The 55,359-nt window shown below is 68.3% G+C and carries 56 protein-coding genes and 2 tRNA genes (2 of these 58 only partly in view); 32 read left to right on the top strand and 26 right to left on the bottom strand.

The features are described 5' to 3' along the window. Nucleotides 1–990, bottom strand: partial view of a sn-glycerol-3-phosphate ABC transporter ATP-binding protein UgpC gene (locus Q9S36_RS08580; protein WP_311284746.1) — the 5' portion only. It extends 117 nt beyond the left edge of the window; only the first 990 of its 1,107 coding nucleotides appear in the window; the start codon lies at nucleotides 988–990; the stop codon falls past the left edge of the window. A 221-nt stretch (nucleotides 991–1,211) separates the two neighbouring features. On the opposite strand from Q9S36_RS08580, the gene Q9S36_RS08575 reads away from it, so the two are divergent. The 3 genes from Q9S36_RS08575 to Q9S36_RS08565 all read left to right on the top strand — a co-directional run bounded on the left by Q9S36_RS08575 (nucleotide 1,212) and on the right by Q9S36_RS08565 (nucleotide 3,298). Further along, complete coding sequence (locus Q9S36_RS08575) at nucleotides 1,212–2,183, top strand: thioredoxin domain-containing protein (protein WP_311284745.1); 972 nt, start codon at nucleotides 1,212–1,214, stop codon at nucleotides 2,181–2,183. A gap of 36 nt (nucleotides 2,184–2,219) precedes the next feature. Beyond that, nucleotides 2,220–2,295 (top strand) — tRNA-Thr (locus tag Q9S36_RS08570). Nucleotides 2,296–2,308: 13 nt separating this feature from the next. Continuing rightward, nucleotides 2,309–3,298, top strand: coding sequence for a DMT family transporter (locus tag Q9S36_RS08565; RefSeq protein WP_311284744.1), 990 nt, complete (start codon nucleotides 2,309–2,311; stop codon nucleotides 3,296–3,298). A 55-nt stretch (nucleotides 3,299–3,353) separates the two neighbouring features. On the opposite strand, the gene Q9S36_RS08560 is transcribed toward Q9S36_RS08565, so the two are convergent. Beyond that, a complete protein-coding gene (locus Q9S36_RS08560; protein WP_251450706.1) occupies nucleotides 3,354–3,911 on the bottom strand; it encodes a nitroreductase family protein in 558 nt (185 codons plus the stop codon). Continuing rightward, nucleotides 3,908–4,333: a peptide-methionine (R)-S-oxide reductase MsrB gene (gene msrB / locus Q9S36_RS08555; protein ID WP_251450704.1), complete on the bottom strand. Its 426-nt coding sequence runs from the start codon at nucleotides 4,331–4,333 to the stop codon at nucleotides 3,908–3,910. Before msrB ends, Q9S36_RS08560 begins: the two co-directional genes overlap by 4 nt. 86 nt (nucleotides 4,334–4,419) lie before the next feature. Here msrB and Q9S36_RS08550 point away from each other — a divergent pair, with 86 nt between their 5' ends. The 5 genes from Q9S36_RS08550 to groL all read left to right on the top strand — a co-directional run bounded on the left by Q9S36_RS08550 (nucleotide 4,420) and on the right by groL (nucleotide 8,465). Continuing rightward, complete coding sequence (locus Q9S36_RS08550) at nucleotides 4,420–5,412, top strand: DUF2332 domain-containing protein (RefSeq protein WP_311284743.1); 993 nt, start codon at nucleotides 4,420–4,422, stop codon at nucleotides 5,410–5,412. A 9-nt stretch (nucleotides 5,413–5,421) separates the two neighbouring features. Continuing rightward, entirely contained in the window at nucleotides 5,422–5,673 is a 252-nt protein-coding gene (locus tag Q9S36_RS08545) for a DUF3263 domain-containing protein (RefSeq protein WP_251450700.1), read from the top strand. 44 nt (nucleotides 5,674–5,717) lie between these two features. After that, nucleotides 5,718–6,299, top strand: coding sequence for a LytR C-terminal domain-containing protein (locus Q9S36_RS08540; protein ID WP_311284742.1), 582 nt, complete (start codon nucleotides 5,718–5,720; stop codon nucleotides 6,297–6,299). A gap of 174 nt (nucleotides 6,300–6,473) precedes the next feature. Next, nucleotides 6,474–6,674 carry a cold-shock protein gene (locus Q9S36_RS08535; RefSeq protein WP_251450697.1) on the top strand — a complete coding sequence of 67 codons (201 nt, stop codon included), beginning with the start codon at nucleotides 6,474–6,476 and terminating at the stop codon, nucleotides 6,672–6,674. A 171-nt stretch (nucleotides 6,675–6,845) separates the two neighbouring features. After that, a complete protein-coding gene (gene groL, locus Q9S36_RS08530) occupies nucleotides 6,846–8,465 on the top strand; it encodes a chaperonin GroEL (RefSeq protein WP_251450695.1) in 1,620 nt (539 codons plus the stop codon). 60 nt (nucleotides 8,466–8,525) lie between these two features. Here groL and Q9S36_RS08525 read toward each other — a convergent pair whose 3' ends face one another. From Q9S36_RS08525 to Q9S36_RS08510, 4 genes are all read right to left on the bottom strand, one after another. Then, nucleotides 8,526–8,813, bottom strand: coding sequence for a WXG100 family type VII secretion target (locus Q9S36_RS08525; protein ID WP_251450693.1), 288 nt, complete (start codon nucleotides 8,811–8,813; stop codon nucleotides 8,526–8,528). A 139-nt stretch (nucleotides 8,814–8,952) separates the two neighbouring features. Then, entirely contained in the window at nucleotides 8,953–10,545 is a 1,593-nt protein-coding gene (locus Q9S36_RS08520; RefSeq protein WP_396653732.1) for a sensor histidine kinase, read from the bottom strand. 199 nt (nucleotides 10,546–10,744) lie between these two features. Next, the gene (locus tag Q9S36_RS08515; RefSeq protein ID WP_251450691.1) at nucleotides 10,745–11,437 is read right to left on the bottom strand and encodes a response regulator transcription factor; all 693 of its coding nucleotides are present in this window, start codon (nucleotides 11,435–11,437) and stop codon (nucleotides 10,745–10,747) included. 105 nt (nucleotides 11,438–11,542) lie between these two features. Further along, on the bottom strand, nucleotides 11,543–12,091 hold the full coding sequence (locus Q9S36_RS08510; protein WP_251450689.1) for a TetR/AcrR family transcriptional regulator: 549 nt from the start codon (nucleotides 12,089–12,091) through the stop codon (nucleotides 11,543–11,545). Between the two features lie 73 nt (nucleotides 12,092–12,164). Here Q9S36_RS08510 and Q9S36_RS08505 point away from each other — a divergent pair, with 73 nt between their 5' ends. Continuing rightward, nucleotides 12,165–13,061 carry an alpha/beta hydrolase gene (locus Q9S36_RS08505; RefSeq protein WP_311284740.1) on the top strand — a complete coding sequence of 299 codons (897 nt, stop codon included), beginning with the start codon at nucleotides 12,165–12,167 and terminating at the stop codon, nucleotides 13,059–13,061. Nucleotides 13,062–13,064: 3 nt separating this feature from the next. Here Q9S36_RS08505 and Q9S36_RS08500 read toward each other — a convergent pair whose 3' ends face one another. From Q9S36_RS08500 to Q9S36_RS08490, 3 genes are all read right to left on the bottom strand, one after another. Then, entirely contained in the window at nucleotides 13,065–14,723 is a 1,659-nt protein-coding gene (locus Q9S36_RS08500) for a DNA repair helicase XPB (protein WP_311284739.1), read from the bottom strand. Nucleotides 14,724–14,804: 81 nt separating this feature from the next. Further along, complete coding sequence (locus tag Q9S36_RS08495) at nucleotides 14,805–16,532, bottom strand: helicase-associated domain-containing protein (RefSeq protein WP_311284738.1); 1,728 nt, start codon at nucleotides 16,530–16,532, stop codon at nucleotides 14,805–14,807. After that, nucleotides 16,533–16,799 carry a multidrug ABC transporter ATPase gene (locus Q9S36_RS08490; protein ID WP_251450681.1) on the bottom strand — a complete coding sequence of 89 codons (267 nt, stop codon included), beginning with the start codon at nucleotides 16,797–16,799 and terminating at the stop codon, nucleotides 16,533–16,535. 159 nt (nucleotides 16,800–16,958) lie between these two features. On the opposite strand from Q9S36_RS08490, the gene Q9S36_RS08485 reads away from it, so the two are divergent. Next, nucleotides 16,959–17,342 (top strand): cold-shock protein, encoded by a 384-nt coding sequence (locus Q9S36_RS08485; RefSeq protein ID WP_251450679.1) that lies wholly within the window; start codon nucleotides 16,959–16,961, stop codon nucleotides 17,340–17,342. Next, nucleotides 17,326–18,000 (top strand): DUF3027 domain-containing protein, encoded by a 675-nt coding sequence (locus Q9S36_RS08480; RefSeq protein ID WP_311284737.1) that lies wholly within the window; start codon nucleotides 17,326–17,328, stop codon nucleotides 17,998–18,000. The genes Q9S36_RS08485 and Q9S36_RS08480 overlap by 17 nt, the downstream gene beginning before the upstream one ends. A gap of 18 nt (nucleotides 18,001–18,018) precedes the next feature. Here the strand turns inward: Q9S36_RS08480 and serC are convergent, their stop codons facing one another. Further along, entirely contained in the window at nucleotides 18,019–19,131 is a 1,113-nt protein-coding gene (gene serC / locus Q9S36_RS08475) for a phosphoserine transaminase (protein WP_311284736.1), read from the bottom strand. Between the two features lie 129 nt (nucleotides 19,132–19,260). Between serC and Q9S36_RS08470 the strand changes: the two genes are divergently transcribed. From Q9S36_RS08470 to Q9S36_RS08460, 3 genes are all read left to right on the top strand, one after another. Continuing rightward, a complete protein-coding gene (locus Q9S36_RS08470) occupies nucleotides 19,261–19,962 on the top strand; it encodes a metal-dependent transcriptional regulator (RefSeq protein ID WP_311284735.1) in 702 nt (233 codons plus the stop codon). A 304-nt stretch (nucleotides 19,963–20,266) separates the two neighbouring features. Further along, complete coding sequence (locus Q9S36_RS08465) at nucleotides 20,267–21,148, top strand: M23 family metallopeptidase (protein WP_311284734.1); 882 nt, start codon at nucleotides 20,267–20,269, stop codon at nucleotides 21,146–21,148. 129 nt (nucleotides 21,149–21,277) lie between these two features. Further along, the gene (locus tag Q9S36_RS08460; protein ID WP_311284733.1) at nucleotides 21,278–21,685 is read left to right on the top strand and encodes a hypothetical protein; all 408 of its coding nucleotides are present in this window, start codon (nucleotides 21,278–21,280) and stop codon (nucleotides 21,683–21,685) included. A gap of 46 nt (nucleotides 21,686–21,731) precedes the next feature. Here Q9S36_RS08460 and Q9S36_RS08455 read toward each other — a convergent pair whose 3' ends face one another. After that, nucleotides 21,732–21,995: a hypothetical protein gene (locus tag Q9S36_RS08455; RefSeq protein WP_311284732.1), complete on the bottom strand. Its 264-nt coding sequence runs from the start codon at nucleotides 21,993–21,995 to the stop codon at nucleotides 21,732–21,734. A 240-nt stretch (nucleotides 21,996–22,235) separates the two neighbouring features. Here Q9S36_RS08455 and Q9S36_RS08450 point away from each other — a divergent pair, with 240 nt between their 5' ends. The 4 genes from Q9S36_RS08450 (at nucleotide 22,236) to Q9S36_RS08435 (ending at nucleotide 28,804) form a co-directional block, all read left to right on the top strand. Then, nucleotides 22,236–22,733, top strand: a complete 498-nt coding sequence (locus tag Q9S36_RS08450; RefSeq protein ID WP_251450668.1) for an HNH endonuclease — start codon at nucleotides 22,236–22,238, stop codon at nucleotides 22,731–22,733. 190 nt (nucleotides 22,734–22,923) lie between these two features. After that, nucleotides 22,924–23,634 (top strand): hypothetical protein, encoded by a 711-nt coding sequence (locus tag Q9S36_RS08445; protein WP_251450666.1) that lies wholly within the window; start codon nucleotides 22,924–22,926, stop codon nucleotides 23,632–23,634. Further along, nucleotides 23,634–25,307, top strand: coding sequence for a DNA polymerase Y family protein (locus Q9S36_RS08440; RefSeq protein WP_311284731.1), 1,674 nt, complete (start codon nucleotides 23,634–23,636; stop codon nucleotides 25,305–25,307). Before Q9S36_RS08445 ends, Q9S36_RS08440 begins: the two co-directional genes overlap by 1 nt. After that, a complete protein-coding gene (locus tag Q9S36_RS08435; RefSeq protein WP_311284730.1) occupies nucleotides 25,307–28,804 on the top strand; it encodes an error-prone DNA polymerase in 3,498 nt (1,165 codons plus the stop codon). Before Q9S36_RS08440 ends, Q9S36_RS08435 begins: the two co-directional genes overlap by 1 nt. A gap of 37 nt (nucleotides 28,805–28,841) precedes the next feature. On the opposite strand, the gene Q9S36_RS08430 is transcribed toward Q9S36_RS08435, so the two are convergent. After that, nucleotides 28,842–29,972 (bottom strand): acyl-CoA desaturase, encoded by a 1,131-nt coding sequence (locus Q9S36_RS08430; protein WP_311284729.1) that lies wholly within the window; start codon nucleotides 29,970–29,972, stop codon nucleotides 28,842–28,844. Between the two features lie 200 nt (nucleotides 29,973–30,172). On the opposite strand from Q9S36_RS08430, the gene Q9S36_RS08425 reads away from it, so the two are divergent. Further along, complete coding sequence (locus tag Q9S36_RS08425; RefSeq protein WP_311284728.1) at nucleotides 30,173–31,021, top strand: zinc-ribbon domain-containing protein; 849 nt, start codon at nucleotides 30,173–30,175, stop codon at nucleotides 31,019–31,021. 16 nt (nucleotides 31,022–31,037) lie between these two features. Here the strand turns inward: Q9S36_RS08425 and Q9S36_RS08420 are convergent, their stop codons facing one another. Genes Q9S36_RS08420 through Q9S36_RS08410 form a run of 3 tightly spaced genes read right to left on the bottom strand, consistent with a single transcriptional unit; the run spans nucleotide 31,038 to nucleotide 33,786 of the window. Continuing rightward, on the bottom strand, nucleotides 31,038–31,658 hold the full coding sequence (locus tag Q9S36_RS08420; RefSeq protein WP_311284727.1) for a helix-turn-helix domain-containing protein: 621 nt from the start codon (nucleotides 31,656–31,658) through the stop codon (nucleotides 31,038–31,040). Between the two features lie 17 nt (nucleotides 31,659–31,675). Beyond that, nucleotides 31,676–32,974, bottom strand: a complete 1,299-nt coding sequence (locus Q9S36_RS08415) for an ABC transporter permease (protein WP_311284726.1) — start codon at nucleotides 32,972–32,974, stop codon at nucleotides 31,676–31,678. Continuing rightward, nucleotides 32,971–33,786: an ABC transporter ATP-binding protein gene (locus Q9S36_RS08410; RefSeq protein ID WP_311284725.1), complete on the bottom strand. Its 816-nt coding sequence runs from the start codon at nucleotides 33,784–33,786 to the stop codon at nucleotides 32,971–32,973. The genes Q9S36_RS08415 and Q9S36_RS08410 overlap by 4 nt, the downstream gene beginning before the upstream one ends. 103 nt (nucleotides 33,787–33,889) lie before the next feature. Between Q9S36_RS08410 and Q9S36_RS08405 the strand changes: the two genes are divergently transcribed. After that, nucleotides 33,890–34,276: a dihydrolipoamide dehydrogenase gene (locus Q9S36_RS08405; protein ID WP_311284724.1), complete on the top strand. Its 387-nt coding sequence runs from the start codon at nucleotides 33,890–33,892 to the stop codon at nucleotides 34,274–34,276. 26 nt (nucleotides 34,277–34,302) lie between these two features. Here Q9S36_RS08405 and Q9S36_RS08400 read toward each other — a convergent pair whose 3' ends face one another. After that, on the bottom strand, nucleotides 34,303–35,802 hold the full coding sequence (locus Q9S36_RS08400) for a DUF222 domain-containing protein (RefSeq protein WP_311284723.1): 1,500 nt from the start codon (nucleotides 35,800–35,802) through the stop codon (nucleotides 34,303–34,305). Between the two features lie 179 nt (nucleotides 35,803–35,981). Here Q9S36_RS08400 and glsA point away from each other — a divergent pair, with 179 nt between their 5' ends. Next, the gene (glsA, locus tag Q9S36_RS08395) at nucleotides 35,982–37,028 is read left to right on the top strand and encodes a glutaminase A (protein ID WP_311284722.1); all 1,047 of its coding nucleotides are present in this window, start codon (nucleotides 35,982–35,984) and stop codon (nucleotides 37,026–37,028) included. 31 nt (nucleotides 37,029–37,059) lie between these two features. Here the strand turns inward: glsA and Q9S36_RS08390 are convergent, their stop codons facing one another. Then, complete coding sequence (locus tag Q9S36_RS08390) at nucleotides 37,060–37,455, bottom strand: hypothetical protein (protein ID WP_311284721.1); 396 nt, start codon at nucleotides 37,453–37,455, stop codon at nucleotides 37,060–37,062. Between the two features lie 49 nt (nucleotides 37,456–37,504). Here Q9S36_RS08390 and Q9S36_RS08385 point away from each other — a divergent pair, with 49 nt between their 5' ends. Continuing rightward, nucleotides 37,505–38,227, top strand: coding sequence for a tyrosine-protein phosphatase (locus Q9S36_RS08385; RefSeq protein WP_311284720.1), 723 nt, complete (start codon nucleotides 37,505–37,507; stop codon nucleotides 38,225–38,227). 58 nt (nucleotides 38,228–38,285) lie between these two features. Here the strand turns inward: Q9S36_RS08385 and Q9S36_RS08380 are convergent, their stop codons facing one another. Continuing rightward, nucleotides 38,286–38,825, bottom strand: a complete 540-nt coding sequence (locus Q9S36_RS08380; RefSeq protein ID WP_311284719.1) for a GNAT family protein — start codon at nucleotides 38,823–38,825, stop codon at nucleotides 38,286–38,288. Nucleotides 38,826–38,836: 11 nt separating this feature from the next. Continuing rightward, nucleotides 38,837–39,091, bottom strand: coding sequence for a YkvA family protein (locus tag Q9S36_RS08375; RefSeq protein ID WP_311284718.1), 255 nt, complete (start codon nucleotides 39,089–39,091; stop codon nucleotides 38,837–38,839). Between the two features lie 123 nt (nucleotides 39,092–39,214). Between Q9S36_RS08375 and Q9S36_RS08370 the strand changes: the two genes are divergently transcribed. From Q9S36_RS08370 to Q9S36_RS08335, 8 genes are all read left to right on the top strand, one after another. Further along, entirely contained in the window at nucleotides 39,215–39,877 is a 663-nt protein-coding gene (locus Q9S36_RS08370) for a dihydrofolate reductase family protein (RefSeq protein WP_311284717.1), read from the top strand. Nucleotides 39,878–39,942: 65 nt separating this feature from the next. Further along, nucleotides 39,943–40,107, top strand: a complete 165-nt coding sequence (locus Q9S36_RS08365) for a hypothetical protein (RefSeq protein ID WP_311284716.1) — start codon at nucleotides 39,943–39,945, stop codon at nucleotides 40,105–40,107. Between the two features lie 77 nt (nucleotides 40,108–40,184). Further along, on the top strand, nucleotides 40,185–40,499 hold the full coding sequence (locus Q9S36_RS08360; RefSeq protein WP_311284715.1) for a TraR/DksA C4-type zinc finger protein: 315 nt from the start codon (nucleotides 40,185–40,187) through the stop codon (nucleotides 40,497–40,499). Nucleotides 40,500–40,813: 314 nt separating this feature from the next. Continuing rightward, a complete protein-coding gene (locus Q9S36_RS08355; RefSeq protein WP_311284714.1) occupies nucleotides 40,814–41,578 on the top strand; it encodes a hypothetical protein in 765 nt (254 codons plus the stop codon). Nucleotides 41,579–41,681: 103 nt separating this feature from the next. Continuing rightward, nucleotides 41,682–41,753 (top strand) — tRNA-Arg (locus Q9S36_RS08350). 102 nt (nucleotides 41,754–41,855) lie between these two features. After that, nucleotides 41,856–42,188, top strand: coding sequence for a hypothetical protein (locus tag Q9S36_RS08345; protein WP_311284713.1), 333 nt, complete (start codon nucleotides 41,856–41,858; stop codon nucleotides 42,186–42,188). A gap of 322 nt (nucleotides 42,189–42,510) precedes the next feature. Further along, the gene (locus Q9S36_RS08340; RefSeq protein WP_056369683.1) at nucleotides 42,511–42,831 is read left to right on the top strand and encodes a nucleotide pyrophosphohydrolase; all 321 of its coding nucleotides are present in this window, start codon (nucleotides 42,511–42,513) and stop codon (nucleotides 42,829–42,831) included. Continuing rightward, nucleotides 42,818–44,587, top strand: coding sequence for a DNA/RNA helicase domain-containing protein (locus tag Q9S36_RS08335; RefSeq protein WP_311284712.1), 1,770 nt, complete (start codon nucleotides 42,818–42,820; stop codon nucleotides 44,585–44,587). The genes Q9S36_RS08340 and Q9S36_RS08335 overlap by 14 nt, the downstream gene beginning before the upstream one ends. A 286-nt stretch (nucleotides 44,588–44,873) precedes the next feature. On the opposite strand, the gene Q9S36_RS08330 is transcribed toward Q9S36_RS08335, so the two are convergent. Continuing rightward, nucleotides 44,874–46,172, bottom strand: a complete 1,299-nt coding sequence (locus Q9S36_RS08330; RefSeq protein WP_311284711.1) for a hypothetical protein — start codon at nucleotides 46,170–46,172, stop codon at nucleotides 44,874–44,876. Nucleotides 46,173–46,209: 37 nt separating this feature from the next. Further along, nucleotides 46,210–46,875 carry a hypothetical protein gene (locus Q9S36_RS08325; RefSeq protein WP_311284710.1) on the bottom strand — a complete coding sequence of 222 codons (666 nt, stop codon included), beginning with the start codon at nucleotides 46,873–46,875 and terminating at the stop codon, nucleotides 46,210–46,212. Between the two features lie 188 nt (nucleotides 46,876–47,063). Here Q9S36_RS08325 and Q9S36_RS08320 point away from each other — a divergent pair, with 188 nt between their 5' ends. Continuing rightward, complete coding sequence (locus Q9S36_RS08320; protein ID WP_311284709.1) at nucleotides 47,064–48,191, top strand: NaeI family type II restriction endonuclease; 1,128 nt, start codon at nucleotides 47,064–47,066, stop codon at nucleotides 48,189–48,191. 101 nt (nucleotides 48,192–48,292) lie between these two features. Continuing rightward, on the top strand, nucleotides 48,293–49,474 hold the full coding sequence (locus Q9S36_RS08315) for a DNA cytosine methyltransferase (RefSeq protein WP_311284708.1): 1,182 nt from the start codon (nucleotides 48,293–48,295) through the stop codon (nucleotides 49,472–49,474). Here the strand turns inward: Q9S36_RS08315 and Q9S36_RS08310 are convergent. The 4 genes from Q9S36_RS08310 to Q9S36_RS08295 form a co-directional block, all read right to left on the bottom strand. Beyond that, entirely contained in the window at nucleotides 49,471–50,433 is a 963-nt protein-coding gene (locus Q9S36_RS08310; RefSeq protein ID WP_311284707.1) for a NaeI family type II restriction endonuclease, read from the bottom strand. The genes Q9S36_RS08315 and Q9S36_RS08310 overlap by 4 nt on opposite strands. Before the next feature lie 10 nt (nucleotides 50,434–50,443). Beyond that, complete coding sequence (locus Q9S36_RS08305; RefSeq protein ID WP_311284706.1) at nucleotides 50,444–50,872, bottom strand: very short patch repair endonuclease; 429 nt, start codon at nucleotides 50,870–50,872, stop codon at nucleotides 50,444–50,446. 213 nt (nucleotides 50,873–51,085) lie between these two features. Continuing rightward, nucleotides 51,086–52,894: a DUF1998 domain-containing protein gene (locus tag Q9S36_RS08300; protein ID WP_311284705.1), complete on the bottom strand. Its 1,809-nt coding sequence runs from the start codon at nucleotides 52,892–52,894 to the stop codon at nucleotides 51,086–51,088. Beyond that, nucleotides 52,875–55,359, bottom strand: the 3' portion of a protein-coding gene (locus tag Q9S36_RS08295; protein WP_311284704.1) for a helicase-related protein. The gene runs 620 nt beyond the window's last position; the window shows 2,485 of its 3,105 coding nt (coding positions 621–3,105); its start codon lies off the right edge, out of view — the gene reads right to left on this strand; it ends in the stop codon at nucleotides 52,875–52,877. The genes Q9S36_RS08300 and Q9S36_RS08295 overlap by 20 nt, the downstream gene beginning before the upstream one ends.

Below are 55,359 nucleotides of genomic sequence, written 5' to 3'. Positions count from 1 at the left end.
GCGTCCGTCGACGCGGGCGACGATGTCGGTGCGCTTGCCGTTGATGTCGGTGTGCCCGTAGAGGTAGCCGTCCGCGCCGAGTTCCTCGACGAGGTCGACCACGACCGAGAGGCCCTTGCCGTCGGCCGGGCCGACGACGATGTCCTCGGGACGGACACCGACGGTGACCTCGCTGCCGTGGGCACGGCCCACGGTGTCGCGGTCCAGCGGGACGACCTCGGTGCCGAACTGCACGCCGCCCTCGGCGAGTGCCGCCGGGAACAGGTTCATGGCGGGCGAGCCGATGAAGCCGGCGACGAACACGTTGTTCGGGCGCTCGTACAGGTCGCGCGGGGTGCCGACCTGCTGGAGCAGGCCGTCCTTGAGCACGGCGATGCGGTCGCCCATGGTGAGCGCCTCGGTCTGGTCGTGCGTGACGTAGACCGTGGTGACGCCCAGGCGACGCTGCAGCGACGCGATCTGGGTACGCGTCTGCACGCGCAGCTTCGCGTCGAGGTTCGACAGCGGCTCGTCCATGAGGAACACCTGCGGCTGGCGGACGATCGCGCGGCCCATGGCGACGCGCTGACGCTGACCACCCGAGAGGGCCTTGGGCTTGCGGGTGAGGTACTCCTCGAGGTCGAGCAGCTTGGCGGCCTCGAGGACGCGGTTGGCGCGCTCCTCCTTGCCGACACCGGCGATCTTGAGCGCGAAGCCCATGTTCTCGGCGACGGTCATGTGCGGGTACAGCGCGTAGTTCTGGAACACCATCGCGATGTCGCGGTCCTTCGGCGGCACGTCGGTGACGTCGCGGTCACCGATGAGGATGCGGCCGGAGTTGACCTCTTCGAGGCCGGCGAGCATGCGCAGCGAGGTGGACTTTCCACAGCCGGACGGGCCGACCAGGACGAGGAACTCGCCGTCGGCGACCTCGAGGTTGAGCTTGTCCACAGCGGGGCGCGTGCCCCCGGGGTACAGGCGGGTTGCGTTGTCAAAGGTGACGGACGCCATGTTCTCTTCTCCTTCACCGGCAGGTACGTGCCGGACGATCCGTAGTGATGGATGAGCGGGGGCTTTCCCGCGCGCCCGCCATCGGGCGCAATGCACAGTATGACACGCCTCGCGCGGGCTCCGCGTCTGGGCATTTCCCAGACTGCCTGGTTAACATCGATTCCGGCCGCCTCTTCGTGCGGCCTCCGCCGAGATCCGGCCCGTCCGTCCCGAGAGGTTCCATGTCGAGCGACGATTCCGCGAATGCGCCCGCACCCAGCGAGCGCCGCGACGCCGTGCGCGAGAAAGCCCAGCAGGTGCACGTGCGCCAGTCCCGGGCGCAGCGCATCCGCATCGCCGTCCTCTCCCTGAGCGCCGTCGCCCTGGTCGTAGTCGCCGCGGTGACCGTGACCATGATCGTCTCGTCTGCGGCATCCAAGCCCCTCCTCCGCCCGGCCAATCTCGACGACGACGGATTCGCCGTGACGAGCATCGCCGGCGTCGCCCTGTCGTCCGGTGCCGTGCAGGATGCCGAGCCCACCCCGACCCCGACGCCGACGGCCGAGGATGATGGAGACGAAGAGGAGGCGGAGGCGACGCCGTCGCCCACGCCGACCGAGCAGCCGGTGGTCGACATCCGCGTGTACGTCGACTACCTGTCGACCGGTTCCCGCGAGTTCCAGCTCGCCAACGTTCAGCAGCTGGCCGAGTGGGTCGACGAGGGTGCCGCGACGCTGGCCTACCACCCGGTATCGATGCTCACCGCCAAGTCCAACGGCACCAAGTACTCGCTGCGCGCGGCCGGGGCTGCGGCGTGCGTGGCCACCCACTCGCCCGACTCGTTCTTCGCGTACAACAACGCGCTGCTGAGCCAGCAGCCCGAGGTCGACTCCGACGGCTACACCGACACCGAGCTCGCCTCGCTCGCGATCGCCGCGGGGGCCGACTCCCCGCGGGAGGTCCGCTCGTGCATCGAGGCGCAGGAGTTCCAGGGCTGGGCGCGCACGGCCACCGAGCGGGCGCTGGACGGCCTGCCCGACACCGAGGTGACGCTGACGGGCACCCCGACGGTCCTGGTCAACGGCAACCAGTACGTCGGCGCGCTCGATGACCCGCAGGAGTTCGCGCAGTTCGTGCTCACGATCGCCAGCGACGCCTACTACAAGGCCACCCCCACGCCGAGCCCGAGCGCGACCCCGACCCCCACGCCGTAACGGTCGCCCGCCTGCTCCTGGCTAGACTGGGAGCCTGCCGACTTGGCGCAATTGGTAGCGCACCTAACTTGTAATTAGGGGGTTACGGGTTCGAGTCCCGTAGTCGGCTCCATGAGCGGACACCGATGACGAGCATCACGCCTCACGCGCCTGCATCGCCGCGTCCGCTGCCCGCGTGGCTCGCGCTCGCGGGCGCGGTCGTCGTGGGAGTGCTGACCGCGCTGCAGGCTCGCGTCAACGGCGATCTCGGTGTGCGGCTGGATGACGGCTTTGTCGCGGCCGTGGTGTCGTTCGGATCCGGCCTGGCGATCCTGATCGTCCTGTCCGTCGCCACGCGCGCCGGACAGCGTGGGTTCCGCGCCTTGGTCGCCGGTGTGCGCGGCCGGGCGATCCCGTGGTGGATGCTGGCCGGCGGCGCCGCGGGAGCCCTCACCGTCGCGACGCAGGGCCTCGCGGTGGGGCTCATCGGGGTTTCGCTGTTCACCGTCGGAATGGTCGCGGGGCAGGCGCTCAACGGCCTTGTGCTCGATCGCATCGGCTACGGCCCCGGAGGGGCGGTCGCCGTCACCGTCCCGCGCCTCATCGGCGGCGCGCTCGCCCTCGCGGCCGTGGCCCTCGCGCTGACGGGCGAAGGGGTGCGAGGGATCCCCTGGTGGATGCTGCTCCTGCCGTTCCTCACCGGCGCCGGCATCGCGTGGCAGCAGGCGACCAACGGGCGGCTGCGGGCCAAGGTCGGCACGCCGCTCACGGCCACCCTGGTGAACTTCGTCGGGGGGACGGCGATCCTCGCCGTCGCCGCGGTCGTGCACGTGGCCGCCGTCGGCGCGCCCGATCCGTTCCCGGCCGACCCGCTCGTCTACACCGGCGGCGCGATCGGCGTGGTCTACATCTTCCTGTCGGCCGCGCTCGTCCAGCACACCGGCGTGCTGCTGCTCGGGCTCGGCGCGGTGACCGGCCAGCTCACCACGTCGCTCGTGCTCGACCTGCTGTGGCCGTCGGCCGCCGGGCCGGGGCTCGCGCAGAGCGCGGTCATGGTCGCCGTGGCCCTGCTGTCGGTGGTCGTCGCCACCGTCCCATGGAAACGCGTGCCCCGGCGGCGACGAGGGCGAGCCTGACGGCCGCGGTGGCTGACGATCGCCCGGGCTCAGATCTGAGTTCTCAGGCCCGGGCTCAGGCCTGCTCGTCCTCGGCTCCCGGCATCCGAGAGAGCACCTTGCGGGCATCCAGCACGTGACGCTTGCCGGGGCGTTCCCGCTCGGGCTTGCCGCCGACGTAGAGCCAGCCCAGGAGCTCCTCGTTCTTCTTCAGACCGTGCGCTTTCGCGACGGCCTTCGCCCGGGTGTAGTGGCCGGTGCGCCACAGGACGCCCCAGCCGGCCTCGTCCAGCAGCAGGCTCAGCACGTGCGCGACGCCGGAGGCGACGGCCTCCTGCTCCCACCGTGCGACCTTGCTCGACTTCTGGTAGCTGGCGACGACGGCGATGAGCAGGGGCGCACGCAGCGGTTTCGACGACGACCCCTTCTCGCCCTCGGCCTTGTTGATGGCGCGGCCGAGGCGCTCGCGGTCGGCGCCGCGCAGCTCGATCAGGCGCCAGGGGCGCAGCGACGCGTGATCGGCGACGCGGCCGGCCGCCGAGACGAGCGTCAGCAGCTCGTCGTGCGACGGCGCCGCGTCGGTGACCTTCGACCAGGAGCGGCGCGCGCGCACCGCATCCAGCGCGCCGGTCACGCCGGAGCGTCCGAGGTGCTCCCGGTCTCCGGGGTGAACTGCAGCGACAGCGAGTTCATGCAGTACCGGTCCCCGGTGGGCGTGCCGAATCCGTCGGGGAAGACGTGTCCCAGGTGCGAGCCGCAATTGGCGCAGCGCACTTCGGTGCGCACCATTCCGTGGCTGGTGTCCTCGATCAGCTCGACCGCTTCGGGTCGCACCGACTCGTAGAAGCTCGGCCACCCGCAGTGCGAGTCGAACTTGGTGCCGCTCTGGAACAGCTCCGCGCCGCACGCGGCACACGCGTACAGCCCCGCGCGCGACTCGTCGAGCAGCTCACCCGTCCAGGCCCGCTCGGTTCCCGCCTGTCGCAGCACGGCGTACTGCTCGGCGGTGAGCTCTTCGCGCCACTGGGCATCGGTCTTGTTGACGGCGTAGGTCATGACTCCTCCTCGATCCTCACCCATTCAACCCCAGCGTGGGCGCCGCTGTTCCCGCGGCGCTGAGCGTCTGCCGCGAGAATGGGCGGATGGACGACGAGCGCACGGCGGTGGCGGAGCGCTACGCGCGGTTCGCGCGGGACGAAGCACCCGGCCGCAGCGACCTGTACGCGACGTGGGCGGCGGGCGTGGCCGCCGACGACGAGGTGCAGGCGACGCTGGCGATGCTCCCCGTCGCGCGCCGGCAGCCGCCGCTCGTCTTCGCCGTCTCACGGATGCTGGGCGCGCCCGAGCTCGGCTACGGGGTGTGGCGCGCGTGGGTGAGCGAGCACGCCGACGAGCTGATCGCCGAGGCCGGCCGGCGATCGCTGCAGACGAACGAGCCGCAGCGGTGCGCCGCCCTGCTGCCCGCGCTCTCGCTCATCGACGGCCCGATCGCCCTGCTGGAGATCGGAGCCAGTGCGGGTCTGTGCCTGTACCCCGACCGCTACTCCTACCGCTATCGCGGCGGACCGGCGCTCGATCCGCCGGGCGGTGCGTCGCCGGTGGTGCTGTCGTGCGAGCTGCGGGGCACGCACCCGCCCCGCCTGCGGCTGCCCGACATCGTGTGGCGGGCGGGTGTCGATCTGACACCGCTGAACCCGAGGGATGCCGGCGACCGCCGCTTCCTGTCATCGCTGGTGTGGCCCGGAGAAGCCGGTCGCGCCGAACGCATCACCGCGGCGCTCGACATCGCGGCGACCGAGCCCGCCCCGATCCTCGCCGGTGACGCCACCGAGCCCGACACCCTCGCGGCGGCGATCGCCGCCGCTCCGCCCGACGCGGTGCTCGTCATCACGACGCCGGGCGTGCTGCCCCACATCCCGCGCGACGGGCGCGAACGGCTGCTGACGGCGATCGCGGCGGCCCCCGCGCGGTGGGTGAGCATCGACCCGCCGGCGCTCCATGACCGCTGGAACCCGCCCGTGGATGCCGCGTGGGGCGGGTTCGTGCTCGGCCTCGACGGGCGTCCGCTCGCGGCGGTGGACCCACTCGGCGCTTTCGTGGAGTGGCGCGACGGAGCCGCGGCCCACCCGGGTTAGCGTGCTGGAGTGCCCCTGACCGACCGAGATCGCGCCCTGCTGGACTTCGAGAACGCCTGGTTCACCCACGCCGGCGCCAAGGAGGAGGCGATCCGCAGCGACCTGGGGTTGTCGCCCGCTCGCTACTACCAGCTGCTCGGTCGGCTCATCGACACCGCTGAGGCGCAGGCCCATGACCCGCTTCTCATCGGCAGGCTCCGGCGTCAGCGCGACGCCCGCATGACGGAGCGGGCGCCGGTCCCGGCGCGCGCGATCGGCTGACCCGGCCGAACGGCCGCCACAGCGCGTTTCGATAGCATCGTCGGGTGCCGCACTCGTCCTTCCCCCGGGATCGCTTCGACGACATCCCCTCGGACAGCGGACGCATCGGCGCCCATCGCGCGGAGCAGCCGCACATGCACCGCTGGGTGATCCTGCTGTGGGCGATCGCGGCGACCGTGGTGCTCACGCTGGTCGGCATCTTCGGCACCCTTCTGGTGTCGGGGCGGATCGACCTCTTCCCCGCACCCGATCCGGGTTCCACCGCCGTGGCGACGCCCGGCGTGGAACCCGTCGTGGACACCTCGTACGCCGTTCTGATCCTCAACGCCACGGCGCAGGACGGGCTGGCGACCCAGACCAAAGACCTCGTGGTCGCCGCGGGGTGGGCCGACGCGGACGTGCTGGCCAGCGAGGCCGGCAGCGACGACTTCGCCGAGACGACGGTGTATTACGTGGATGCCGCCGACGAAGCCGCGGCGGCGGGCCTGGCCGACCTCGTGCTCGGCGGGGCGAACATCGAGCAGAGCGATGCCTACCAGCCGGCCGATCCCGAGACCCCGCAGCTGACGGTCGTGCTGGGGCTCGACCGTGCCGATGCGGGCGGTTCGGCCACGCCTGCCCCGTGAGCGTGCGGACCCCGTCAGCGCCGTGAGGGTGCTCGTCCGAGGGCGGCATCCGGCTCGTGTGTTTCGCGCCCGTAAATACTTCGATGCCACCGTGTCAACAGTTGCCGATGGCCCCATTTCAGCGTGATTCCGCTGTTTACGATGGGCGCAATCGCACAGCAACAGGAGATTCGCATGACCCAGGGCACCGTCAAGTGGTTCAACGCCGAGAAAGGCTATGGCTTCATCACGGTGACGGATGGCCGGGACGTCTTCGTCCACTACTCGAACATCGACATGACCGGCTTCCGTGTACTCGAAGAGGGCCAGGCGGTGGAGTTCACCGTCGGCACCGGACAGAAGGGGCCGCAGGCGGAATCCGTCCGCCCGGTCTGACCCCTCACCTCGGAACCAGAGCGGGACGCCTTCGGGCGTCCCGCTCTCTCGTGTTGCGCAGTAACACCGCGTGGCTTGCACTCGACCAGGGCGAGTGCCAGAATGACTTAGCACTCGGTCTGACTGAGTGCTAATGACCGAAAGCCAACGTCCGGGAGGGACGACACACACATGGCAAAGATCATCGCTTTCGATGAGGAGGCCCGCCGTGGCCTCGAGCGCGGCCTGAACATCCTGGCCGACGCCGTCAAGGTGACCCTGGGTCCCCGCGGTCGCAACGTCGTGCTCGAGAAGAAGTGGGGCGCTCCCACGATCACGAACGACGGTGTCTCGATCGCCAAGGAGATCGAGCTCGACGACCCGTACGAGAAGATCGGCGCGGAGCTCGTCAAGGAGGTCGCCAAGAAGACCGACGACGTCGCCGGTGACGGCACGACGACGGCCACCGTCCTGGCCCAGGCGCTCGTCCGCGAGGGTCTGCGCAACGTCGCAGCCGGCGCCGACCCCATCTCGCTCAAGCGCGGCATCGAGAAGGCCGTCAAGGCCATCACCGACCAGCTGCTCGAGGGCGCCAAGGAGGTCGAGTCCAAGGAGCAGATCGCTGCGACCGCCTCGATCTCGGCCGCTGACCCCGAGATCGGCGCGCTCATCGCCGAGGCCATCGACAAGGTGGGCAAGGAGGGTGTGGTCACCGTCGAGGAGTCCCAGACCTTCGGCACCGAGCTCGAGCTCACCGAGGGCATGCGCTTCGACAAGGGCTACCTGAACCCCTACTTCGTCACCGACCCGGAGCGTCAGGAAGCGGTCTTCGAGGACCCCTACATCCTGATCGCCAACCAGAAGATCTCCAACATCAAGGACCTTCTGCCGATCGTCGACAAGGTGATCCAGGACGGCAAGGAGCTCGTCATCATCGCCGAGGACGTCGAGGGCGAGGCGCTTGCGACTCTCGTGCTCAACAAGATCCGCGGCATCTTCAAGTCGGCTGCCGTCAAGGCTCCCGGCTTCGGCGACCGCCGCAAGGCTCAGCTGCAGGACATCGCGATCCTCACGGGCGGACAGGTCATCACCGAAGAGGTGGGCCTCAAGCTCGAGAACGCGACGCTCGACCTGCTCGGCCGTGCCCGCAAGGTCATCATCACCAAGGATGAGACCACGATCATCGAGGGCGCCGGCGAGGCGTCGCAGATCGAGGGTCGCGTGACCCAGATCCGCCGCGAGATCGACAACACCGACAGCGACTACGACCGCGAGAAGCTCCAGGAGCGCCTCGCCAAGCTCGCCGGCGGCGTCGCCGTCATCAAGGCGGGGGCGGCCACCGAGGTCGAGCTCAAGGAGCGCAAGCACCGCATCGAGGACGCCGTCCGCAACGCCAAGGCTGCGGTCGAAGAGGGCATCGTCCCCGGCGGTGGCGTGGCGCTGATCCAGGCCGGCAAGACCGCGTTCGCGAACCTCGAGCTCGTGGGCGACGAGGCGACCGGCGCGAACATCGTCAAGGTCGCGATCGAGGCTCCGCTGAAGCAGATCGCTCTGAACGCCGGTCTCGAGCCGGGTGTCGTCGCCAACAAGGTGGCGGAGCTTCCGGCCGGTCACGGTCTGAACGCCGCCACGGGCGAGTACGGTGACCTGTTCGCACAGGGCATCATCGACCCCGCCAAGGTGACCCGTTCGGCGCTGCAGAACGCCGCGTCCATCGCGGGCCTGTTCCTCACCACCGAGGTCGTCGTCGCCGACAAGCCCGAGAAGGCCGCCGCTCCCGCGGGCGACCCGACGGGTGGCATGGACTTCTGATCCATCACCTCATCGAAGAAGGCCCCGGTCGCGCAAGCGGCCGGGGCCTTCTCCCTTTCCTCAGCGGAACAACCCGGCCGTCGCCATCTCGGCATCGGCGTACTGCCGTCCGGCGGTCGCCAGGGCGGTGTTGATCCCCGCGAGGGACTCCTCGACCTGACGCTGCGTGGCCCGCCACTGCTCGACCGCGCCGTGGAAGGAGCTCGACGCGCTGCCGGTCCATGACGACTGCAGGCCGGTGAGCTGAGCCATCATCGACTGCGTTTCGGCCTGGATGCGGTCGATGGTCCCGCGGATGGAACCGGTCGCTGCCAGCACGGCGTCGCTGTCGACGGAGAAGACGGCCATGAACGCTCCTTTCGATCAGGGGCGGGCGCGTCTGCCCTGCCCACGTGCCCGCCACGCTACGGCGGCGTGTCCCGCCCTCCGAGGGTCGGCCGGCGCCGGTGGACAACCTGACGCCGAGCGGATGCTGGGGAGGAGCCGGTCAGTCCTGATCAGATGTCACCGAGCGCAGCGGCTGCGTCTCGAGGTGACGGTGCGCCTCGGCATCCTGACGATCGACCAGTGGGAGGGCGACGCGGAAGGTGGCGCCGCCGCCGGGGGTGTCGCTCACCGACACGGTGCCGTGGAGGGCTTCGACGATGGATGCGACGATCGACAGCCCGAGCCCCGACCCGCCGGTCTCGCGGGTGCGGGAGTTGTCGGCGCGCCAGAAGCGCTGGAAGATCTTCTCCTTGATCTGATCCGGCACCCCCTCGCCGTGGTCGACGATCTCGATCCAGCCGGTGCTGCGGGCGCGATCGACGCCGACCCTCAGCTCGACGGGGGAGTCCTCCGCCGTGAAGCGGCGGGCGTTGCCCAGCAGGTTCGTGACCACCTGGCGGATGCGGTTCTCGTCCCCGAGCACGATCGGCTCGACCGGATCGGTGGAGAAGTCCGCCGCGACGCCCGACGGCGGGTCGATCGGCGGGGTGGCCGGGGCGCCCGATCCGGCTGCGCCGGGTGCCCCGTTCCGCTGCCGGCGACGGAGCATCGCGAGCGTGACGCTCGCTCGCGCGATCGCGGACGTCGGCGGTCCCGACCGCTTGCGCGGCGTGCCGTCATCGAGCATGAGTCGCTGGGGAAGATCCGGCAGCAGCGGGCCGGCTGTGGTGTCGATGACCGTGACCGCACGCTGCGGGGAGGTCGCGCGCACGTCGAGGGCGGCATCCCGGGCGATCGGGCGCAGGTCGACGGGGGCGATCACGACGTCGCGGCGCTCGTCGAGTCGGGCGAGCGAGAGGAGGTCTTCGACGAGGAGCCCCATCCGGATCGCCTCCTTCTCGATGCGCTCCATCGACTGCGCGACGTCCTCATCGCTGGTGATCGCGCCCATGCGGTACAGCTCGGCGTAGCCCCTCACGGTCACCAGGGGAGTGCGCAGCTCATGGCTGGCGTCGCCGATGAAGCGGCGCATCTGCTGGACCGTGGCGTCGCGCTGTGAGATGGCGGCATCCACCCGTCCCAGCATGGCGTTGATGGCCGACTTCAGTCGTCCCACCTCGGTGCCGGGGGCGATGTCGGTCATGCGGGTGCTGAAATCTCCCGACGCGATCGACATGGCCGTGGTCTCGACCTGCGCGAGGCTGCGGAACGCCAGCGTCACCAGGAGTCGTGTGGCGAGGGCCCCGACGACGATCGTGATCACCGCGATGATGCTGTAGATGCCGAGGTAGGTGCCGATCGTGCGGTTGACGCCGGCCAGCGGCGCGGCCACGAGCTGCGTGTACAGGATCCCGCCGCTCACGGTCTCCTGAACCGTCACCGTCGCGCGGTACTCGGCCTCGCCGTCGGGACTGGTGAGGGTGAACACCTGCAGCTCACGGGCGAGCGCGAGGTCGAGGGGGAAACTCGCCGGGAAGTCCGGCTCGGCCGCGCTGCGGCCGCCCGCGACGGCGAGTGGTTCGTAGGGGTCGGCGGGGTCGTAGACGACCACGAAGTAGTCGGTGTCGGGCGCGGCCTCGATCCGCTCCGGCTCGATCGTGCCGTCGCGCACCACCATGTCGAACTGCTGCGAGGCGACGTCGGTGCGGGCCACGTCCTGCAGGTTGCTCTCGATGTTCGCGGTCAGGGCGGTGCCGAGGAAGGCGGTCGTTCCGATCCCGGCGCCGAGCAGTCCGAGGGCGAGGACGGCGACGCAGACGCCCGTGACCTTGGCTCGCAGGCTGATGCTGCGCCACCCACGGGTGATCGCGTCGGTCTTGTGCGCCAGGACGGCCCCCTCCGGTCGCGGCCGCCTACGCGGTCTTGCCGGCCTTGAGCATGTATCCGAATCCGCGCTTGGTCTGGATGAGCGGCTCGGACGAGTGGGGATCGATCTTACGTCGCAGATACGAGATGTAGCTCTCGACGATGCCGGCGTCGCCGTTGAAGTCGTACTCCCACACGTGGTCGAGGATCTGAGCCTTCGACAGCACACGGTTGGGGTTGAGCATGAGGTAGCGCAGCAGCTTGAACTCGGTGGGACTGAGGTCGATCGACACGTCGCCGACCTGCACGTCGTGGGTGTCCTGATCCATCGTCAGCTCTCCGGCGCGGATCACCGACTCCTCATCGGCCTGCATCGTGCGCCGCAGGATCGCCTGGATGCGCGCGACGATCTCGTCGAGGCTGAACGGCTTCGTGACGTAGTCGTCGCCGCCGGCGTTGAGGCCGGTGATCTTGTCTTCGGTCTCGTCCTTGGCGGTGAGGAACAGGATGGGCGCGGTGTAGCCCGCGCCCCGGAGTCGCTTGGTGACGCTGAACCCGTTCATGTCGGGCAGCATCACGTCGAGCACGATGAGGTCGGGTTCCTCCTCGAGCACGGCCGAGATCGTCTGGGCGCCGTTGGAGACGGCCCGAACCTGGAACCCCGCGAAGCGGAGGCTCGTGATGAGCAGGTCGCGGATGTTCGGCTCGTCGTCCACGACGAGGATGCGAGGTGCGGTCATGCCCTCATTATGGCCATCGATCTCATGCGCTGTCTGGATATCGCCCGGAGAGGCGGGATGCGGGGCGTGCCCGCTTCACGCCGGGCGAGGCCTTGTCGGGCCGATTCAGTCCAGGCTCGCGCGCACCGCCCGCTCGACCACGGGCCGGATGGCGGCATCCGGATCCACAGTCACACGGTGCAGCACGAGGCCGTCCGCGGCCGCCATGAGCGATCGCGCGGCGTCAACGGGGGAGCGGGCGCCGACCCGGGCGAGGAGCGCGGTCGTCCACTCGACGTAGGCGCGGCGCTGGTCCAGGAGCGGAGCGAGCAGGTCGGGGTCGCCGGCGCCCTCGAGGAAGAGTGCGAAGCGGGCCCGGGTGCGGCCGGCGAAGGGGCCGGTCTCGACGGCGACCATCGCGCACAGCGCGTCGGCCAGTTGCTCGGCCGTCTCGACGGGCGGGTTCTCGGCGGCGGCGAAGTCGGCGCGCTCGCTCTCGGCCAGGTGGGTGACCACACCGGCGACGAGGGCGTCGCGCGTGCGGAACCAGTTCGACGTCGATCCCTTCGGCAGGCCGGCCCGCTCGTCCACGCGGGCGTGGGTGAGCGCGCGAATGCCCTGCTCGCCGACGAGCGCGAGCGCCGCGTCGAGGGCTCGGTCTCTGGTGGTGGCCACATCACGACCCTAGATGCGAGCTGCCTACTAGAGAAGTAGTGACACGGCACTAGAGAAGTAGTATTGTGCGGCCATGGACGAGAGAGCGACGGACGCCGACGCGTCGACCGTGCTGCCGCCGATCCCGGAGGTGACCGGCTTCACGCACGAGTTCGTCGACACTCCGGGGCTGCGTGCGCACGTGGCGACGATCGGCGCGGGCGAGCCGGTGCTGATACTCCACGGCCTGCCCCAGCATTGGTGGCAGTGGAGGGATGTCGGTCCCGCACTCGGCGGGCGATATCGCGTGATCTGCCCGGACGCCCGGGGCTTCGGCTGGTCGCAGGCGGCATCGCCGCGGATCGAGCGGTACTCGATGCGGGACGACGTGGTGGCCGTCATGGATGCCCTCGGGCTGGAACGGGTGCGGCTCGTGGCGCACGACATGGGTGCGGTGGTGGCGGCGCAGCTGGCATACGCCCACCCGGAGCGGGTGCGCGCGATGGTGCTGCTCTCGGTGCCGCCGCCCTTCATGAGGCTGGGGCTCGGCATGCTGCCGGCGATGCGCCACGTGCCGAAGCTGCGCTTCCGGCGGGCGGGGCAGTCGCTGGACTGGGTGTTCCAGCCGCCGTATGTGGCCACGCCCCTGAGTGGGCAGACGCTCGCCACCTACCTCGGCCCACTGCGCGACCCGGCGAAGGATGCCGCGATCCGCGAGGTCTACCGCGGGCTGCTGATCGCCGGTGAGATGCCGGCGCTCGCCACGGGCGCGTACCGTCGGCGACGTCTGCGCGTCCCCGCCCTGTACGCCTTCGGCGAGCGGGACGAGCCGTTGACGGCCGCGTTCGTGCGGAAGCACAGCGGCGACGTGTCGCGCTTCGCCGACCACGTCGAGTTCGCATCCATCCCGGATGCCGCGCATTTCGCCACCGACGACAATCCCGGCGCCGTGGTCGACCTCGTGACGGACTTCTTCGCGCGGACGGGCTGAGCCTCAGGCGGCGAGGGACTCCGCGTCGAGGATCGTGTAGGCATAACCCTGCTCGGCGAGGAACCGCTGGCGGTTCTGCGCGAAGTCCTGGTCGACGGTGTCGCGGGCGATCAGCGTGTAGAAGCTCGCCGTCTTGCCCGACTGCTTCGGACGCAGCAGCCTCCCGAGCCGCTGCGCCTCCTCTTGACGCGAGCCGAACGACCCGGACACCTGGATGGCGACCGAGGCCTCGGGGAGGTCGATCGAGAAGTTCGCGACCTTCGAGACGACCAGCACCGTGATCTCGCCGACCCGGAAGGCCTGGTACAGCTCCTCGCGCTCGTCGACGGGCGTCTGCCCGGTGATCTTGGAGGCGCCGAGCGCTTCGGCGAGCACGTCGATCTGATCCAGATACTGCCCGATGATCAGGATGCGCTCGCCGGCGTGCTTGTCGACCAGCCGCTGGACGACGTCGATCTTGGCGGGGGCCGTCGCCGCCAGCCGGTACCGGTCGTCGTCCGCGGCGGCGGCGTATTCGAGACGGTCGCCGGCGGGCAGGTCGACACGGACCTCGTAGCAGACGGCCGGTGAGATGAAGCCCTGCGCCTCGATCTCCTTCCACGGCGCATCGAACCGCTTGGGGCCGATGAGGCTGAACACGTCGCCCTCGCGGCCGTCCTCGCGCACGAGCGTCGCGGTGAGGCCCAGCCGGCGCCGCGCCTGCAGGTCGGCGGTGAGCTTGAACACCGGGGCGGGCAGCAGATGCACCTCGTCGTAGACGATGAGACCCCAGTCCAGAGCGTCCAGCAGGGCGAGGTGGGCGTACTGGCCTTTCCTCTTGGCGGTGAGGATCTGGTAGGTGGCGATCGTGACGGGCTTGACCTCTTTGACCTGCCCCGAGTACTCGCCGATCTCCTCAGCGGTCAGCGACGTGCGCTTGAGCAGTTCGTCGCGCCACTGCCGCGCGCTCACGGTGTTGGTCACGAGGATCAGCGTCGTGGTCTTCGTCTCGGCCATCGCGCCGGCGCCGACGAGCGTCTTGCCCGCGCCGCAGGGGAGCACCACGACGCCGGAGCCGCCCTCGGCGAAGACGTCGACCGCCTGCCGCTGGTACGGCCGCAGCTTCCAGCCGCCCGCACCGTCTTCGGCGAGGTCGATCGGATGCGGGGTGCCGGGCGTGTAGCCGGCGAGGTCTTCGGCGGGCCAGCCGATCTTCAGCAGCTCCTGCTTGATGTGGCCGCGCGCCCAGGCATCCACGACGAAGGTGTCGGGGGAGGGGTTGCCGATCAACAGCGGCTGGATGCGCTTGTTCTTGGACACCTCGGCAAGGACGGCGGGGTCGGTCGAGCGCAGCACGAGCGCGCTCTCGCCGTCGACCTCGTCGCGTTCGATGACGAGCCTGCCGTAGCGCCCGACCGTCTCGCGGATGTCGATCGACACCGACGGCGGCACCGGGAAGCGCGACCAGCGATCGAGGGTGGCGAGCATGTCCTCGGCGTCGTGGCCCGCCGCGCGGGCGTTCCACAGGCCGAGACGCGTGATGCGGTACGTGTGGATGTGTTCGGGGGCGCGCTCGAGCTCGGCGAAGATCGCGAGTTCGTGGCGCGCGCTCTCGGCGTGCGGGTGCGCGACTTCGAGGAGCACCGTGCGGTCGCTCTGGACGATGAGGGGGCCGTCAGCCATAACGTGCCAGTCTACCGGGCCTCACCTGCGCGGCGCCGACGTCGGTGGAGCGCCGGCGCAGGCGACTCGGCCCGGTCGCGGTCACTCGGTGCCGGGCGCGCGCACGCTCACGATGCTCGACACCGGGAGGGTCCGCTCGATGTCGGCGGCCCGGTCGCGGCCACGCAGCCGGCCACCGCCGAGGCCGGTGGCCTCGAGGATGAACGAGCGCTCGCCGCCGTCCGGCATCCGCACCACGACGACGAGTTCGCTGCGGGTGCGCACCGACTGCTCGAGCTCGCGCTGCAGCCATGCGCCGTCGTCGCCCTCGCCGTGACCGGAGCGCAGGGACTCGAGCAGCCGATCGTAGGAGCGCAGCAGATCGGCCCCCGCGGCCTGCTGGGCCGAGCCGGTCCGGCGGTGCATCGCCACGGTGTGACCGCTGCTGTCCACGGCGACGACCGGGTAGCGGGCGTCGGCGAGGGCCCAGTAGACGGCGTCGCGCGCGACGCGGGTGGTGAGGGACGCTCCGTCGTCCACGAGACCGAGCGGGCGAAGGGCCTGATCGACGGCGACGGTGTCGAGCAGGCCGGCATCGTCACTGTCGACGCGCGTCCGGCCGGTGGCGGCATCCTCGCTCACCCTCACGCGGCCGTGGCGGGCGGCGGTGCTGTCGATGAGGTAGTCCAAGGGCTGCGGGATGCCGGTGAGCGACAGTTCCGAGAGGAAGGCGCGGATGCCGTCGGCGTCTTCGCCCTCGGTCATCCCGGTCGCCAGCGAGCCGGCGGTGAAGCGGTACGTGGATGCCTGGGCGCGGGACTCGCGCACCGCGATGCGGCGCAGGCGCAGGTCGAGCGGCGGTGAGAGGGGACCCGGGGCGATCGCGCTGAGGTCGGCCTGCAGGTAGACACGATCGATCTCGGCCGGGAGGTGCTCCAGAAGCGACGAGGGATCCGCCGGCGCGCCGCTGCGCAGCGACTGCGCCCAGGGCGGTTCGTCGCCGGACGTGCCGACGAGCCCCCACCGCACGGCGAGGTCGCGCAGTCGTGTCGCGGTCGCCGCCCAATCCGGTGCGAGCGGGTACATCTCGGGCCAGACGTCCAGGGCGACCCAGCCACCGTCGTCGGTGCGCAGTCCTGCGGGCAGCGAGGAGCGGAAGCCCTCGGCCACGAGAGCCCACCGCTGGGCCGTCGAGGATTCCAGCCACGAACCGGCGGCGTCGGTCACCGTCCATTCGCGGTCGGTCGCGATGACCAGTCCCGCGGTCTTCGCAAGGGCGACGAGGGCGTCGAGCTCGGCCCCGTCGACCACCGCACCGGATTCGACGAGCTTCTTGCGGTCGAACGCGCTCACGGCGCCGGTGCCGGTGCGCGACAGGGGCGACGTGAGACCGGCGAGCAGGACGTCGGCCAGCGCGCCGGCGGTGGTGAAGATCGTCTCGGCGGCGGCAGCCGCCTGCTGCGGGTTCGACGGCTGGGCCGCGTCCGGCGTTTTCAGGGGAGCGAACGCGTCGGGATTCGATGCCCGGGCGGCCGCGAGGCGGGACCGCACGATCTCGAGGGGACGGCCGTCGGGGTCTGCCAGCGCGAAGCGTTCGAGGGATGCCGCGGCGCCGGTCGCGGCATCCGTCGCCAGGGCGGCGAGGACGGGACGCGGAAGCTGGGCGACGGCCCGATCGATGGATGCCGGATCGAGCAGGCTCTCGGCGACGTCGAAGAAGTCGTGCCAGGTGGCGGCGGGCGAGACGCCGCGCACGGCGAACGTCTCGGCGAGCGCCACGTCGTCGCGGCCGGCAAGCCAGGTCGCGAGAGCGCGCTCGTCGGAGGGCACTCAGCCGCCTCGGTTGGCCCGGGATCGGCGGACGAGGCTCATGACCAGCACCGTCAGCAGCAGAGCGAAGGCGACGATCGGCGCGATGTAGACGAGCACGCCGACGGCGGGCCATGCTCCGGACGACATGTCGGCCCCCGCGGAGGTGCCGATCATGATGGCGAAGAACGCGAGGATGGACAGCACGAGCAGGCCCAGCGACATGAAGGCCAGGAGGCGGTCGATCGGGCGGATCGGAACGTCTTCGCCCGGAGTGTGCGTGCTCATCCGGATCAGCCTATCCTGCGGCGGTTGCCCGCAGGGGAGCGCCCCCGCTGTCGAACACCATCGCGGGCGGACACCTGGCGTAGTCTGGTGGGCGGGGGATCGCACGCCCCTGTTCGGCCATGCCCGCTCAGCGGGCTCAGACACACAGAGGTTTCGCGCATGCCCACCGGCAAGGTCAGGTTCTACGACGAGGACAAGGGCTTCGGGTTCATCGCCGCCGATGACGGCCAGGATGTCTTCCTGCACGCCACCGCCCTGCCCGCCGGAGCCCCGGCTCCGAAGCAGGGCACGCGGGTCGAGTTCGGCGTCGCCGACGGCAAGCGCGGACTCCAGGCGCTGTCGGTGCGGATCCTCGAGGCGCCGGTGAGCCTGTCGAAGCGCTCGCGCAAGCCCGCAGACGACATGGCGATCATCGTCGAAGACCTCGTGAAGCTGCTCGACGGCATCGGCGGAGACCTGCGCCGCGGTCGCTACCCCAGCGGCGGGCACGCCAAGAAGGTCGCGGCCGTGCTGCGCAAGGTCGCCGATGAACTCGACGCCTGAGCCCGACCCCGCTCTCATCGAGGCGCGTGACCTCGCGCTCGCTGCGCTGAAGGACATCACCCCCGACGCCACCATCGGCGCGCCCGCCGGCTACCGTCTCGAAGAGGACGGCGTCGTCTCGCTGCGCTTCGAGAACCGACTCGGCGGCTACCCCGGCTGGTACTGGACCGTGAGCCTCGCGCGCGTCGAGAGTGAAGAGCCGACGGTGCTCGAGGTCGAGCTGCTGCCCGGCGACGGCGCTCTGCTCGCACCGGACTGGGTGCCGTGGGCCGAGCGGCTCGCCGACTATCAGGCCGCGCAGGCCGCGCAGGCCGAGGCCGGCGACGAGGCCGACACCGAAGCGGATGCCGGTGAGTTCGACGACGTGGACGACATGGATGAGGGCGACTTCGACGCGGACGGGTCGCCGATCCTGCACGCCGGCGACGTCGACGGTGTCGACATCGACGAGCTCGCGGACGACGCCGAGTCGGATGACGACGACGAGTCCGATGACGATGATGACGAGTCGGATGACGACGACGACGAGTCGGATGACGACGACGAGTCGGATGACGATGACGACTCCGACGACTCCGGCGGGGACGACGACGAGTCGGACGACGACTTCGACGAGGACGATTCCGACGACTCGGACGAGGACGACTCCGACGACTGACCGCCGGCGCCGCCGCGCTCAGCTGTTCTCGAGCGTGAAGTCGATGCAGCGGATCAGCTGACGCACGTCGTCGGGCTCGATCGAGACGAACGTCGCGATGCGCAGCTGGTTGCGCCCGAGCTTGCGGTAGGGCTCGGTGTCGACGATGCCGTTCGCGCGAAGGCTGCGGGCGATCGCTGCGGCATCCACGGATTCGTCGAAGTCGATCGTCACCACGACCGGAGAGCGGTCGGCGGGGTTCGTCACGAACGGCGTCGCCACCGACGAGGCCTCGGCCCACGCGTAGAGAGCGCCCGACGATTCTCGTGTGCGCGCGTCTGCCCACACGAGCCCGCCGTTGCCGAGGATCCACTCCAGCTGGTCGTCGAGGAGGAACAGCGTCGCCAGGGCCGGAGTGTTGAGCGTCTGATTGAGCCGCGAGTTGTCGACGGCGTTCTTGAGGCTCAGGAACTCGGGGATGTAGCGACCCGAGGCGGCGATGCGCTCGATGCGCTCGATGGCGGCGGGCGAGACCGCCGCGAACCACAGGCCGCCGTCCGAGCCGAGGTTCTTCTGCGGTGCGAAGTAATAGACGTCCGCCTCGGCGGCCGAGAAGTCGATGCCGCCCGCGGCGCTCGTCGCGTCGATCACGGTGAGCGCGCCGTCATCGCCGGCCACGCGCTCGATGGGGGCCGAGACGCCCGTCGAGGTCTCGTTGTGCGGGTAGGCGTAGACGTCCACGCCCGCGACCGGCTCGGCCACCGCGCGGGTGCCCGGCTCGGCTTTGCGGACGTCCGGGGCGTCCAGCCACGGGGCTGCCGCCGCGGCGGCGAACTTGCCGCCGAACTCTCCGAAGACCAGGTTCTGGCTGCGCTTCTCGATGAGACCGAACGCCGCGGCATCCCAGAAGGCGGTCGAGCCGCCGTTGCCGAGGATGATCTCGTAGCCGTCGGGGAGTCGGAACAGATCTGCCAGGTGTGCACGGACGCTGCCGACGAGGTCCTTCACCGGCGCCTGGCGGTGCGAGGTCCCGAGGATCGAGGCGCCGCGACCGAGCAGCGCCTCGAGCTGCGTCGCGCGCACCTTCGAGGGGCCGCATCCGAAGCGTCCGTCGGTGGGGAGGATTTCACGGGGCAGCACGACGTGGGACATGCGTCGATTCTAGAGAGGTGCGCTCGCCGGACCGGTGCGTGTGACCTGTCGTGACGCGTCGCCGCAGGTCGGCGCGCACCCCGCGAAGGCTAGGCTGGGAGCGGATTTCTGCGAAGCGAGGACGCCCCCATGACCGACCTGATCGACACCACCGAGATGTACCTGCGCACCATCCTCGAACTCGAGGAGGAGAACATCATTCCTCTGCGTGCGCGCATCTCGGAGCGGCTCGGTCACTCCGGACCGACCGTGTCGCAGACGGTGGGGCGCATGGAGCGCGACGGGCTCGTCGTCGTATCGGACGACCGCAGCCTGCAGCTCACCGACGCCGGGCGGCAGAAGGCCGTCGATGTGATGCGCAAGCACCGCCTGGCCGAGCGTCTGCTGTCGGATGTGATCGGGCTGGACTGGGCGTACGTGCACGAAGAAGCGTGCCGGTGGGAGCACGTCATGAGCGAGCAGGTCGAGCGGCGTCTGGTCGAGCTCCTCGGCCACCCGACGGAGTCGCCGTACGGCAACCCCATCCCGGGCCTCGATCAGCTGGGCGATGTTCCGGCCAACCAGTTCGAGCAGGGCGTCATCGGACTCGTGAAGAAGCTGAACGCCGAGGGCGGCCCGATCTCGGGCACCGTGCGCCGGCTGGCCGAGCCCGCGCAGGTCGACCCCGAGCTGCTGCAGCAGCTGAAGGCGGCCGGGGTCATTCCCGGCGCGACCGGCGACTACCGCTACAACGAGGGTTACGTGCTGGTGCAGATGGAGGGTGATTTCGAGGGCCTGGAGCTGCCCGTCGAGGTCGCTTCGCACATCTTCCTCGTCGACGCACAGCGCTGATTCCGTCGCTCATCCGGCTTTCGCGCGCCCGCGTGGCAGACATGCCCAGGGTTCTGCCAGGGCCGGAGCGTGACATATTCGTTACCTTCCGGTAGCCTCGGAACGTCCGACAGGCGAGAAGCCCGCCGACCGGACCCCACCCTGATAGCCTCGCCGGCTCGTCGTCTGTGGTGGGAACCCGCACAACGTGCCCCGAACATCGAGTGCCGACGAGCCAGCGCCCCGGCGCATCGAGGCGCCGGAGGATAGTTTGACCGAAGAGATCCATACGCCCGCAAGCGAGTCCCCGTCCGACGCGACAGGTGTGACTCGTAGAGCGCGCGGACGACGCACGCCGGCCACCCGTCCCGCTCCCGTCGTCGCCGCTCGCACCGCTGTCGCCCCGGTCCGTCCGGTCAAGCGCGTCGACGCCAAGCGCGCGATCAAGCCGCTGCGCAGCCTCGCCATCCTGACGATGGTCGGCGGTCTCATCGCCACCGTCGCCCTTCCCGCCTACGGTGCGTTCCGGCCCACCGAAGAGGTGGCCATGACCCTCCAGCAGGTCGCCATCGACGACGCGCAGTCGCTCGTCGTGGCTTCCGACGCCGAGTCGACGCAGCTCTCTCGCGAGAGCTACTCCGCCACCACGCAGGAGGAGATCGACAAGAAGAAGGCGAAGGAAGCGGCTGCCAAGGCTGCCGCCGAGCGCGCTCGTGCCGCACAGGAAGCGGCCGCTGCCGCCTCGACCGGCACGACCGTCGACGTCAGCGAACTCAGCACGACGTCGGCCGAGACCTCGGTCGCCGCCGGCTCGGGTGCCGTCCGCTGGCCGCTGCAGAACTTCACCAAGGGCCGCGGCCTGTGGGACTCCGGCTACCACCAGGGTGTCGACCTGCTCGCGCCTTGCGGTCAGCCGCTCTACGCGGCCGCTGACGGCGTCGTGCGCATCTCGCAGGAGGGCTACGGCGGGTACGGCGTCGCCGTCACCATCGACCACGTCATCGGCGGTCAGCAGGTCAACACCCTGTACGGCCACATGACGTACGGCAGCCGCCTCGTCGCCTCTGGCCAGACCGTTTCGGCCGGCCAGCAGATCGGCGTCGTCGGCAGCACGGGCAGCTCGACCGCGTGCCACCTCCACTTCGAGGTCCACATCAACGGCGGTGTCGTCGACCCGTGGGCCTGGCTGGTCAACAACGCCGGCTGACACGGCTTTCAAGAGAGCGGATGCTGCACCTCGCAGCATCCGCTCTCTTTTTCGTCGTGGGGTGAGGCAAGATGCTGCTCCGCCCGCTGTCGCGGTCACCGTTAGAGCTGCACCCGGTATTTTGGCGGGATGCGGTCATCGGCGAAGGTGTTGCTGGTTCTGCCCCTGCTCGGGCTGTTGGCGGGATGCACCGCGACGACGCTGCCCGAGTTCCAAGCGGAGCAGACTGACCGCGACGTCATCCGCGACACGTCCGCGCACGAAGGCGTAGATGTGGAGAGCACGCGGTACGTCGGGGACGTCGAAGGAGCGGAGCTGTATCTCGCCCGCGGGGACGAGGGGGACACGCTCTGCCTCATCCACATTCGCGATCAGGAATGGGAGCAGATGGGATGCGGTGCCGGGCTGGGTCTCGGCACGGTGCTTCCGAGCGGCACGCGCATCGAAGCGGGCACCTTCAGGTTCCCGGCCGAAGAGGTCGGCGACGGTGAACGCGAACAGCTCAGTGAGAGCGTCGCAGTGATCACTTACCCTTAGGGTTTCCGCCGCTGCTCTCGGTACCCTGGCCGTGGGAGGCATCATGTCAACGGACGACGAAGTGGTTCGACCCGGATCCGATATCGACATCGCCATCGACCGCGCGCTCGAGGCGGCACAGCTGCGCGTCGCCGACGGTGCGACGACATCGACCGTCGGCGTGGTCGAAGACCGGGAGCCGCTCGCCCCTGAGGCCTTCGGCGCGGTGGACGCTGCGGACGGCGAATAGGCCCTTCAGCTCGCCCCGTCGTTCGTCGACACGCCACCGGGCGTTCAGGAAGGCGATGACCCCGGGCGCGTCGTCGTGCATTACCCTGAGACGGACGCTTGAAAGAAGCGGAGGAAGCCGATGGACTGCACACCACGCATCCGAACCATGGATGCGCTTGGGCGCCACGTCCTTCGGCATTGCCTGAGCGGATGCTGCGGCCTGCCGCACGCGCCGAGGCGCTGTCTGTAGACAGCGCCTTTTTTCATGCCCTTCGTCCTCGATCGCGCGTCAAAAGTCGAATCACCGGGAAGCCGTCCCGGCCGTTCGAGAGGATGGGGAATGCGCACACTGGTGCTCAATGCGGGCTATGAGCCGCTCGCCGTGGTGTCTTTCAAGCGAGCGCTCGTGCTCGTGATGAACGACAAGGCCACGGTCGTGGAATGCATCGAAGGCGAACCGGTCTGGGGAACCAGATACACCTACGACAGACCGGCGGTGATCGTCCTGACCCGCTACGTGCGGGTGCCGGGGGTGCGCCACGTGCCGGTCACCCGCCGAGGGGTGCTGCGGCGTGACGCGCACCGTTGCGCGTACTGCGGCAAGGCGGCCTCGACGATCGACCACGTGCTGCCGCGATCGCGTGGCGGCGCCGACTCGTGGGAGAACCTCGTGGCGTGCTGCCTGCGCTGCAACAACGTCAAGGGCGATCGCACCCCGCAGGAGATGGAGTGGGAGCTGCGTCTCATCCCGCGGCCGCCGCGAGGAGCGCAGTGGACGGTGCGCGGCACCGAGCGCAGCGACCCGCGCTGGGAGCCGTACCTGGCGCTCGCTGCCTGACGCCCGCTCGAGACGCCACCGCCGCTTGACGCGCTGTCGTTGCGCCTGCCCGGAGGCCGACGGGCGAGCCACCGCGCTCAGCGCGTATCATCGAACATTCGTGCAGTAAAGCCCGCTGGCGATGTCCGAACCCCGGCGTAGCGTCTGAACCGACATTGAAAGACTAGAACATACGTTCTACAATGTCGGAATGAGGGCGAGCATGCAGCGCGCGACCACCGAGCGCACGGCGGGCGACGAGGTCCGTCGACTGCGCGCTCAGCTGGAGCGCGTGCAGGGCCGTCGTCTGGACGCGCCGGTGCTGCCGGTGCATCCCGCGCTGGCGTCGCTGCTGCCCGGCGGCGGACTCAAGCCAGGCGCCGCCTACTCGGTCTCGGGCTCGTCGTCGCTGCTGCTGGGGCTGCTCGCCCAGCCGTCGCAGACCGGTTCGTGGTGCGGGGCGGTGGGGATGCCGCAACTCGGCGTCGAGGCGGCCGCGGCCCTGGGGGTCGACCTGTCACGGCTGGTGCTCATCCCCGAGCCCGGGCAGCGATGGCTGGCCGTCACCGCGACGGTGGCCGAAGTGCTGACGGTGGTCGCGGTGCGTCCGCGCGGACGCGTTCCCGACGGCGAGGTCGCGCGACTGGCGGCGCGGCTTCGCGACCGCGGTGCGGTGCTGCTCGTGGACGGCCCCTGGCCACAGGCCGAGGCGGTGCTGTCGGTCGACGACGTGCGGTGGCAGGGTCTCGGGCGCGGGCACGGCTATCTGGCGGAGCGCACCATGACGGTCTCGTCCGCCAGTCGGCGCTGGCCGACGCCGCGGCGCACGCAGGTGCTGCTGCCCGCCGCGCACGGCAGCATCGGCGTCGCTCCCGTCGAGGACGCGCGGATCACGCCGTTCGAGATCAGGGCGGTGGGCTGATGACGCCCGACGCGGCCCGGGCGCCCGAGCGCAGCCTGGTGCTGTGGTTCCCCGACTGGCCGGTCACGGCGTACCTGCGCGAGAAAGGCAGGGCAGCGGATGCCGAGCGTCCGCTCGCGGTCATGGCCAACAATCTGGTGGTGGCCTGCTCGGCACTCGCGCGCGCCGAGGGGGTGCGGCGCGGGCAGCGGCGGCGTGATGCGCAGGCGCGGTGCCCGCGGCTGACGGTGGTGCCCGCCGACGAGGCGCGCGACCATCGCGCCTTCGCGCCCGTGCTGACGCGCATCGAAGAGCACGCACCCGGGGTGCAGGTGGTGCGTCCCGGACTCTGCGCGCTGCGGGCTCGCGGGCCCGCCCGTTATTACGGCGGCGAGGAGCGCGCGGCGCGGCTGCTGCGGGATGTGCTCGGCGGCGACGGGCTGTCGCACGTGCGGGCGGCGGTCGCCGACGGGCCCTTCACCGCCGAGCAGGCCGCGATGGCGGCCACGAGTCCTGCCGAGCCGGTGTTCGTGGTGCCGGCCGGGGCGTCGGCCGGATTCCTCGCGCCGCTGCCGGTGTCGGCGCTGGCGGCGTCGTCGCTGGTCGGCGACCTCCCCGGCGCCGGTGCCGGTGCCGGTGCCCGCGCAGGTTCCGGGGCACGCGGCCGGGCCTCGGGGTCTGCACGAGGCGGCGGCGACCTGGTGAGCCTCCTCGCCCGGCTGGGGGTGCAGACGCTCGGGCAGTTCGCCGCGATGGAGACCGATCGGGTGCGCGAGCGCTTCGGGCCCCACGGCGTGCGCGTGCACGCGCTGGCGGGCGGACGCGACTCGCAGCCGGTGACGCCGCGCACCCCGCCTCCCGAGCTGCACCGCGAGGTCGCGTTCGAGCCGCCTCTCGAGATCGCCGAGCAGATCGCGTTCGGCATGCGCATCGCCGCCGAGGAGTTCATCGCCCGGCTGGGCGCCGAAGACCTCGTGTGCACCGAGCTGCGGGTCGAGCTCACCGGCGACCGGGGGGAGCGCAGCGAGCGGGTGTGGCTGCATCCGGCGTCGTTCGACGCGTCGGCGGTGGTCGACCGGGTGCGCTGGCAGCTGGCCGAGGAGTCCGCGGCGCTGCGCAGCGGTGTGGCGCTGGTGCGCATCTCTCCCGAGGCCGTGGACGCGGCATCCCACCACGCGCCGGCGATCTTCGGCTCGGGTCCCGAAGAGCGGGTGCACCATGCGCTGTCGCGCGTGCAGGCGATGCTGGGTCATCGCGGCGTGCTCACCCCCGATGTCGGCGGCGGGCGCTGGCTCGCCGAGCGGCAGGTGCTCGTGCCGTGGGGGGACCGCCCGCCGCAGGGCCGGGCGGGGCTGGCGGCCGAGCGGGAGCAGCCGTGGCCGGGGCGGCTGCCGGATCCGCTGCCGTCGACGGTGTTCACGCCCACTCGGCCGGTCGAGGTGACCTCGCTCGGCGGCTACGCGGTCGACGTCGACGAGCGGGGCGTGCTGTCGGCGGTTCCCGCGCAGCTGGGGGTCGGCGGGCGTCAGCTCGGCATCGACGCGTGGGCGGGGCCGTGGCCGGTGGTCGAGCGGGGGTGGGATGCCGTGCGCGCACGACGCGCGCACCGGTTCCAGGTCGTCGACACCGAGGGCACGGCGTGGCTGCTGGTGTGCGAGGGTCCAGCCTGGCACGCCGAGGCGGTGTACGACTGATGGGCTTCAACAACCCCGGTGTGCCGTGGTCCGAGATGGAGCGCGTCCTCAGCGACCGGCGGCGGCCGGGCAGTGCTCCCGCCGGCGCGGACGGCGGCGACAGCCCGGCCTGGTCGCACAAGCGCGGCGCGTACGTTCCGCCAGAGATCCCGCGTCCGACCGAGACCGTTCCGTACGCCGAACTGCACGCCCACTCGTCATTCTCGTTCCTGGACGGGGCATCCTCGCCCGAAGACCTCGCCGAAGAGGCGGAGCGGCTGGGGCTGCACGCCCTGGCGATCACCGACCACGACGGCTTCTACGGCATCGTGCGCTTCGCCGAGGCGGCCGAGACGCTGCAGCTGAAGACGGTGTTCGGGGCGGAGCTGTCGCTCGAGCTGCCGGCGCCGCAGAACGGCGAGCCCGACCCGGTCGGCGCGCACCTGCTCGTGCTGGCGCGGGGGGAGGAGGGGTATCACCGGCTCGCCGCCGCCCTCACCCGCGCTCAGCTGGCAGGTGCCGAGAAGGGACGACCCGCCTACCACCTCGACGACCTGGCCGATCAGGGGCGGGATCACTGGGCCGTGCTGACCGGATGCCGCAAGGGCGCCGTCCGCCGTGCGCTGACAGGCGAGGGCCCGGACGGGGCGGCGCGCGAACTCGACCGTCTGGTCGAGCGGTTCGGGCGCGACGCGGTGCACGTCGAGCTGATCGACCACGGCAATCCGCTGGACTCCCGCGACAACGACGTGCTGGTCGGGCTCGCCCGGGAGCGTCGGCTGCCGCTGCTGGCGACCAACAACGTCCACTACGCCGCCCCCGACCGACAGCTGCTGGCCGCCGCGGTGGCCGCCGTCCGCGCCAACCGGGGGCTCGACGAACTCGACGGCTGGCTGCCCGCGCACGCCGGAGCGCACCTGCGCTCGGGTGCGGAGATGGCCGAGCGCTTCGCGCGGCATCCGGATGCCGTCGCCCGCACCGTCGCGCTCGCCGACGAGCTGGCGTTCCCCCTCAGACGCGCCAAGCCTGCGTTGCCGCGGCAGAAGGTGCCCGACGGGCACACGCCGATGTCGTGGCTGCGGCATCTGGTGTGGGAGGCGGTGCCGCGGAAGTATCCCGACCTCACGGACGAGAACCGCGCGCGCATCGAGAAGGAGCTCGGGGTCATCGAGCTGAAGGACTTCCCCGGGTACTTCCTCATCGTGCACGGCATTGTTCAAGAGGCGCGGCGTCGCGGCATCCTGTGTCAGGGGCGGGGTTCGGCGGCCAACAGCGCCATCTGCTACCTCCTCGACATCACCGCCGTCGATGCGATCGCGTACGACCTGCCGTTCGAGCGGTTCCTGTCGAGCCTGCGCGACGAAGAGCCCGACATCGACGTGGACTTCGACTCGGATCGCCGCGAGGAGATCATCCAGTGGGTGTACCAGACCTACGGGCGCGAGCGTGCGGCGCAGGTGGCGAACGTGATCCAGTACCGGCCCAAGAACGCCATCCGCGACATGGCGAAGGCGCTCGGGCACTCGCCGGGGCAGCAGGACGCCTGGTCGAAGCAGGTGGAGGGGTGGGGAGCGAAGCTCGAGACCGGCGCGGATCACGACATCCCCGATCAGGTGATCGAGTTCGCCACCGAGCTGCTGAAGGCGCCGCGGCACCTCGGCATCCACTCCGGGGGCATGGTGCTCACGGATCGGCCCGTCGGTGAAGTGGTGCCCATCGAGCATGCGCGCATGGAGAACCGCACCGTCATCCAGTGGGACAAGGACGACGCCGCCTGGATGGGGCTGGTGAAGTTCGACCTGCTGGGGCTGGGGATGCTGGCGGCGCTGCAGTACTGCTTCGACATGATCCGCGCCTCGACAGGGGAGGAGTGGGAGCTGTCGACACTGCCGAAGGAGGAGAAGGCGGTCTACGACATGCTGTGCCGGGCGGATTCGATCGGGGTCTTCCAGGTCGAATCGCGCGCGCAGATGGGGCTGCTGCCGCGCCTTCAGCCGCGGCGGTTCTACGACCTGGTGATCGAGATCGCCCTGATCCGGCCCGGGCCGATCCAGGGCGGGGCGGTGCATCCGTTCGTCCGTCGCAAGCTCGGGCAGGAGGAGGTGACCTACGCCCACCCGAAACTGGTGCCTGTGCTCGAGCGCACGCTCGGCATCCCGGTGTTCCAGGAGCAGCTGATGCAGATGGCGATGGCCGTGGGGGAGTGCACGGGTGAGGACGCCGATCTGCTGCGGCGGGCGATGGGGTCCAAGCGCGGGGTCGAGCGCATCGAATCGCTGCGCGAGAAGCTGTACGAGGGGATGGCCGGCAACGGCCTGGTCGGCGAGGCGGCGGATGCGATCTACGCCAAGATCCAGGCGTTCGCGAACTTCGGTTTCGCGGAGTCGCACTCGCTGTCGTTCGGGCTGCTGGTGTACGCGTCGTCGTGGATCAAGCTGCACTATCCGGCGGCGTTCCTCGCCGGGCTGCTGCGCGCGCAGCCCATGGGCTTCTATTCGCCGGCGACGCTCGTGGGCGATGCCCGTCGGCACGGCGTCGAGGTGCGCCGTCCCGACCTGCACGCGTCGGGAGTGGAGGCTGTGCTCGAGCCGCTGCAGCCCCCGGGCGGTGGGGTTTCGTCTCGCTCCGCTCGCTCAACGTCCGGTGGCGCAGGTGCCGAGCCCCCGGACGTTGAGCGAGGGAGCGCAGCGACCGAGACGAAACGCCTCGGCCCGACGGGGCTCGACGCCTGCGCCCACCGGCAGCAGCCGCCCGTGGGCCTGTTCGACATCACCGCTCCCGACGAGTCGGCGGCGCACCGGCGCGACGGACGGTTCGCCGTGCGACTGGGCCTTGCCGGGGTGAAGGGCATCGGCGCGGCCGTCGCTCAGCGCATCGTCGCCGCCCGCGATGCGGACGGGGAGTTCCGCGACCTTCGCGACCTCGTCCGTCGTACGAGCATCACCACCGCGCAGGTCGAGGCGCTCGCCACGGCGGGCGCATTTGAGTGCCTGGGGCTCACCCGGCGCGAGGGCATCTGGCTCGCGGGTTCGGCGGCGCAGGATCGACCGGAGTACCTGCCGGACTCGATGGTGTCGGTGCAGCCCCCGCTGTTCACCGATCCGTCTTCGTACGAGGTGCTCGCGGCCGACCTGTGGGCGACCGGCATCACGACCGACGACCATCCGATGACCCACTACCGGTCGGCGCTGGACGCGCGGGCGGTCATCACCTCACGCGAACTGCGCACCCACGAGACCGGTCGGCGAGTCGAGGTGGCAGGACTCGTGACGCATCGGCAGCGGCCGGCGACGGCATCCGGAGTCACCTTCCTCAACCTCGAAGACGAACACGGTCTGGTGAACGTGATCTGCTCGGTGGGCGTGTGGAACCGCTATCGGCGGGTGGTGCGCGATGCTCCGGCGCTGATCGTGCGAGGGATGCTGGAGCGGTCGGTCGAGGGGGTGACGAACCTGCTCGCCGACCGGTTCGAAGACCTGCGTGTGGGGGTACAACACCAATCGCGCGACTTCCGATGAGGAAGCCGCGCGATGGGTTTGAGAAGAACGGTGCCGATCAGGCCCGGCGGTACTGCGACGCCGCGGGGCAGTCGAAGGGGTCCGCCGCGGCGAGCCCTACGCGGTTGAGGTACTCGATGACGATCGCGTACGACTGGATCAGGCTGGTCTCGGTGTACGGCACGTCGAGGGTCTTGCAGTAGTCGCGGACGATCTCGCGCGCCTTTGACAGGTGCGGGCGGGCCATGCTCGGGAAGAGGTGGTGCTCGACCTGGTAGTTCAGGCCGCCCATGAGCCACGTGGCCCACCAGCCGCCGCGGATGTTGCGCGAGGTGCGCACCTGCTTGCTGAAGAAGTCCAGGCGGGCGTTGGCGTCGATGATCGGCATGCCCTTGTGGTTGGGGGCGAACGAGGCTCCCATGTAGAGGCCGAAGACGGCCAGCTGGACGCCCATGAAGGCGAACGCCATGCCGAGGGGGAGGAGCATGAAGACCGGCACGATGAAGATCGACAGGCGCAGCACGATGAGGGCGATCTCGAGCGCACGGCCCTTGATCTTCTCTTTCGAGAACAGCAGGTGCTTGAGGCCGAGGAAGTGCAGGTTGATGCCCTCGAGCGTGAGGAGGGGGAAGAACAGCCAGCCCTGCTTGCGGGTGATCAGGCGGCGGAGGCCGCGCGCCTGGGCGGCGTCTTCGTCGAGGAACGAGATGGTGTCGACCTCGATGTCGGGGTCGCGCCCGACGCGGTTGGGGTTGGCGTGGTGGCGGGAGTGCTTGGAGTCCCACCAGGCGTAGCTGATGCCGACGACGCCGGCGGCGAGGATGCGCGCGAGGCGGTCGTTCGCGGGTCCCGTCGAGAGGATCTGACGGTGGGCGGCCTCGTGGGCGAGGAAGGCCGCCTGGGTCAGCAGGATGCCGAAGGCGGCGGCGATGAGCAGCTGGAACCAGCTGTCGCCGAGCAGGATGAAGCCGGTGATGGCGCCGCCCATGCCGAGGGCGATGGCGGTGCCCACCATGGCGTAGAACCAGGGGGCGCGGGCCAGGAGGCCGGTCTCTTTCGCGACCTGCGACACCTGGGTGTAGGCCCGGGCGACTGGCGGGAACGTGTCGCTCTTGGCATAGGTCTGGCGGATCGGACCGAGTGTGGATACGGCGGTAGAAGTGATGATCGCTCCTCGGGTCGGCAGCACGACCCGAAAGCCAAACTGTGCGGGCGACGAACCGTACGGCCGCCTGTTTGCGACTCTACGGGAGAGCGGATGCCGCGTCGGTTATGTCCAGGCTATGCACAGGGGTTGTGCCCCGCACTCACTGGTGGGGAGCGCAGGTTCGCGTGGGCGTAGGTGGTGGTCTGGCGGAGCGTGGGGGTGGTCGCCGTTAGGGTGCCGACATGCCGGAGCGGGTCCAGGACTGGTGGGCGAGACGACAGTTCTCGCGGGGGCGCGACGTGCCCTACGACGTGGGGACGTATCGCGAGGCCTGGGCGTCTTTTCCGGCGCTGATCCGGCAGTATCACCCCGAGCTCAACGCCGGGATCGTGCTGACGCAGATCCCTCCGGCCGCCGACGTGCTGCTCCTGTGGCAGTGCGACGCAGGCCACCTGTTCGTCGCGACGCCGACCGAACAGCGCACGCGTCCGGGGCGTCAGCGACGCCGGTCAGCGTGGTGTCCGGAGTGCTCGGCGCTGGCGATCGGCGCGCCTCCGCGGCGTGTCGAGGGGGCGGAGGCGGTTGCCACCGCGGTGGCGCGACCAGGGCGGGCGCGTCCGTCGCGGGGGGTGTGTCCGAAGACTCCCGCCCTGGCCGTGGGCGAGGCGTTTGTGAGCGGATGTGCGCCGCGCCCGGCGTCGGCGGTCGAGGCGCGGGTGCGGGCCGATCTCTTCGCGCGCCTCGGCGTCACCGCCGGGCGCAACGCGGTGCGGGTGAGTCGGCCGTTCTTCGACCACCTCGAGGTGTGGCCCGACATGCTGCTGCCGGAGCTGCGGATCGCGGTCGAGTACGACAGCACCGGTCGTCACGGCCTCGAGCACGTCGGGCAGCGTGAGGAGACCGACCGTCGCAAAGATCGGATGCTGCGCGCCGCCGGCTGGGAGGTCGTGCGCCTGCGGACGGCGAAGCTCGTTCCACTCGGTCCGTACGACATCGCGCTGTCGGGCTGGAACCGGCGCTCGCTGGATCGCCTGATCGACGCGTTCCGCGAGATCCGCGGACCGCTGATGGTGGACGCCTACCTGCAGTGACCGCCCGGTCAGCCCGTCAGCCGAGCTTCTCGATCGCCCGCGCCATGTCGTCGCGGATGTGCGCGGGGTCGAGGCGGGGCTGTTCGCCCCGCTCGACCTGCTCGGCCCACGACTGGCCGATGTAGCGCATGACGCCCGCGAGGATGTGGGTGATGATCGTCGCCTGGCTGGTGAGCGACGCTTCGTCCTCGTCCGGATGCTGGGTGCGCAGTCTCAGCCCGATGATCTGCGTGAGGTCGTTCTCGATCGCCGACAGGCGCTCCATCTGCCGTGCCATCAGCACGGGGTTGGTCCCGACGGCACGGATGCGCCGGGCCATCAGCTCCATGTCGGCTCCGGCGATGCCGGGATCGATGCGGATGAGCTGTGCCGCCTCGATCAGCAGGGGACCGGTCGAGACGATGAACTCCCTGGCGGCGCGTTCGTCGATGGTCGGTCCCTCGGTGCCGATGAGTGCGGCATCCTTCGTCTTGAAGTGGTTGAAGAAGGTTCGCTGGCTCACGCCGGCGCGGGCGCAGATCATGTCGACCGTCACCGCGTCGTAGCCGTGCTCGAGCACGAGGTCGACGGCGGACCGTTCGATGGCCGCCGACTTGGCGACCGCGTCGCGGCGTCGGACGGGCGGTGTGGACGACATGATCTGCGCTCCTCGGGTCACTCGTACCGTAGCGACTCGATGGGGTCCTGGCGCGCGGCGCGGCGCGCGGGGAGCACGCCCGACACGAACGCGATCAGCATGATGACGCCGATGACGGTGATCACGGTGACCGGGTCGAACAGCAGCAGCTGCAGTCCGGGCAGATCGGTGAGGATCGTCTGCGCCGCTCCCGCGATCGCCGAGCCGATGCCGATCGCGGCCAGTGCTCCGATCGCTGAGCCGAGGAAGCCGATGATGACGGCTTCGAGGCTGAACAGACCGAACACTCGGCCGTTGGACATGCCCATCGCCTTCATCAGCCCGATCTCGCGGGTGCGCTCCTGCACGCTCATGAGCAGGGTGTTGACGATGCCGAAGGATGCCGCGACGAGCGCGATCACGGCGAAGGCGCTGAGGACGCCGATGATGCCGTTGATGACGGTCTGCACGATGCCGAGCTGGTCCTCGACGGTCTGCCCGGCGAGATCCGCGTCGACGAGGTCGGCTTTGACGGCGGCGATGTCGGCGTCGGTCACGCTGCCGTCATCACCGGATCCCGCCACGGTGGCGACCGCGATAGGCCAGGCGCGGGGCTGGCCCGCGACGGCCTGGGCGGACGAGACTTCGTCGACGAGGGCGGCGTTGGCGCCGGCTCCCGCAGCGAAGAGGCTCGCGCGCGCGACGCCGACGATGGTGGCGTCGACGAGCTGGTCTGCCTGTTCCGCGTCGGTGTAGGCCAGCGTGACCGTCTCGCCGACCGCTGCGTCGGAGGAGTCGAAGCCGAGGGCGTCGACGTATTCCTCGGGGATGACCAGCTCGGCCTGCGCCGCGTCCTGATCGAGCTGCTCTCCGGCTGTCAGGTCGCTGCGTCCGATGGAGGACGTCGGATTGACGTCGAGTTCGAACCGGTCGGCCGAGGCGTCGCTCGAGCGCGCGATCCAGTCGACCTGGATCTGACTGACCGCTTCGACGCGGCTGATCCCGTCGATGTCGGCGATGGTGTCGATGTCGTCCTGGTTCAGCAGGGTGCCGGTGGCGAGGGGATTGGCGACGCCCGACTGCTGTCGTCCGTCGGGGTCGTACTCGGTGGGTCCGTCCGAGGTGTCGGTGGATGCCGCAGGGCTGACGAGCAGGATGTCGCCCGTGCTGAGGGTGGCCACCTGCCGTTCGACGTAGTCGTTGACGCCTGCCCCGAGTCCGGTGGTGAGGGTGAGGGTGAAGGCGCCGACGAACAGGCTGAGGACGGTGAGGGTGGTGCGTAGCTTGCTGCGGAAAGCGTTGCGTGTCGCGGTCCGCACGACGTCGGTGGTCTTCATCGAAGCTGTCCTTCCTCGGCGGCGGCGGCGGCGGCGAGGTGGGCGGGCGTGGTCGTGTCGGCTCCGGTTGGGGCAGCGTCGGCGCTCGCCGTGATGCGTCCGTCGGCGATGGTGACGGCGCGATCGCAGCGGGCGGCGAGGTCGTGATCGTGGGTGACGACGACGAGCGTGATGCCCCGGTCGCGCTGCAGGTCGAAGAGAATGCTCTCGACGTGTGCGCCGGTGGCGGAGTCGAGGTTTCCTGTCGGCTCGTCGGCGAAGATGACGTCGGGTTCGCCGACGAGGGCGCGGGCGATGACGACGCGCTGCTTCTGTCCGCCCGAGAGGTCGGTGGCTCGGTTCTTCGCCTTGTCGGCGATGCCGAGGGCGTCGAGGGCGACCATGGTGCGGGTGCGGCGCTCCCGGCTCGGCACTCCGGCGATGACCAGCGGCAGGGCGACGTTGTCGAACACCGACAGGCCCGCCGTCAGGAAGAACTGCTGGAACACGAACCCGAAGGTGGCGTTCCGAAGGGCGTTCACATCACGGGTGCGCAGGCGTGCGGCATCCTGCCCATTCACTTCCACGCGTCCGGCCGATGGCTGGTCGAGGAGCGCCAGCAGGTGCATGAGCGTGGACTTGCCGGAACCGGACTTGCCCACGATGGCGAGGGATTCGCCGCGGTGAACTGTGAGATCGACGCCGCGGAGGGCATGGAATGCGGTCGGTCCCCGGCCGTAGGTGCGACTGAGGTCGATCGCTCGAAGTACGGGAGGGGGAGGGTCGTTGTCGGCGACGGCGTTCGGCGTAGCCAGGGTCGGCGCGAGGGACATGCGGGCTCCTGTCGTAATGTGCAGTTACTGCAGGTTATCCGACAGGGAGTGCAGAGTAGCTGAGAGCCTGCTGTGCAGACCGCGCGCGATTACGATCGCAAGCATGGGCAGTCCTCGCGGGGTGGTGGGTATCGCGTTGGCATTGGTGGTGCTGGCTTTGACGGGTTGCGCGGCAGGATCGTTGCCGTCGTCCGGTCCACTCGCGGTGTATCCCAGGCCGGATGCCGGAATGGACGCCCTGCTCGAGGGGGAGCTCGCGATCGTCGACGACTGCCTGGTCATCCGTCAGGAAGATGGTGCGCTCGCGGTACCGGTGTTCCCAGCGGGTGATGCGTCGTGGGCCGAGGGTGTACTCCAGTGGCGCGACGGCGAGTATCGCGAAGGCGACACCATCGCCGTCGGAGGCGGCTTCAGCGGGGGAGCGATGACGTCGGCGTACATCCCGCAAGGGTGCGAGGGCATCGGGCTGTTCGCCGTGTCGCCGTTCTGATCGGTTCGCCACCCCGCACACCCGCCTCAGTTCCGCCGCGCCATGATGTCGTGCCGCCGCGTGGGTGCTTTGGTGACGGCTCGCCACTGTTGTCGCGGGTCCCACTCGGCGGGTCCGCGTATCTCGGGCACGCCGTTCGTCATGCGGATCTGCCACCCGCTGGTATCGAGGGTGCGGTGATGATGCCAGCAGATCAGGACGCCGTTGTCGGTATGGGTCGGCCCTCCCCGGGAGTGCTCGACGACGTGATGGATCTCGCACCACGACGCGGGGATGTGGCATCCCGGAATGATGCACCCACCGTCGCGGAGCGAGATCGCCTTGCGCTGGTGGTGGTTGAACACCCGCTCGTCGGTCGTGAGGGACACGATGCGACCCTCGTCGCCCAGGATGACGCGGGTGATCGAGCCGGCACAGCCGATATGGCGCGCCACGCCGATCGGCACCGGCTCGTCGATGCCGTCGATGTGCGCGGCGCCTCGCGCCTCGGCGAGGTCCTCCGCGCGGACCGACACCACGAGGGTCGGCGCTGCTCCGCCGAGGGTGGGCAGAGTGCCGGATGCCGCAGCGACGCTGAGGATCGTCGCGAAGACGTCGTGCTGCTTCTGGGCCCGCCTACGGATGTCGGCCCGGTGCGGCTGGATGCCGTCGGGATCGTACCCGTCGGGATCGAAACCGTCAGGAGCGAAGGGCCCCTCTGAACCGAGAGCCCCGTCAGCATCGACACCGCCGCCACTGGCATCCGTGAAGCGCGGTCCGCGGGATGCGGGGCCGTCGAGCTTCGGATTGAGCACGCTGTCGCACTCGCGCTGGAACTGCGCCGCCACCTCGGCGAGCAGATTGCCGCGAACCGGCACGAGGCCGTCGCGACAGATTCCGAAGGTGAGACCGCGCTTGCGCATCGCGCGGGCCTCGCGCGGCTCCTGTCCGTCCTGATCGAGATACAGCGCCCAGATCTGCGCCTGCGCCCGCAGGTCTTCGGCGCAGGCGGGCGGGGCGCCGTCGGCCCCGGTCCCGCGCGCCGAGGCAGCGAGCTCGGTGTCGGCGGCAAGGACTCCCGCCACACCGCCTGAGCAGCCCCGCAGTGCGCCGGCGACGGCCACGATGCCGTCGACCCCGACCTCGCTGTCGGCGAGCGCGTCCCGCATCGCGGGAAAGTCGGCCGGCAGAACCTCTCCGCTCGAGATCGCCATCCGCTGCGACACGGCGCGGGCCGCGGTCACGACATCGGCGGCCGTGCGCTTCGACACCCGCGTCGCGCGCTGGACCAGTTCGCTGAGGGAGCGGCATCCGGTTCGGGTCGTCAGTCGCTCGTCGTGCGCCACGTGATCGGAGCGGCCGTCGATGTGCGCGACCGCGTCGACCATCAGCGCCTGCGCACTCTGGATCATCCGCCCGGCAGCGACGACGACCGCGAGCAGTTCCTCATCGCCGGCCGCTCGGAGGGCGTCGTCGGCGAACGCCGTCGCGACGATCGGGGCGAGCGCGCCGCCCAAATCGTCGAGGGTGACGGAGAGGCTGTTCATACCGTCGATTCTGCCGAGGGCCACCGACATTCATCGCTGATAAGCCCAGGTCAGGGAGGTTATCCACAATCCGTGCACAACCGCGCGGAACGGGCCACCTGGGGAGGAGAGGATGACGCACGAACCACCCCGCGGATCCCACCCGCCCCGGCGCGCACGACCCGTGCCAGGGTGGGACGATGACCCCTCCCGACGCCCGGCACGACCGTCCCGACGCCCGGCACGACCGTCCCGACGACCGGCACGACCGTGCCCCGCGAGGCCGCACCGCCGACGACGGTACTCCCGACGCCCGGCGCGACCTCGCCTCGCTCGACCTCGACGCACTTCGCGAGCGGGCGATGGCCGAGCATGGGGGAGCGGTCGATGACAGCATCCCGGCTCTGGCGACGGCCGACCCCGACCTTTGCGCGGTGGCGATCGTCGGTCCGGACGGCGACGTCCACCGCAGCGAGCAGGCCGACGTGCCGTTCAGTGTGCAGTCGGCGGTGAAACCGTTCCTGTTCGCGCTGGCGCTCGCCGACACGAACGGCGAGGCGCTCGAGCGCATCGGCATCGAGCCGACGGGTGAGGCGTTCGACGCGATCAAGCTCGAGAGCGGCACGGGGCGTCCGCCGAACCCGATGGTCAACTCGGGAGCCCTGCTCACCGCCGCGATCGTCGAGGGCGACACCGTCGAGAAGCGCAACGAGCGCATCCTGCGCGGACTGTCGGCCTTCGCCGGGCGCGACCTCGAAGTGGATGAAGACGTCGCCGAGGACGAGCACCTGCTCGGCGACCGAAACCACGCCCTCGCCCACCTCATGCGCGCCGAAGGCACCCTGCACGTGAGCGCCGACGACGCCGTCGCCGTCTACGCCCGCGCATGTGCCGTGCTCGTCGACGCCGAGGCGCTCGCCGTCATGGGCGCGACGCTCGCGTTCGGGGGAGTCAACCCGATCACGGGCGAGCGCGTCGTGTCGAAGGCGGTCGCGCGCGACGTCGTCTCGGTGATGGCCACGTGCGGCGTCTACGACGGGTCGGGGCGATGGATGCGGGCGGTCGGCGTCCCGGCGAAGTCGAGCGTCTCGGGCGCCATCGTCCTCTCGGTCCCGTACCGGTTGGGCGCAGCCGTCGTCAGCCCGCCGCTGGATGAGGAGGGCACGAGCGTGCGTGGCCGCATCCTGAGCGAACTGCTGAGCGACGCGCTCGACCTGCACGTCTTCGGCAGCACCGACCCCGCCTGAGGCCCGGCCCGAAGCCCGAAGCCCGAAGGCGTCAGATCGCCATCGCGAGCTCGCCGTACCCCATGGCGATGAAGAACGACAGGACCGTCAGCACGATCGTCACCGGCACCATTGTGTAGCGCTCGGGCTTGCTGCGCGAGATGGCGTTCATCAGGATGCCGAGCGCGAAGTACGCGAAGATCACCCACATCGCGATCTGCGCGAACGTGTCTCCGAACACGTCGATCGCGCCGACACGGTCCCACGCGATGAGGGCGATCAGCGCGTAGATGAGGATCGACACAGCGCTGCCGATCCGCAGCTTCGTGGGCAGCACGCGGTGCTGTCCGCCCCACGCGAAGTGTCCGAGCGGTGCACCGAGGCTCAACACCAACTGGAAGATCGCGAGCAGGGCGAGCACGACGGTGAGCGCGACGGCGAAGGGCACGCCTCACACCGTAGCGGCCCACCCTCACTCGCCGTGCGAGACTCGACCGATGGCCTCACGCGACTTGACAATCGACGGACTCGCGAACGCCCGAGATCTCGGCGGCCTCGAGCGCGCGGACGGTTCCACGACACCGCACGGTGTGTTCGTGCGCGCCGAACTGCTCGACGGCGTCACTCCACGGGGGTGGGACGCGCTCCGCGCCCACGGCGTACGCACGATCATCGACCTGCGCCGACCGGACGAGCGCTCGGGTCGGGTTCCCGACGACATCGACCTCGTGGTCGTCGACCTCGACGGCGACGAACGGCACTTCTGGGAGCCGATCGAAGCCGACGGACGCTGGGGCACGCCTCTCTACTATCTCGACCACATGCGCGACCTGCCCCACCGGCTCAGCGAGGCGCTCGCCGCGATCGCGCGCGCCGACGAGGGCGCCGTGCTCTTCCATTGCGGCGCCGGCTGGGACCGCACGGGCATGGTCGCCGCAGTCCTGCTGCGTGCACTCGACGTGACCCCGGATGCCGCCCTGGCCGACTATCTGCAATCGTTCACGAACGCCGAGGCGATGACTGCTCTGCACGCCCGCACGTTCCACGTCGACGAACGCCACGCGATCCTCACCCGCCACGGGCACACGGCCGAGTCGGCTTTCCGCAGCGTTTACGGCCGTCTCGACCTGGACGAGTGGTTCCGCACCGCCGACATCAGCGACGACACGCGTCGAGCGATCTCCACCTGGCGCGGCGCGGTGCCGGCAGCGGACACCTGAGGCGCGGCATCCCGTCTCAGCTCAGCCGCGCGCGCGTGACCCGGCTCACCGCCCGCGCTCACCGCTCGCGCGCGAGCAGCGCCCACGTGTCGATCGTCGTCCACTCGCCTTTGAACCAGTCGGCGTCGACGTTGCGTCCTTCGTGCCGGAAGCCCAGGCGCGTGAACAGCCGCGCGACGGGCTCGTTGCGCGCGTCGGTGATCGCGAACACCCGGTGCGCGGCGTACTCGCTGAACAGCATGTCGACCATCGCGCCGAGCGCTTCGGTCGCGACGCCGCGCCCCTGCGACGTCGGCATGAGCGTCACGCCCAGCTCGTAGGTGTCGGGCTGGTCGGCGAGTGAATGCACGGCGACGTCTCCGAGCAGCTCGCCGGTTGCGGCATCCCGGATGGCGATCTGGATCCAGTTGCCCGACCCCAGCTCGATCTGCGAGGGCTGCTCGGCGATGAGGTCATCAGCGTCGGCGGTGCTGTACTCGGGAGTCCATGACTGCCACCGCGCGACGTCGGGCACCTGCCGATACGCGACGAACGCGTCTCGATCGCTCGACGCCAGGGCGTCGAGCACGAGTCGGTCGGTCCGCTTCGGAAGGCTCATCGCGCGCTTCGTCAGGGCGAGTGGGTCTTCGACTTCTTGCCGGCCTTGACCTCGGCCCTCCACCGGCCGTGCTCGCGCGCGAACAGCGCGGTGAAGATGGCCCACATGCCGAGGTCGTCGGCGAAGCCGAGCGGACCGAGCACGAGTTCGGGGATCAGGTCGATCGGCACGACGGTGTAGACGAGTGCGGCGAGGCCGACCACCCACGTCGTCGGGGCGACCTTGTGCTCACGGTTCTTGATCGCCTTCAGAAAGCTCCACCACATGGGTCAAGTGTGCGCCATCGCGGGATGCCGCGACACGGGCTTGCGCTGCGGCCGGTTCTTCGTGTCGAGACTCGACCGCACCGGAGCCGATACCCTCGCGGTAGCAAGACGGAGGGGATCACCGTGAGTCGCGTTCGCATCGACCTGTTCTCGTCGCTCGACGGCTACACCGCCGCGCCTGTGCCGGGGTCTCCCAACCCGATGGGCGAGGACTGGGGTCCCCTGACCGCGGCATACGCGGCAACCCGCACCTTTCGGCAGCGTGTGCTCGGCGACACGTCGGGGGAGGGGACGACCGGACTCGACGACGCCCTCGCCGCAGCATCGTTCGAGGGCGTCGGGGCGCAGATCATGGGCGCGGCCATGTTCGGCCTGCACGCGAACCCCGACGACCCCGCGTGGAAGGGGTGGTGGGGGGACGAGCCGCCCTTCGGTTACCCCGTCTACGTGCTGACCCACGCCGCCGACCAGCGTCCGCCGATCGAGATGCCGAACGGGATGCCGAACGGGACGGTCTTCCACTTCCGCTCCGGATCCCTCGAGGCGGTACTCGACGAGGCGACGGCCGCTGCCGGCGACTTGGACGTGCGGGTCGGCGGCGGCATCCGCACTGCGCGCGCGTTCCTGCAGGCGGGGCTGGTGGACGACCTGCACGTCGCGATCGCGCCCGTCGTGCTCGGGCGCGGAAACCCGGTGTGGGAGGGGCTGCGCGGGCTCGAGCAGACGCACGCCGTGCGCTCGCAGGTGTCGGAGAGCGGAACCGTGCATGTGACGTTTGCGCGCTGAGTCGCTGAGGCTTCGAAAAATACCGCTGACTTGCCTTTTCTGGGAACCCGGCTATGGTGATGGGCATGACCGTCATGGCCTACCGGCACCGCATCGAGCGTCTCTCCGACGCCTCCGTGGTGACCGCTGCGGTCGACATTGCGGGCGCGCGCCACGAGGTGCTCCCGCCCCGGCGGGACGCCATGGGTGGACTGATCGTCACCCTCACCTCTCGCGCCGCGCCCCCGTGAAAGCCGCACACAGAAACGGCTTCACACCCCCCAGCGCGTCGCATCTGCGGCGCGTTTTTCGTATCCAGGAGGACACCATGACCACATCCACTCCGCCGAGTCTTGCGCTCGCCGACGTGCAGCGCGCACTCGAGCGACAACTCGAGGAGCGCCTCGCCATCCTTCAGGCGCTCCAGCCCTATGCACTGCCGACCGTGGATCCCGTCGCGTTCCAAACCGCGGCATCCCACCGCGCGGTGATCGAGCAGATCACCGCCGCGCTCAATCGCATCACTCGCGGCACCTACGGACTCTGCACCCGGTGCGGGCGCCCGATCGCCCCCGGCCGGCTCGAGGTGCTTCCCCACGCTGCGGCCTGTATCGAATGTCAGAGCCATGCAGACGCCGCGTAGTCGCAAGCCGATCGCCATCCCCTCGTACCCGCCGATCAGTCGTGACCGCGTCGCAGATGCGCATGGTCGAGTGTCGTCGGGCTCGTCCGTCCCCGCGCGGGTCTGGGCGCAGGTGGGGGGACTGTTCCGCCCACGCGGCGATCACGGCGACGTCCACCGCCGTCTCTCCGACAGCCGGTCAGAGAAGCCGCCTGGTTCCTCCCCGAGCTCTCGTGGTCGCTATGACGTGAGTGCGTTTCGCGGCGCGACCGCCCGCTTCAGCGCCCTGGGCTGAACCTCTAGCCATCGACCCGGAGTCGACGTCATCATGAGTCATGGACGACGTCGTTCTCGCCGTGATCGGTCTGCTTGCGACGATCGCGGTGCCGGTCGCCATCCATCGGGCTACTCACCCGAAGCGGCGCGTGTCGTACTTCCTCGGCGTGCGCCCCCTGCATCCGGTACCGCAGCCGCCGGGCCCGGCCACGGGGCGGACGAGCGCCCCGCCCGGATGGCCCATGCAGGTGACGCTTCAGATGTGGTCGAGCGGACGCGCGGATGTCTCGTCCAAGAACTTCGACGGCGATCGGCCGATCGTCTTCCAGTTCGGATCGCCCATCCTCGAGGCCCATGATGCCGACGACGAGCCGACGTATCTTGGCGTGTTCGAGCGCGAGGGTGAGAACCGGGTGTTCTTCCGTCCTGCGCCGATCGGTGGGCGACGAGTGTTCTCGACCGAACTGGTCGTCGCTGAACCGGTGTCATTTCGCGTGCGCCACCCGCTCATCGACGTGGAGATGGTGGAGTCCCGCGTGCCGTTCCAGGGCGCTCGGACGACGGGCGGCATCCGTCACCTCGCGACGAACGGGATGTTCTGGGGTGTGCTGCAGCTCGTCCTGAGCTTCGTCGCGATGATTCTGTGGTTCCCCATCATGGACGTCAACGCGAGTTGGGGCTCAGCGTTGTCGATGATGTACGCGGTGCTCTTCATCAGCGGTCTGCTGACGATCGTGATCTCGGCGATCGTTCGCTTCGCGCGTTGGCTGGCGGCGAGGGCGAAGCAGCGGCGTCAGGGGACGATGTCGGCCTCGTCGACGTAGCGCAGTGTCGGTCTCGGGCGGGGGGATTCATACCCTCGGAGGTCGCCCGTGGCTCCCGTAGGCGATGGGGCCCGGTTTGCCTTTGGGTACACTGGACCCGCCAGCCTCTGTAGCTCAATGGAAGAGCAGTTCCGTCCTAAGGAAACGGTTGGGGGTTCGAGTCCCTCCAGGGGCACCGCCTCTCCTTGTGCGTTCCGAACGCTTGCAGGACAAACCATTCACCGTGATGGCACGCAAGCCCCACGCCGCCTGGGGGCATTCTGGGTACCCTGATCGAGTGTCCGTCTCAGGTTCGTCTAACTACGAGGTGCGATTAGCAGCCGACGCCGACGATGCGTACGACGCACTTTTCCATGTCGTGCTCGATCTCCGCTACAAGCTGCTTGATCACGATCCGTTCGGGCGCGTGGTTCATTTCCGACAGCGGGTGTCGCTATGGCGACCAACGATCAGCGGGAACGTTGTCGCGTCCATCATTGAAGGGGACGGCACAAATGATTGCGCGCTTCGGCTAGCGATGAGCGGCTCGAGAAACCTAGCAAGTATCGCCATCAATACGGAGGCTGCCAGCAACCTGGCAGCGCAGGTCGCAGATCGGCTACGAGGTTGAGGATCGTCGCCAAGCGTCGTGAGACCGAGCCGAGTGCACCATCCACCTGTTCGCGGGCGGCCGATTTTGGACGTCGGTCCTCACCATCTTTGGTGCGCGGCTCGGGTGAGGGGACCGAGCGCTTCTCGTGCGCCTTGGGGGTGCCGATTTGGAACTCACACAAGGTTATCCACCGCGACTTCCTTGATCACGAAGCGTCGGGTAGTCGGTTGATGCGCGCTGGCGCGCTCCGATTCGAGAAGCGCTTAGCGACGACCGGCGCACGCAATCGCTGGGCTGGCGTGGTGTCGTAGGGGAGGCCGCTGTGCGATACGGTCACACCGTGACGAGTGAGCGAGTTCGTGAAGCCTTGTCGGAGTTCGTGCGCGAGCGCGACTGGGCTCAGTTTCATACGCCGGCAAACCTCGCGAAGAGCATCTCGATCGAGGCTGGCGAACTGCTCGAGTGCTTCCAGTGGAGCGACGATGCAGACGAGGTTCGCGTGCGCGACGAACTCGCCGACGTCGTCACTTACTGCACACTGCTCGCCGCTCAACTGGGAGTCGACCTGGACGAGATCGTCCTGCAGAAGCTCGCGGTAACAGGCTCGAAGTACCCCGCCGATCGATCGAGAGGGCGGAGCACGAAGTATGACGCCCTTTGAGATCGAACGGCTCGACTTCACCACACCCGCGATCTCAACTTGGGCGTCCGGCGATGAACGGCGGACGAACTGGCCCGTCGTCTACGTTCTCGACAGCGCCGGGTCCCCAGATGCGCCATCGGTCTATGTCGGCGAGACGGTCAGTGCTGTGTCACGCATGCGTCAGCACATCCAGAATCCATCAAAGGCAGGGTTCCGCCGGGTGCGTGTGGTCATAGACGAGACGTTCAACAAGTCGGCATGTCTCGACCTCGAGTCGCACCTCATCCGCTGGCTCGCCGGCGACGGGCACTTTACGGTGCTCAACGGAAACGAGGGCATCATCGACGCGCGGTACTACGAGCGCGACCAGTACCGCGAGAGCTTTCGTGACATCTTCGAGCAGCTGCGATCGGACGGGGTCTTTCAGCGCAGCATCCCCGAGATCGAGAACAGCGATCTCTTCAAGCTCTCGCCTTTCAAGGTCCTCACCCGAGAGCAGGCCATCGCCGTCGAGCAGATCGTTGAATCGCTGCTGGCGGACCTCGCGAGGGGCACACGATCGACCAGCGTCATCCAGGGCAATCCGGGTACGGGAAAGACGATCGTGGCGATCTTCCTCATGAAGCTGCTGGCCGACATCCGCGACTACGACGACACAGATGAGATCGAGCAGGACTCCCTCTTCTCCGAGTTCTTCGTCCCTGAGAACCGCGAGCTACTGAAGAGCGTCCGCGTCGGACTGGTCGTACCCCAGCAGTCGCTTCGAGACTCGATCAAGAAGGTGTTCAAGAAGACACCGAAGGTCAGTGAGGACCTCGTGTTGAACCCGTTCGAGGTCGGCAAGTCGTCTAAGCCGTTCGACCTGCTCATCGTCGACGAGACGCACCGGCTCAATCGCCGCGCGAACCAATCCTCGGGTATGCGCAACCGCGACTTCGCGGACATCAACGAACGACTCTTCGGATCAGATGACCTCAGCAGGACGCAGCTCGACTGGGTCCGCACCCAGAGCACGCACCAGATCCTCCTCATCGACGAGCAGCAGGGTGTGCGGCCGGCAGACCTCCCGAGCGAGGTTCTTGCCGCTGAGATCGCTGATGCAAAGCGAGTGCATCGGTGGTTTCCGTTGGCGAGGCAGATGCGGGTGAGGGCGGGCGCAGACTACGTGGGATTCGTCCGTCAGCTGCTTCGGGGTGAACTTCGCACCGGCGACCGCCCGGACTTCGGTGAGTACGACCTGCGGTTCTTCGAGAGTGTCGGAGAAATGCGGCAGGCCATCCTCGACCGCGACCGCGAGGTGGGGCTCGCCCGGCTCGTGGCCGGCTACGCCTGGGACTGGAAGACCCGCGGCAACAGGCCCGGCTTCGACTTCGAACTCGAGGGAACTGGGTTCGTCTGGAACCGCACAGACAAGGACTGGATCAACTCCGCGGGATCGATCGACGAGGTCGGCTCGATTCACACGGTGCAGGGCTACGACCTCAACTACGCCGGGGTGATCATCGGCGGCGACCTCCGATACGACGAGGTTGCTGGGCAGGTAGTCGTAGACCGTGACTCTTACCGCGACAAGAAGGGGAAGGAGAACCTCAAGAAACTGCGCAGGCAGACGACCGACGCGGACCTCCTTACACTGATCCAGAACATTTACGGCGTTCTCCTTACACGGGGAATCCTGGGAACCTACGTGTACGTTTGCGATCCGGTTCTCCGCAACTACGTCGCGTCTGTCCTGAGCGCCGATCCGACATCGGGCACCGGCCCGCGAGTGTAAGGCGCGAGTCCGTCAATGGTTCTCGCGACGGCGGGAGCCGACTGAGGCGGAGCGGTTTCCACCTCGATCTGTCTGAGTCGGAAACCCGCAGCATCTCGGGGTTCGTCGATCGTTTCGATCGGACTGAATCGGCGCCGCTCTCGCCACAGAGTGGCCGACGTGCGGACAAAGCCGACTGCCGAGCGGCGGCGTATGCGAGTGTGAGGGTGCTGCCGGTCGACGACGTCGTGACCCAAGCGCATCGCGGCTCGTTCGGCAGTCGCCCTACATCTGATCCCACTTCGCCTCAAGGTTCAGGTTGGTCGGCTTCAGTGGTGTTGGTGTCGCCGGTGCGCTGAAGACGGTTCGCGATCTTGCCGGCGAAGCGCCCTGTCGACATCCGGGCGTTCTCGAGCGTCTCGGTCCCGAATCGACCCGCCGCCTGAAGGCCATGTCTGCCCGCACCGACCACGTCATCCCGCACGTCCGCTGCAGCCGCCGACCACCGTCGAGCCTCGAGCGCGGCGCGCTCATCGGCGACCCCGAGTGTCGCGTGAAGTTCACCGACACCGGAGGCGACGTCGTTGCTCGCGTGGACGACGACTCGAGCCGAGACGGGGCTCAGCAGCACCTTTGCGTTCGCTCTGCTCGCGGCCGCGTCCATGCGGGCGACGAGCTGCATGGTGGTCGTCGCGATGAGCTCGAGCCTCCGGCGGCGAGCCGTCTGCAGCGCGAGGCGATGCTTGTCGAGCTCGTCCGGCGAGGCATCGAGTACACGGTCGAGCTCCAGCACCCCCATGGCCTCCTGCAGTTGGACGCAACGAGCGAGCACAGCCAGCCACTCCACCACGGTGTCCTGTGCATGCTTCGACAGATCGGCGAGTTCACCGATCTTGGTCTCACGCTCGAGCTTCTCCGCGAGTCCGTCCAGTTGCCGCAGGGCATATGCCTGGGTTCGCGCGATCGTCGCCGCGGAGCCCTGCACCTTCGACCACGTCACCTCGGACACCCGGCCGACCTCCGCACGTACAACCATCGCTTCGTCGAGCATCAGTTCGACGCCGATCATGTCGGCAAGCACTGCATCTTTCTGCGCGCGGAGAATGTCATCGATCTTGGCGTCGATCTTCGCGAGGTAGTCGGTGATCTCCTCCATCGTCTGCTGCATCGCGTACTGAGCCATGATGCCGCCCACACCCGCGAGAATTGCGGGGTTGGTCAGCATCGCGCCCGGCTTCGCCACGAACTGAAGGTTCTTCGCGAACTGTCCGTTCGGCGCACGAGTAGTGGCGTGCAGGAAGTCGGTCGTCGAGTTCTTGACGAGCGGCAGCTCCTGGGCGGCCCTCGCTGACTCCTCGGTCAGTTTCATCCATCGGCCGGCGTTGGCCGCTACCTCGGATGCGGCCTGCACCACCGCCGCGCCCTTCGCCACTGACGGGCTCAGCCGCCGCAGATCGAGTTCCCGCGACGGCAGTCCCGTCGACGCGACGAACCGCTCGACGGTTGCGGGCTCACCGATGATCATAAGTCCGTCGCCGTCGCTGATGAGTTCAACTTCGTTGCCCGACGGAGCTGCCGTAGCCTCGAGTGGTTCGGAGTCGGTCATGGGCGGTTGTCCTTCTGTGGATCGCGGCTTTCGATCATCACTCAAAGTCGAACTCAACGGTGATGGTGGGGTCGATCGCCTTCACGATCTTGGTGTAGAACTGCTCTGCCTGTTCTTCGAGCACCGGTCGGAAGCCGTCGATATGCTCGTCCACGGCCTGCTCAGACAGCAGTTCCTCGAACACCTCGGTCGTGTCGATCTCAGGAGTCGTCCAACTGAGCAGGCCATTCTCTTCCTCGGCGACGCTCAAATCGGGGTTGGCGTAACCCAGGTAGATGAACTTGGGGATTGTGATGCGGTACGCGTTGTCGCCCGCGGGGACGATCGCGACGTCCTTCCCCTCGATGCCGAACTTCGCGTCGTACTCGTAGCGAACGAGCACAGACCGCTCGGTGCCTGGGAGGGTGAAGAGCTGGAAGTCGCCGATCGCGAGCTTCAGACCGTCCGCGCGCTCCTCCTGGACGTCCGTGATCCCCGCCGTGACGAGGATGACCTGCTCCTCACCTTTGATCGACCGGATGACCTGGGTGTCGCGCGACTCCGCCGCGCCGAGGAACTTCCCAATCGTGAGCCCAGCGACCGCAGCTGCGCCGATCGCGGCGACGATGAATACGACGAGCAGAATCTTTGCCCATACCGGTGTCCTCCTGACGGGCTTTGGTCCAGGTGCGGTCGCCGAAGGCGGCGCGGCCGTAGTGGTCATGCGGTGTGTATCCCCCAAATACATGCGACGATGCAGTCTTGTGAATCTATCCGGTCGCGGCGTCCTATATGCGCAAGGGCGGACCTCCGATTCAGCCGCGTCGGCGGTTTGGGCGCACAGCCTTGGGTACGCGGCGCGTTGGCCAACGCTGCACGAATGTGCCGCGCACGGCATGCCAAGATCGTCCGGTGAGTAGCGACGATATCCCTACGACAACAGCTGCATCCGGGCGCGTAGTCACTGGCCAGGCCATCCGACGTCGCCGGAACGCCTTCAGGCTGCTAGGGGCGCCCGTCTCCGCGATGGAAGAACGCACTCGCGCCTGGCGGGAGATCGCGGCCCAGACTGCCTCTCCGCCAGCCGAGCTCGCGCCCATCGTCGACTGGTTCACTCGCGAAGAGCACGCCCGCGACCGCTTTCGCTGGGTGCTACGAGACACTCTCGACGAGCTCATGGATGGTCAGCGGACCGGGCGCTGGGCATACCAGCACCTCTCCAAGACTGAGAAGACGCACCTCGGTACCGCGGTCGAGGTCAACTTGACGAGAGAGTTCGACTTCGCCGACGGTGCTCATCTGGACTGGAAGATCGCAGGGCTAGACATCGACTGCAAGTTCTCGAAGGATCTCGGCAAGTGGGAGATACCCATGGAGATGTACCTGTGCGATGCGCACGGGGATCTGCAAGGCAAAGCAGACTCCCCCGCACTCCTGACGTGGCTCAACGACGACACTGGCGAGTGGGCCGCCGGCCTCGTGACGATTACCGATGACCGACTTCGCTGGACGATGAAGGACGGTGCGCCTGCTCGTGCATACAACCGAGACAACAAGCGGAAGCTTGCCGATGCAGCAAGGAACAACATCTACTGGCTCTGGGGCGGAGTTCAGAAGGACTTGCCGCCGAACCTTCTCCGCACACTGTCGAATGGTGACCGAGATCGGATCTTCGCTAACGCCGACTCGGGACAGGCTCGTGTCAACGAGCTGTTTCGGACGGTGCCAACTACGGTCATTGGCCGACGAACCGTCCTCACGGTTGCTCAGCAGGATGACGCTCCCAAGAGGGCGCGGGATGCGCGGATCCAGCTCCGGGACGAAGGAATTCTCATCCTTGGCCATCAGAAGAGCCATGGACGGATAGCGGCTGATCTGCACCTCCCCGCGCCGCAGCGCGGCGAGTGGATGAGCATCAGAGTCGCCCGCGTCCGCGGAGCAGAGTCTCGTGCCAGCTCGGAGATAGCTGGAGAGCGGTGGGCCCTGGCGCTAGAGGACGAGGAGGGGCTAGCGCCGGCTCCCGAGCTGCCGAGGGGCTAGGCGAGAGCTCCCGTCACGTGCCGCCGCCGCCTCGACCTACGACTCGACCGGTAACGGCGGGGTATGACGCCGACGTCGGTGGCCGCGCTTACCATCGGTCTATGACGAATTCCCTCCGCATGATTGACCTTTTCGCCGGTTGCGGAGGCATGACAGTCGGGTTCGCGGCCGAGGGGTTCCGTTCAGTGCTGGCGGTCGAGTGGGATCGAGCTGCGGCGGCCACATATGCGGCGAACTTCGGCGAAGAGCATGTGATCGCGGGCGACATCGCAGGCGTACCCAACGAGGCCATCCCTGAGGCCGACATCATCATCGGTGGTCCACCGTGCCAGGGATTCTCGAACCTCGGGCTGAAGGACATCAACGACCCTCGGAATCAGCTCTGGCGCGAGTTCATGCGGTTCGTGAAGCACTCGCGCCCCAAGGTCTTCGTCATCGAGAACGTCGATCGCTTTGCCAAGTCGCCGGAGTTCGCGATGCTGCTGGCGGAGGCCGATCATGGCGCTCTGGCCGAGTACGAACTTCAGCACGCAGTGCTCAATGCTGCAGACTACGGCGTCGCTCAGCGCCGCAAGCGGACTATTGTGATCGGATCGCGGATCGGTCGAATCGATCTACCCAACGCTACTCACACCAAGGATCCCGCCGAGGGGTCGGGCCTGAAGCCCTGGCGGACGGTGCGGGATGTGATCGGCGCGATCCCTCCGCATCCTTTGACGACGGAGCTTCCGGACACCAGGTCCGCTTTCTTCGGAGAGACGATGCCTGGAGTCTTCCGCGGGCTCGACCTCCACATCCGGCGCACACCGACGAGCAAGAGCCTCGACCGATACAGCTTCATACCACCAGGCGGCGGACGGTTCGACCTTCCGCATGCGCTGCTTCCTAACTGCTGGGCCAACAAGCCGACCGGCACCACCGACGTCATGGGCCGGCTCCGTTGGGACATGCCATCGGTGACGATCCGGACAGAGTTCTTCAAGCCGGAGAAGGGGCAGTACCTGCACCCGCAGTGGGAGGCCGGCGAGTGGGTGGAGGAGTACGGCAAGCATCGCAGCGACCCGGTTCGCTCGGTTGACCGCGTCATCAGCCACTTCGAGGCATCGCTGATCCAGGATTTCCCGGCTGACTACCGATGGGTGGGCACCAAGATCCAAATCGCACGACAGATCGGGAACGCGGTGCCCTCAGGTCTGGCGCAAGCCATCGCACAGCAGATCAAGCCGCACCTAGTCGCCGCACGGATCGCGGACGAACAAGAACTCGAGCTCGCCGTCGCCTAACTGCCCGCGCCAGGTATTTGCGGGTCCCACTCGATCTCAAGCTGAGCAGGCGTCACGTCGACGCGGTCGTGAGCCTTTGCAGGACTCACGGCCACCCAGGCATCATCACCTAGATCGAACCCGAGCTCCTTCGCCCGCAGCCGATCGGTGAGCCAGGTCCCGACAAGCACCTCCAGGCCCGACGCGGCGAGAACAGCATCCTTCGCCTGGCGTGCCCGGCGCATCGGATCCTTGTTTCCGAAACACACCGTTTCGATCGAGGACCGAGGAATCACCGTGTCTGGCAGGAACCCGAAGAGCGAAGCCAGCCGAGAGGTCTGACCGACTCTTGGCGCGAAGACGACAGCGAGTTGTGCTGCCGTGAGCTGGATCAATGGCTCCGCGGGAAGCGAGGTCCAATCGATCAGGGGAAGTGAAAACTGCGCGAGCGCATCCGCTGCGATGCCACGCTTTCCGTCCTTGTTGGCACCGTCGTTCAGCCACACCCGGTGGACCCGCATCAGGAACGCCCGGTGACGTCGCCTCGCGACATCCACCTGGATGAGGACGCTGATCTCACATTGGCCCTCTGTCGGGATCATCCAGTTCGACCGGATCGTGGCCTTGAGCTCGACCGGGATCCCGAGGATCAAAGTGTCTAGCGGGGGCTCTTTGTAGAGACCCAGCTCATTCAGCACGCGGTACTGAAGCTTCGTGCCCACCGAGGCTCGCTCGTCGGAATCGACCTCAGGACTCAGCAGGTCGAACCGTCCCGTCCGAGCTCCATCGAGAACGTACTTCACGGCATCGTCGACCGCTCGCGTCAGCTGGACGGTCAGCGGGCGGGCGACGAGCCATGACCACACCTTCTGGAGCTCAGTATCGTCGTCCACCCCATGGACCACGTGGGGAGCGGAGGTGCGCCCGCGTCGCTCGTCGGGTAGGCACAAACTGCCTGGCAACGCGGCCGTCTTTCTCATCATCGAGACGCTATCGCACGCCCGGCGGGCGGGACGACTGTCGCAGGTCGGCCTCGCCGAACATACTTCGTTTCTCGTTCACCGCGTCGATGACGCGTGCGGAGGCGGCAGCGACCGATTCGTGCTCCCAGACACGTATGACCGCCCAGCCGTCGGCTTCCAGCGCCCGGGTTGTCTCCACGTCGCGAAGCCGGTTCCGCTCCAGCTTCGGCACCCAGTAGTCGGCGTTCGTCTTAGGCACCGTTCCGTGGACCGGGCATGAGTGCCAGAAGCACCCGTCGACGAAGATCGCGATGCGCAGTCGGGTGAAAACGATGTCTGCGCGTCGGCGCCGATCGGGGCCGGGGGCAAAGTCGACTCTGTATCTGTAACCAGCCGCGTGCAACTCCTTACGAAGTGCACGCTCAGGGCTCGTGTCGCGACCGCGGTTGGAGCGCATCGATCTCGCGACGCCCGGACTGCTCGCCCAGGACGGATTGGAACGGGGTGGGTTCCGTTCAGGGCGAGGATCAGAGAATGTCAACCGCCACTTCCTCGAGTTTCGCTAGCAGGGCTACGGTCTTAGTTTGTGCCCTCTTTCGAAGGAGCGCAGGGGCTGTTTCGCCAACGAAGTGTTCCTGCATCTCGAGACGTCATTGAGGCTCGTTCATGGTTAGGCCGCAGATGTTCTGACTTCCTCCAAAACCCCTTCGAGTAGGCCGGGAACGCTGCGACCGCCGAACACGAGCTGACGGTCCAGGAGCCTATTCCCTGACTCGCAGGAGGTCTCGCTAACAAGTGAGCAGCCGTGGCATGCGGACAGATTCAGACTCGAGGAACCCTGGCTGTCGCTTTCAATACACACCGGGTCGTTAGAGCAGACGTCGGCGTCGTCGAGTGCGGCCAGCAGCAACGGGACCAGCTTGTCCGGCGCTCCGAGGCGGACGAGGCCGCCGAGGGTGCCTTGCGCGTCTCCGGCAGCAGTGTAGATGAGCACGCCCGCCGTCCTGTCTGGTCTTTCGGAGCTGGCGTAGATCCGCTCCTGCAGGGAGGCCGAAGCGTACCCGCTCGCGTATGCGAGTCGCCGGACCAACAGATGAGCAATCGTGTGCAGGGCGATGAATCTTGGTTCCGGGGTTGGTAGCCGGTGAGCCCATTCGGTAGCGTTTCGGCGGCCGATTAGTGCATCAGCGCGCGCGAGTACCTCGGGGCGCCGCTCCCACTCAGCCAGGACAGCTTCATTGAATCGCAGAAAAATACCCTCACCGAACATCTCGATCGCTGGGTACACCGGCTTCCGTCGTTGATCAGGTCCGAGGTCGGCCATGATGCGCTCCGCATTCCCGTCGTGGCGTCGAAATCCGAGGAGCGCGCGCACCTCCCTGACACGACGGACTTGACCGATGGAGTCGATGCGGCCTGTCAGCGTGCTCGGCCAGTCGGGACGCGGTGAGAGATCCCACCCGTCGACGACGAAATCCGATCCGCTGTTGTCTCGCCCGCTTTGCTCGAGCTTCTTGACGAATGCCGCCCACTCTCCGTCCTTCAAGTCCATGAGTGGTTCATCGAGATCGGTTCCGTCTTGGGCGGCCACTGCGAGGACGACGTCTTTCGTGGTGTTCAGCTCGGCCGCGATCCATTCGGACACCATGTCGGACTGCGGGCCGCCGTTGTCCGACACGAGTTTGTCGAAATAGACGTGTCCGCGAATCTTGTCCGCGAGCTGGACGGATGCCGGGCGCTCCTCCGGGATGTCGAGCGCAGAGAGTCGCTCGGCGATGTAATTGCCTGTCGCTCCGCGCTGAACCGCAGCGAGAGCGTGATCGCATACGGCCGCTGTAGTCGGGTCCTGCCACGGCTGTCGACCGCTGCACCGAAGACCGTCGCGACCCAGCGCCGACTTGGCGACGAGGTCCGACAGGGATCGAGATCGTTTGCAACTCCCGCACTCGACTCGCAACGACTTCAGACCTTCACCGGACTTCGCTGATCGTACGAACCTCAGTTCCTTGTACGCGCGACAGAATCTCACAGCGTCGGTTATCCCCGAATCACTTCCGCGATGTGCCCACGTGAACCAGGGGATGTCCTGGGTGTGGCTTCCCTTTTCGCAGATCGCGATGTAGCGCATTGGCACGAGGATGCCTCCGCAGGCGCACTTATTGGTCCACTTGCCTTTATCCTTGCCCGATCGGTCCGAAAGCTTCGTGCAGCGTTCGCAAAACCGCCACTCGGGGAATCGCCAGTAGAGGAGGCTGGGGGTGCCTTTCGCAACTCTCCCCGAGTGCGTGGGTGGCTCGCGAAGCTCGCCTGCGCCAATGCGCTGTAGCAGGCGCTCGCAATGAATCTCGTGCGAGTGCTTCTTGTCCCACCACGACGTATCCGCTGCGATCAGCGACTCCCCTCTCATATCAACAATCGCACCGACGCCGAAGGGTGAAACGATCTCCGACAGACGGAGATCATGCTTGATTCGTTCCACTTGTCACCCCTTCTCTGGGCTCAACGACTTCGACCGCCACATTGGGTTCGACGGACCTCATGGAGTCGGCCACTAGAAATCCCTCACCGCCTTGACCGAACCGCTTGAGGAGTGACTCATCCTCGGACTTCGCGCGGTCATAGCGGAGAGAGAGTCCAGCCGACCGCGCATCGGACGCGCGCCGATCCCATTCCCTGAGGAGAGCCCAGACCGCGCTCCCCGTATCCGCGGCTTCCATTGGTTCTGACCGCGTGACCGCATCGACGAAGTCCGCGATGAGCGCCTCAAGGGAGGACCGCATCTGAAGGTCCGCAAGATTCAAGTTCCCCGCTGAGTCATTGCTCGCGAGAGCGGGGATCGTGTTCCTCGCTAGCGCGACAAGAGCACCGGCCAAAGAGCGCTCCCTCGACGAAAGCGACCACGGTGTAACGCTCGTGGGCTCGACGCTTCTGTACAACGCCTCGTGATAACTGCGGAATGACTCGAAATGCGATCGGTCGCGAGCGCGATTGGATCGGAACAGCGTCGTGACGATGCCGCTATTGCTGCCTCGGCCGACACGACTCGTCGCCTGGATGTACTCCGCGGTGGTTTTCGGCTGCCCCACCATCAGCATCAGGGCGAGTCGCGGGATGTCGATTCCAACCGACAGCATGTTGGAGGAGAGGACCACGTCCACGGCTTGATCTGAGGTATCCGCGCTACGAGACAACTCGCGAAGGTCGTTCGGGAGCTCCTCAGGTCCTCTTCGGGAAGTCAGTTCGAGGACTCTGTCCGCACGCACTTGGCGCAACGCGAGTCCGAGACGCTCTGCCCGTGTCTCCAGTCGGCCGTTGATGTCGTCAACGACAAGGGTGCCCGTCCGACCAAGCTCGCGAAGGCTGTTGTGGTACATCACGGCGGTCCAATAAGAATCGCGCGTCGCGCCCGATGCAGGATCGTGTTCAAGGATCGCGGGGATCTCTAGGAGCGGCGACGCCGCCGCGATGACGCCCGATGCCTGCGACAAAGATTGCGGCATCAGACCGATGAAGAGCCGGCCCATGCCCGACTTTGCAGGTTGTGAGAAGAAGGTTCGATCGTCGTCGAGACCTGCGGGAGGGTAGAGCCCCACCGGCCTACCGTAGAGACCTCTGACCTGATCCTCGGATGCGCGGATGGTCGCAGTCGAAGCGATGATCTTGGGTACGCCTCCGGCATGGCGAAGCAGCAGCTGGATCACGGCATCGAACACGGCCACGGTTGTGCCGAGCGGCCCGGATAGGAGATGCAGCTCGTCCTGAATAACGATGGAGGGCGGGCGGAAGATCGTGCCCAGTCCTAGTAGCCTTCCTGCCTCGGGCCGAAACTGGATCCGCGCGAACTTGTCCACCGTCGCGAGCAAGATGGTCGGTGGCTCTGCATACATCTCATCGTCGACGACCAACACGGGTAGGGAGCTAGAGAACTCACATTCGGCATTGGTGCAATGGATGTTGAGATCGTTGCCCGAGAACTCGAATCCGTATCGACTGCGGTTGGTATCCTTCCGTTCAGGAAGAAGCGCTGCGCGACACCACGGACAGCTCTCGACCTGGAATTGGTTCGCTTCTTCGGGACGCGCAGCATTATGCAAACGGCTGAGCGCGTCCTTCGCCTCGCTTTTCGTGCCGGGGGTAACTTCGTTCCCGACCCACAGGCCAATCGTGAACGGCGACATGAGCCTTGCTCGAGGATCAGCGTGCGGCCCACCTCGCCGCAGCAGTTCCATTGCGCAAACTAGTGCGGCTGTCCGCTGGAACTGTTGTGTGGTGAGGAGCCTCAAGGTGTATCGGGTGAGAATTGCTGTCCCACCGCCCTCCGGCCCATCCGCGATGCGCCGACGGAAGATCTCGATCGCTGACAAGCCGAGGTATGCCTCTGTCTTGCCGCCACCCGTCGGGAACCAGATCAGGTCGACCAGGTCGCGGTCTTCATGATGTTCGTCCACGGTCGACGCGAGAGCGACAAGAATGAACCCGAGTTGGAACGGTCGCCATTTTGGTTCCGGAAGTGGCCGCTCGATCGAAACTTGGTGAGCCGCGGTTTGTCTCATCTGTAGGCGCATCGCCGCCATGCCGAGGGCGAAGGCGGCGCGCAGATCCTTCTTCGACGGAGAACTGAGAAGCTCGATGCTTTGTCGCATTCGCTCGACGGCCGCCCTTGACCTGGCGACTATCCTGGCGGCGACTTGCGACTCAGTGCCGAAGGTCAGCACCCGACCTTCTTGTGTACCAACCCACTGCTCGAAGGCGTTCACGAACGCATTCAGGTTCGCAGCTACGCCAGATGTGTCTGTGTCGATCTGAGCGAGCCTGCTGAGCTGCAGAGCCTCCGACTCCGGCGCGCCCGGGGTGAATCCCGTGGTTTCTATACCGACAACGACGAGGCTCGGAACCGGTTCGAGAAATACTCGAGTTACTGCGCCGTCGACGATCTCCCAGTCC

It is taken from the genome of Microbacterium sp. ARD31 (assembly GCF_031844425.1).
Note: the sequence above shows the minus strand (reverse complement) of the source record. Positions and strands in the feature narration are given on the sequence as shown.

Excerpts from the sequence above, each read along its gene's own strand:
- Q9S36_RS08575 (WP_311284745.1), top strand. The coding sequence starts at position 1,212 with ATGTCGAGCGACGATTCCGCGAATGCGCCCGCACCCAGCGAGCGCCGC.
- Q9S36_RS08565 (WP_311284744.1), top strand. The coding sequence starts at position 2,309 with ATGACGAGCATCACGCCTCACGCGCCTGCATCGCCGCGTCCGCTGCCC.
- msrB (WP_251450704.1), bottom strand. The coding sequence starts at position 4,333 with ATGACCTACGCCGTCAACAAGACCGATGCCCAGTGGCGCGAAGAGCTC.
- Q9S36_RS08550 (WP_311284743.1), top strand. The coding sequence starts at position 4,420 with ATGGACGACGAGCGCACGGCGGTGGCGGAGCGCTACGCGCGGTTCGCG.
- Q9S36_RS08535 (WP_251450697.1), top strand. The coding sequence starts at position 6,474 with ATGACCCAGGGCACCGTCAAGTGGTTCAACGCCGAGAAAGGCTATGGC.
- groL (WP_251450695.1), top strand. The coding sequence starts at position 6,846 with ATGGCAAAGATCATCGCTTTCGATGAGGAGGCCCGCCGTGGCCTCGAG.
- Q9S36_RS08525 (WP_251450693.1), bottom strand. The coding sequence starts at position 8,813 with ATGGCCGTCTTCTCCGTCGACAGCGACGCCGTGCTGGCAGCGACCGGT.
- Q9S36_RS08515 (WP_251450691.1), bottom strand. The coding sequence starts at position 11,437 with ATGACCGCACCTCGCATCCTCGTCGTGGACGACGAGCCGAACATCCGC.
- Q9S36_RS08505 (WP_311284740.1), top strand. The coding sequence starts at position 12,165 with ATGGACGAGAGAGCGACGGACGCCGACGCGTCGACCGTGCTGCCGCCG.
- Q9S36_RS08500 (WP_311284739.1), bottom strand. The coding sequence starts at position 14,723 with ATGGCTGACGGCCCCCTCATCGTCCAGAGCGACCGCACGGTGCTCCTC.
- Q9S36_RS08490 (WP_251450681.1), bottom strand. The coding sequence starts at position 16,799 with ATGAGCACGCACACTCCGGGCGAAGACGTTCCGATCCGCCCGATCGAC.
- Q9S36_RS08485 (WP_251450679.1), top strand. The coding sequence starts at position 16,959 with ATGCCCACCGGCAAGGTCAGGTTCTACGACGAGGACAAGGGCTTCGGG.
- Q9S36_RS08480 (WP_311284737.1), top strand. The coding sequence starts at position 17,326 with ATGAACTCGACGCCTGAGCCCGACCCCGCTCTCATCGAGGCGCGTGAC.
- serC (WP_311284736.1), bottom strand. The coding sequence starts at position 19,131 with ATGTCCCACGTCGTGCTGCCCCGTGAAATCCTCCCCACCGACGGACGC.
- Q9S36_RS08470 (WP_311284735.1), top strand. The coding sequence starts at position 19,261 with ATGACCGACCTGATCGACACCACCGAGATGTACCTGCGCACCATCCTC.
- Q9S36_RS08460 (WP_311284733.1), top strand. The coding sequence starts at position 21,278 with ATGCGGTCATCGGCGAAGGTGTTGCTGGTTCTGCCCCTGCTCGGGCTG.
- Q9S36_RS08455 (WP_311284732.1), bottom strand. The coding sequence starts at position 21,995 with ATGCACGACGACGCGCCCGGGGTCATCGCCTTCCTGAACGCCCGGTGG.
- Q9S36_RS08450 (WP_251450668.1), top strand. The coding sequence starts at position 22,236 with ATGCGCACACTGGTGCTCAATGCGGGCTATGAGCCGCTCGCCGTGGTG.
- Q9S36_RS08445 (WP_251450666.1), top strand. The coding sequence starts at position 22,924 with ATGAGGGCGAGCATGCAGCGCGCGACCACCGAGCGCACGGCGGGCGAC.
- Q9S36_RS08440 (WP_311284731.1), top strand. The coding sequence starts at position 23,634 with ATGACGCCCGACGCGGCCCGGGCGCCCGAGCGCAGCCTGGTGCTGTGG.
- Q9S36_RS08435 (WP_311284730.1), top strand. The coding sequence starts at position 25,307 with ATGGGCTTCAACAACCCCGGTGTGCCGTGGTCCGAGATGGAGCGCGTC.
- Q9S36_RS08425 (WP_311284728.1), top strand. The coding sequence starts at position 30,173 with ATGCCGGAGCGGGTCCAGGACTGGTGGGCGAGACGACAGTTCTCGCGG.
- Q9S36_RS08420 (WP_311284727.1), bottom strand. The coding sequence starts at position 31,658 with ATGTCGTCCACACCGCCCGTCCGACGCCGCGACGCGGTCGCCAAGTCG.
- Q9S36_RS08415 (WP_311284726.1), bottom strand. The coding sequence starts at position 32,974 with ATGAAGACCACCGACGTCGTGCGGACCGCGACACGCAACGCTTTCCGC.
- Q9S36_RS08410 (WP_311284725.1), bottom strand. The coding sequence starts at position 33,786 with ATGTCCCTCGCGCCGACCCTGGCTACGCCGAACGCCGTCGCCGACAAC.
- Q9S36_RS08405 (WP_311284724.1), top strand. The coding sequence starts at position 33,890 with ATGGGCAGTCCTCGCGGGGTGGTGGGTATCGCGTTGGCATTGGTGGTG.
- Q9S36_RS08400 (WP_311284723.1), bottom strand. The coding sequence starts at position 35,802 with ATGAACAGCCTCTCCGTCACCCTCGACGATTTGGGCGGCGCGCTCGCC.
- glsA (WP_311284722.1), top strand. The coding sequence starts at position 35,982 with ATGACCCCTCCCGACGCCCGGCACGACCGTCCCGACGCCCGGCACGAC.
- Q9S36_RS08385 (WP_311284720.1), top strand. The coding sequence starts at position 37,505 with ATGGCCTCACGCGACTTGACAATCGACGGACTCGCGAACGCCCGAGAT.
- Q9S36_RS08380 (WP_311284719.1), bottom strand. The coding sequence starts at position 38,825 with ATGAGCCTTCCGAAGCGGACCGACCGACTCGTGCTCGACGCCCTGGCG.
- Q9S36_RS08375 (WP_311284718.1), bottom strand. The coding sequence starts at position 39,091 with ATGTGGTGGAGCTTTCTGAAGGCGATCAAGAACCGTGAGCACAAGGTC.
- Q9S36_RS08365 (WP_311284716.1), top strand. The coding sequence starts at position 39,943 with ATGACCGTCATGGCCTACCGGCACCGCATCGAGCGTCTCTCCGACGCC.
- Q9S36_RS08360 (WP_311284715.1), top strand. The coding sequence starts at position 40,185 with ATGACCACATCCACTCCGCCGAGTCTTGCGCTCGCCGACGTGCAGCGC.
- Q9S36_RS08355 (WP_311284714.1), top strand. The coding sequence starts at position 40,814 with ATGGACGACGTCGTTCTCGCCGTGATCGGTCTGCTTGCGACGATCGCG.
- Q9S36_RS08335 (WP_311284712.1), top strand. The coding sequence starts at position 42,818 with ATGACGCCCTTTGAGATCGAACGGCTCGACTTCACCACACCCGCGATC.
- Q9S36_RS08330 (WP_311284711.1), bottom strand. The coding sequence starts at position 46,172 with ATGACCGACTCCGAACCACTCGAGGCTACGGCAGCTCCGTCGGGCAAC.
- Q9S36_RS08325 (WP_311284710.1), bottom strand. The coding sequence starts at position 46,875 with ATGACCACTACGGCCGCGCCGCCTTCGGCGACCGCACCTGGACCAAAG.
- Q9S36_RS08315 (WP_311284708.1), top strand. The coding sequence starts at position 48,293 with ATGACGAATTCCCTCCGCATGATTGACCTTTTCGCCGGTTGCGGAGGC.
- Q9S36_RS08310 (WP_311284707.1), bottom strand. The coding sequence starts at position 50,433 with ATGAGAAAGACGGCCGCGTTGCCAGGCAGTTTGTGCCTACCCGACGAG.
- Q9S36_RS08305 (WP_311284706.1), bottom strand. The coding sequence starts at position 50,872 with ATGCGCTCCAACCGCGGTCGCGACACGAGCCCTGAGCGTGCACTTCGT.